43 protein-coding genes (1 of these 43 running past the window's edge) are annotated in these 57,671 nt (G+C 71.2%); 11 read left to right on the forward strand and 32 right to left on the reverse strand.

Features of this window, described 5'->3' with window-relative positions; translation table 11 throughout:
- Both miaA and AB0B98_RS12400 read right to left on the reverse strand, forming a co-directional pair.
- Positions 1–774, reverse strand: partial view of a tRNA (adenosine(37)-N6)-dimethylallyltransferase MiaA gene (miaA, locus tag AB0B98_RS12395; protein ID WP_357362512.1) — the 5' portion only. 138 nt of this gene lie to the left of the window's left edge; 774 of the gene's 912 nt are visible here — the first part of the coding sequence; it begins with the start codon at positions 772–774; its stop codon lies beyond the left edge, outside the window.
- Positions 771–1,538: a hypothetical protein gene (locus AB0B98_RS12400; RefSeq protein ID WP_357362515.1), complete on the reverse strand. Its 768-nt coding sequence runs from the start codon at positions 1,536–1,538 to the stop codon at positions 771–773. Before AB0B98_RS12400 ends, miaA begins: the two co-directional genes overlap by 4 nt.
- 150 nt (positions 1,539–1,688) lie before the next feature.
- Between AB0B98_RS12400 and AB0B98_RS12405 the strand changes: the two genes are divergently transcribed.
- From AB0B98_RS12405 to AB0B98_RS12415, 3 genes are all read left to right on the forward strand, one after another.
- The gene (locus tag AB0B98_RS12405; protein ID WP_238671818.1) at positions 1,689–2,897 is read left to right on the forward strand and encodes a DUF349 domain-containing protein; all 1,209 of its coding nucleotides are present in this window, start codon (positions 1,689–1,691) and stop codon (positions 2,895–2,897) included.
- A gap of 690 nt (positions 2,898–3,587) precedes the next feature.
- Positions 3,588–5,183: a cellulase family glycosylhydrolase gene (locus AB0B98_RS12410; RefSeq protein WP_238671974.1), complete on the forward strand. Its 1,596-nt coding sequence runs from the start codon at positions 3,588–3,590 to the stop codon at positions 5,181–5,183.
- Positions 5,184–5,442: 259 nt separating this feature from the next.
- On the forward strand, positions 5,443–6,792 hold the full coding sequence (locus AB0B98_RS12415) for a cellulose binding domain-containing protein (RefSeq protein WP_357362517.1): 1,350 nt from the start codon (positions 5,443–5,445) through the stop codon (positions 6,790–6,792).
- Between the two features lie 41 nt (positions 6,793–6,833).
- On the opposite strand, the gene miaB is transcribed toward AB0B98_RS12415, so the two are convergent.
- From miaB to AB0B98_RS12455, 8 genes are all read right to left on the reverse strand, one after another.
- A complete protein-coding gene (gene miaB / locus AB0B98_RS12420) occupies positions 6,834–8,327 on the reverse strand; it encodes a tRNA (N6-isopentenyl adenosine(37)-C2)-methylthiotransferase MiaB (protein WP_357362519.1) in 1,494 nt (497 codons plus the stop codon).
- Positions 8,328–8,505: 178 nt separating this feature from the next.
- A complete protein-coding gene (fxsT, locus tag AB0B98_RS12425) occupies positions 8,506–12,366 on the reverse strand; it encodes an FxSxx-COOH system tetratricopeptide repeat protein (protein ID WP_357362521.1) in 3,861 nt (1,286 codons plus the stop codon).
- A gap of 49 nt (positions 12,367–12,415) precedes the next feature.
- The gene (fxsT, locus tag AB0B98_RS12430) at positions 12,416–16,276 is read right to left on the reverse strand and encodes an FxSxx-COOH system tetratricopeptide repeat protein (RefSeq protein WP_357362523.1); all 3,861 of its coding nucleotides are present in this window, start codon (positions 16,274–16,276) and stop codon (positions 12,416–12,418) included.
- Positions 16,266–17,510 carry a TIR-like protein FxsC gene (locus AB0B98_RS12435; RefSeq protein WP_357362525.1) on the reverse strand — a complete coding sequence of 415 codons (1,245 nt, stop codon included), beginning with the start codon at positions 17,508–17,510 and terminating at the stop codon, positions 16,266–16,268. The genes fxsT (AB0B98_RS12430) and AB0B98_RS12435 overlap by 11 nt, the downstream gene beginning before the upstream one ends.
- Positions 17,507–18,124 carry a TIR-like protein FxsC gene (locus tag AB0B98_RS12440; RefSeq protein WP_357284167.1) on the reverse strand — a complete coding sequence of 206 codons (618 nt, stop codon included), beginning with the start codon at positions 18,122–18,124 and terminating at the stop codon, positions 17,507–17,509. The genes AB0B98_RS12435 and AB0B98_RS12440 overlap by 4 nt, the downstream gene beginning before the upstream one ends.
- 311 nt (positions 18,125–18,435) lie before the next feature.
- Positions 18,436–19,260, reverse strand: coding sequence for an AAC(3) family N-acetyltransferase (locus AB0B98_RS12445; RefSeq protein ID WP_238671812.1), 825 nt, complete (start codon positions 19,258–19,260; stop codon positions 18,436–18,438).
- Positions 19,244–21,520 (reverse strand): FxsB family cyclophane-forming radical SAM/SPASM peptide maturase, encoded by a 2,277-nt coding sequence (locus tag AB0B98_RS12450; RefSeq protein ID WP_357362527.1) that lies wholly within the window; start codon positions 21,518–21,520, stop codon positions 19,244–19,246. The genes AB0B98_RS12445 and AB0B98_RS12450 overlap by 17 nt, the downstream gene beginning before the upstream one ends.
- Positions 21,521–21,583: 63 nt before the next feature.
- The gene (locus AB0B98_RS12455) at positions 21,584–21,772 is read right to left on the reverse strand and encodes a hypothetical protein (RefSeq protein ID WP_238671810.1); all 189 of its coding nucleotides are present in this window, start codon (positions 21,770–21,772) and stop codon (positions 21,584–21,586) included.
- Positions 21,773–21,911: 139 nt separating this feature from the next.
- Between AB0B98_RS12455 and AB0B98_RS12460 the strand changes: the two genes are divergently transcribed.
- Entirely contained in the window at positions 21,912–22,160 is a 249-nt protein-coding gene (locus AB0B98_RS12460; RefSeq protein WP_330440238.1) for a DUF2277 family protein, read from the forward strand.
- Between the two features lie 48 nt (positions 22,161–22,208).
- Here the strand turns inward: AB0B98_RS12460 and AB0B98_RS12465 are convergent, their stop codons facing one another.
- Together AB0B98_RS12465 and selD are read right to left on the reverse strand one after the other, a co-directional pair.
- Complete coding sequence (locus AB0B98_RS12465) at positions 22,209–22,688, reverse strand: hypothetical protein (protein ID WP_357362530.1); 480 nt, start codon at positions 22,686–22,688, stop codon at positions 22,209–22,211.
- Positions 22,689–22,919: 231 nt separating this feature from the next.
- Positions 22,920–23,909 (reverse strand): selenide, water dikinase SelD, encoded by a 990-nt coding sequence (selD, locus tag AB0B98_RS12470; RefSeq protein ID WP_112586665.1) that lies wholly within the window; start codon positions 23,907–23,909, stop codon positions 22,920–22,922.
- A gap of 195 nt (positions 23,910–24,104) precedes the next feature.
- Here selD and AB0B98_RS12475 point away from each other — a divergent pair, with 195 nt between their 5' ends.
- The 4 genes from AB0B98_RS12475 to AB0B98_RS12490 all read left to right on the forward strand — a co-directional run bounded on the left by AB0B98_RS12475 (position 24,105) and on the right by AB0B98_RS12490 (position 27,505).
- A complete protein-coding gene (locus AB0B98_RS12475; RefSeq protein ID WP_238671807.1) occupies positions 24,105–24,860 on the forward strand; it encodes an amino acid ABC transporter ATP-binding protein in 756 nt (251 codons plus the stop codon).
- 57 nt (positions 24,861–24,917) lie between these two features.
- On the forward strand, positions 24,918–25,853 hold the full coding sequence (locus AB0B98_RS12480; RefSeq protein ID WP_238671806.1) for a glutamate ABC transporter substrate-binding protein: 936 nt from the start codon (positions 24,918–24,920) through the stop codon (positions 25,851–25,853).
- Positions 25,854–25,932: 79 nt separating this feature from the next.
- On the forward strand, positions 25,933–26,589 hold the full coding sequence (locus AB0B98_RS12485) for an amino acid ABC transporter permease (protein ID WP_357284191.1): 657 nt from the start codon (positions 25,933–25,935) through the stop codon (positions 26,587–26,589).
- 34 nt (positions 26,590–26,623) lie between these two features.
- Complete coding sequence (locus tag AB0B98_RS12490) at positions 26,624–27,505, forward strand: amino acid ABC transporter permease (protein ID WP_357284194.1); 882 nt, start codon at positions 26,624–26,626, stop codon at positions 27,503–27,505.
- Positions 27,506–29,295: 1,790 nt separating this feature from the next.
- Here AB0B98_RS12490 and rny read toward each other — a convergent pair.
- The 9 genes from rny to AB0B98_RS12535 all read right to left on the reverse strand — a co-directional run bounded on the left by rny (position 29,296) and on the right by AB0B98_RS12535 (position 39,180).
- A complete protein-coding gene (gene rny, locus AB0B98_RS12495) occupies positions 29,296–31,062 on the reverse strand; it encodes a ribonuclease Y (protein WP_357362532.1) in 1,767 nt (588 codons plus the stop codon).
- 554 nt (positions 31,063–31,616) lie between these two features.
- Positions 31,617–32,321 carry a 3-keto-5-aminohexanoate cleavage protein gene (locus tag AB0B98_RS12500; protein ID WP_357362534.1) on the reverse strand — a complete coding sequence of 235 codons (705 nt, stop codon included), beginning with the start codon at positions 32,319–32,321 and terminating at the stop codon, positions 31,617–31,619.
- A 37-nt stretch (positions 32,322–32,358) separates the two neighbouring features.
- Complete coding sequence (locus tag AB0B98_RS12505) at positions 32,359–33,057, reverse strand: regulatory protein RecX (RefSeq protein ID WP_238671801.1); 699 nt, start codon at positions 33,055–33,057, stop codon at positions 32,359–32,361.
- A 14-nt stretch (positions 33,058–33,071) separates the two neighbouring features.
- On the reverse strand, positions 33,072–34,118 hold the full coding sequence (gene recA, locus AB0B98_RS12510) for a recombinase RecA (RefSeq protein ID WP_007456801.1): 1,047 nt from the start codon (positions 34,116–34,118) through the stop codon (positions 33,072–33,074).
- 184 nt (positions 34,119–34,302) lie between these two features.
- Positions 34,303–34,503 (reverse strand): DUF3046 domain-containing protein, encoded by a 201-nt coding sequence (locus AB0B98_RS12515; RefSeq protein WP_030489422.1) that lies wholly within the window; start codon positions 34,501–34,503, stop codon positions 34,303–34,305.
- A gap of 5 nt (positions 34,504–34,508) precedes the next feature.
- Positions 34,509–35,900, reverse strand: a complete 1,392-nt coding sequence (locus AB0B98_RS12520) for an MFS transporter (protein WP_357362536.1) — start codon at positions 35,898–35,900, stop codon at positions 34,509–34,511.
- 167 nt (positions 35,901–36,067) lie between these two features.
- Entirely contained in the window at positions 36,068–36,664 is a 597-nt protein-coding gene (locus AB0B98_RS12525; RefSeq protein ID WP_357362538.1) for a hypothetical protein, read from the reverse strand.
- A gap of 132 nt (positions 36,665–36,796) precedes the next feature.
- Positions 36,797–37,501 carry a UdgX family uracil-DNA binding protein gene (locus AB0B98_RS12530; protein WP_357362540.1) on the reverse strand — a complete coding sequence of 235 codons (705 nt, stop codon included), beginning with the start codon at positions 37,499–37,501 and terminating at the stop codon, positions 36,797–36,799.
- Between the two features lie 338 nt (positions 37,502–37,839).
- Positions 37,840–39,180 carry an aminotransferase class I/II-fold pyridoxal phosphate-dependent enzyme gene (locus tag AB0B98_RS12535; RefSeq protein ID WP_357362542.1) on the reverse strand — a complete coding sequence of 447 codons (1,341 nt, stop codon included), beginning with the start codon at positions 39,178–39,180 and terminating at the stop codon, positions 37,840–37,842.
- Positions 39,181–39,216: 36 nt separating this feature from the next.
- On the opposite strand from AB0B98_RS12535, the gene AB0B98_RS12540 reads away from it, so the two are divergent.
- Together AB0B98_RS12540 and leuE are read left to right on the forward strand one after the other, a co-directional pair.
- Positions 39,217–40,461, forward strand: coding sequence for a bifunctional pyridoxamine 5'-phosphate oxidase family protein/GNAT family N-acetyltransferase (locus AB0B98_RS12540; RefSeq protein WP_357362543.1), 1,245 nt, complete (start codon positions 39,217–39,219; stop codon positions 40,459–40,461).
- Positions 40,461–41,132 carry a leucine efflux protein LeuE gene (leuE, locus tag AB0B98_RS12545; RefSeq protein ID WP_334506922.1) on the forward strand — a complete coding sequence of 224 codons (672 nt, stop codon included), beginning with the start codon at positions 40,461–40,463 and terminating at the stop codon, positions 41,130–41,132. Before AB0B98_RS12540 ends, leuE begins: the two co-directional genes overlap by 1 nt.
- Positions 41,133–41,292: 160 nt before the next feature.
- Here leuE and AB0B98_RS12550 read toward each other — a convergent pair whose 3' ends face one another.
- From AB0B98_RS12550 to AB0B98_RS12595, 10 genes are all read right to left on the reverse strand, one after another.
- Entirely contained in the window at positions 41,293–42,222 is a 930-nt protein-coding gene (locus tag AB0B98_RS12550; protein ID WP_357362545.1) for a sporulation protein, read from the reverse strand.
- 132 nt (positions 42,223–42,354) lie between these two features.
- The gene (locus tag AB0B98_RS12555; protein WP_238671794.1) at positions 42,355–43,419 is read right to left on the reverse strand and encodes a hemolysin family protein; all 1,065 of its coding nucleotides are present in this window, start codon (positions 43,417–43,419) and stop codon (positions 42,355–42,357) included.
- The gene (locus AB0B98_RS12560; protein WP_357362547.1) at positions 43,416–44,771 is read right to left on the reverse strand and encodes a hemolysin family protein; all 1,356 of its coding nucleotides are present in this window, start codon (positions 44,769–44,771) and stop codon (positions 43,416–43,418) included. The genes AB0B98_RS12555 and AB0B98_RS12560 overlap by 4 nt, the downstream gene beginning before the upstream one ends.
- Positions 44,772–44,987: 216 nt before the next feature.
- Positions 44,988–45,347, reverse strand: a complete 360-nt coding sequence (gene mnhG, locus AB0B98_RS12565) for a monovalent cation/H(+) antiporter subunit G (RefSeq protein ID WP_357362750.1) — start codon at positions 45,345–45,347, stop codon at positions 44,988–44,990.
- On the reverse strand, positions 45,347–45,610 hold the full coding sequence (locus AB0B98_RS12570; protein WP_112586633.1) for a monovalent cation/H+ antiporter complex subunit F: 264 nt from the start codon (positions 45,608–45,610) through the stop codon (positions 45,347–45,349). Before AB0B98_RS12570 ends, mnhG begins: the two co-directional genes overlap by 1 nt.
- Positions 45,607–46,218: a Na+/H+ antiporter subunit E gene (locus AB0B98_RS12575; RefSeq protein WP_357362549.1), complete on the reverse strand. Its 612-nt coding sequence runs from the start codon at positions 46,216–46,218 to the stop codon at positions 45,607–45,609. The genes AB0B98_RS12570 and AB0B98_RS12575 overlap by 4 nt, the downstream gene beginning before the upstream one ends.
- Positions 46,215–47,720 carry a Na+/H+ antiporter subunit D gene (locus AB0B98_RS12580; protein WP_238671791.1) on the reverse strand — a complete coding sequence of 502 codons (1,506 nt, stop codon included), beginning with the start codon at positions 47,718–47,720 and terminating at the stop codon, positions 46,215–46,217. The genes AB0B98_RS12575 and AB0B98_RS12580 overlap by 4 nt, the downstream gene beginning before the upstream one ends.
- Complete coding sequence (locus AB0B98_RS12585) at positions 47,720–48,199, reverse strand: Na(+)/H(+) antiporter subunit C (RefSeq protein ID WP_238671790.1); 480 nt, start codon at positions 48,197–48,199, stop codon at positions 47,720–47,722. The genes AB0B98_RS12580 and AB0B98_RS12585 overlap by 1 nt, the downstream gene beginning before the upstream one ends.
- 114 nt (positions 48,200–48,313) lie before the next feature.
- A complete protein-coding gene (locus AB0B98_RS12590; RefSeq protein ID WP_357362551.1) occupies positions 48,314–51,148 on the reverse strand; it encodes a Na+/H+ antiporter subunit A in 2,835 nt (944 codons plus the stop codon).
- Between the two features lie 483 nt (positions 51,149–51,631).
- Entirely contained in the window at positions 51,632–52,018 is a 387-nt protein-coding gene (locus tag AB0B98_RS12595; protein ID WP_357362553.1) for a hypothetical protein, read from the reverse strand.
- 178 nt (positions 52,019–52,196) lie between these two features.
- Between AB0B98_RS12595 and AB0B98_RS12600 the strand changes: the two genes are divergently transcribed.
- Positions 52,197–56,867, forward strand: coding sequence for a DEAD/DEAH box helicase (locus AB0B98_RS12600; protein WP_357362555.1), 4,671 nt, complete (start codon positions 52,197–52,199; stop codon positions 56,865–56,867).
- Positions 56,868–57,018: 151 nt separating this feature from the next.
- Here AB0B98_RS12600 and AB0B98_RS12605 read toward each other — a convergent pair whose 3' ends face one another.
- The gene (locus tag AB0B98_RS12605) at positions 57,019–57,576 is read right to left on the reverse strand and encodes a hypothetical protein (RefSeq protein ID WP_357362557.1); all 558 of its coding nucleotides are present in this window, start codon (positions 57,574–57,576) and stop codon (positions 57,019–57,021) included.
- Positions 57,577–57,671 lie beyond the last annotated feature (95 nt).

Here is a 57,671-nt window from a genome sequence, read left to right on the forward strand (position 1 = left end):
CTCGTCGTGCGCCTGCGCCTCGGTCAGCTCACCGGCGAGCAGGCGCAGCACCTGCTGGTAGCCGAGCGCCCGACTCGCCGTCCGCCCCTCGGGCAGCCCGCGCCCGACCAGCTCACGGGTCTCCGGCACCAGGCCGTCGGCCCACATCCGGTCGACCCGCAGCGCGATCCGCTCGTCCAGCAGGCCGGTGTCCAGGTCGACGCCGAGCTGCACCGACGGGTAGTACGGCGTGGGCTGCGGCAGCGAGGCGGCGAACGGCGCGCCGGTCAGCTCGATCACCTCCAGGGCCCGGACGATCCGCCGGCCGTTGCCGGGCAGGATGCCCCCGGCGGCGACCGGGTCGGCGGCGCGCAGCCGCGCGTACAGCGGGGCCGGGCCGACCTCGGCCAACTCCCGTTCCAGCCGCTCCCGCAGCGCCGCGTCCGTGCCGGGGAACTCGAAGCGCTCCAGCACCGCCCGCACGTACAGGCCGGAACCACCGACCAGCAGCGGCACCCGCCCCCGGGACAGGATGTCGTCGATGGCCGTGCGGGCCAGTCGCTGGTACTCCGCGACGCTCGCCGGCTCGGTGACGTCCCAGATGTCCAGCAGGTGATGCGGCACCCCGTCCCGCTCGGCGACTGTCAGCTTGGCGGTGCCGATGTCCATGCCCCGGTAGAGCTGCATCGAGTCGGCATTGACCACCTCCCCGTCCAGGGCATGCGCCAACGCGATGCTCAGCGCTGACTTGCCGGCCGCTGTCGGGCCGACCACAGCCACCACCAGGCCCGTCACGCCCGCTCCCAGGACGCCACGAAATAGGCCACCCCGTAGGGCACGGAGTCGTGCAGCAACTCGCCGCGCCACCCACCACCGGCCGCCCGGGCCGCGCCGGCGAGCACCTGCCACGGGGCGCGACCGGCGGCCTTCAGCTCCGTCGACACCACCGGGTCGAGGTCGAGCAGGGCGCCCAGGTCCGCGTCGGCCAGCGCCGCGGCAACCCCCTGGTCGTACGGAAGAGCGCGCGCGTCGTCGTACCCGGGTGCTTTCTCTCCCCGGCAGGCCGACCCGTCGCCGAGCACCAGCGACGCCACCCGGTCACCAGCGGCGCCGACCTCGTCGGCGAGCGCGGCCAGCTCGGCCGGACCGGCGTCGGCGGCCACCTGCACGGCGGTCACCGGCGGTCGGGTGTCATGACGGGCCAGCAACCACGCGCCGATGGTCAGGCTCAACGGCAGCACCGCGCCCCGGTCCGGTTGGTCCGGCACCAACGGCACGTCCAGATCGACACCCCAGGGCTGGAGGGAACCGGTCGCCGGGGTGCGGATCGGGCCGGTCACCGGGCCGGTGCCCAACAGCACCACAATGTCCGGATCGGTGGCCAACAGCCGGCGTACGGCGGTGTCACAGGCCGCCCGCAGATCGTCCAGCTCCGGGGCTGCGGAGCCGGCCACATCGGGCACGAGCAGGGGCGGATGCGGGCAGACGGCGGCGGCGACCAGTGGCACCCGTCCACCGTAGCGGGAATCCCCGGTGCGTCTCCGCGCCGATCCGGTCATTCGGCCCCAAGGACACCGTATGGTCACGGTCGGCGATAGGCGCTCGACGCGGACCGGGTCGGACCTGTGACAATGCCGGAAGCAACTTGGCTGCGCCGTGGCGGCGACGGGGGATCGATCCCTCGACGCCGGGAGAACGAGGATGGGCACATGAGCGACTGGACTGCCTTCGGACGGGTGGACGCGGACGGCACCGTGTACGTCAAGACCACCGAGGGAGAGCGGGTGGTCGGATCCTGGCAGGCGGGAGCACCGGAGGAGGGCCTGGCACACTTCGCGCGTCGCTTCGCCGACCTGGTGACCGAGGTGGACCTGACCGAGGCGCGACTCAAGTCGGGTGCGGCGGACGCCGGGCACTCGTTGAGCACGATCCGGCGGATCCGTGCCACGCTGCCCGAGGCCAACGTCGTCGGCGACATCGACGCGCTGGCCACCCGCCTGGACAAGCTGGCGACCCTCGCCGAGGAGAAGGCCGGCGAAGCGCGCGCCGCCCGGGACGCCGCTCGCGGCGAAGCCCTGGCCCGCAAGACCGCGCTGGTCGAAGAGGCCGAGAAGCTGGCCGCCGAATCCACCGGGTGGAAGACCGCCGGGGACCGGCTCAAGGAGATCCTCGACGAGTGGAAGACCATCCGCGGGGTCGACAAGAAGGCCGACGGTGAGCTGTGGAAGCGGTTCGCCGCCGCCCGGGACGGCTTCACCCGCCGCCGCGGCGCCCACTTCGCCTCCCTTGACTCGCAGCGCAAGCAGGCCCAGACCGCCAAGGAGGAGCTGGTAGCCGAAGCGGAGAAGCTCTCGGACTCCACCGACTGGGCCGCCACCGCCAACCAGCTCAAAGACCTGATGACCCAGTGGAAGGCCGCTCCGCGCGCCTCCAAGGAGGCCGAGCAGAAGCTCTGGGAACGATTCCGGGGTGCGCAGGACGCCTTCTTCAGCCGGCGCAGCGAGGTCTTCTCCGCACGGGACAACGAGCAGCGCGGCAACCTTGAGCGCAAGCAGGCCCTGCTCGCCGAGGCCGAGGCGTTGGACATCGACGCCGACCCGAAGGGCGCCCAGGCCAAGCTGCGGGAGATCCAGGCCCAGTGGCACGAGGCCGGCCGGGTGCCCCGCGAGGCAGCCGCCGGGCTGGAGCGTCGACTGCGCGTCATCGACGACAAGGTCCGTGACGTGATGGACTCGGCGTGGCGCCGCACCACCAAGGAGGACAACCCGCTGCTCGCCCAGATGCGGGCGCAGGTGGCGGAGGCCGAGGACCGGTTGGCCCGGGCGCAGAGCGCCGGGGACGCACGCCGGATCAAGGAGGCTGAGCAGGCCCTCGCCTCCAAGCGGCAGTTCCTCCAACTCGCCGAGCAGGCCGGCTGAGCTGACCACGTCAGGAGCCCTCGGTCCCCAGCGGGACCGGGGGCTCCCGCGTGTCCGGCCTCAGACCCCGCGCCCGCCTCCAGGCGCCCCCGCCGAGCCCGCAGCCTCGCACCACCGCGTCCCACGCCACCGCGCCCGCGGCCTCGCACCACCGCGTCCCGCGCCACCGCGTCCGCGTCCGCGCCCGTCAAGGTCATGCTCGATCCTGGATGTAGTGGCATCGGCACGCCTACAGACCACTACATCAATGTTCCAGCGCGATCATGGAGGGCGCACGCGACGCAAGGCGGGCAGCGCGAGCGCGGACGACACACCAGGCACGCGGGGACCGCACCAGGCATGCGGGCGAGCGGGGACCACACACCAGGCACGCGGGCGCGCGGGGACCGCACACAGGCGCGCGGGCGAGCGGCAGGACCCGGACGGCAGGGGCGCAGCGAGGGCCAGGTTGACGCATTGACGTGGGCTGATCAGAATGAGCGACGGAGCCAGGTAGGGCCACCGGCGCGAGGGCGACGAAGGCGGAACATCCGCCGTCGAGGGTCGCCGGTGAGCTTCCGCGAGTGACCACGTCCGCGTGACATGGGCCGTTGTGTGCTGTCCGCGTACCCCTGGGGGACCGTGACGTGCCGACGGCCGCCCGCCGGCGTCGTTTCTGGACGACGTCGGACCTCCGAAGTGGAGCTCGAATTGTTCCGTCCTAAAGCTCTCGGCGGCGCGCTCACCGCGCTCGTCACCGTCGCGGCTGGCGTGTTCCTCGCCGCCGCCGTCAGCACCAGCCCGGCCGTCGCCGCCGGTACCGGTACTGGTTATCTGCACACCAGTGGCAACCAGATCGTTGACAGCACCGGTGCGACTGTCCGGTTGACCGGCATCAACTGGTTCGGCATGGAGACCGACAACAAGACCTTCCACGGGCTGTGGTCGAACAACCCGTGGCGGGGACAGCTCGACACGATGGCCCGGTTGGGTTACAACACGTTGCGGGTGCCGTACTCGAACGACGCGCTGAAGTCGGGTGCGACAGCCAGTGGGATCAACGACTTCGTCAACCCGGACCTGATCGGGCTGTCACCGTTGCAGATCCTGGACAAGGTGATCAACTATGCCGGCAGCAAGGGCATGCGGATCATTCTGGACCGGCACCGGCCGACGGCGGCCGGGCAGTCGCCGCTCTGGTACACGTCGACGGTTTCCGAGGCGACCTGGATCAACGACTGGAAGATGCTCGCCCAACGGTATGCGGGCAACCCGACGGTGATCGGTGCCGACCTGCACAACGAGCCGCACGCGGAGGGCACCAACCCGGCGGCCACCGGTGCGTGCTGGGGCTGTGGCGATACCACCCGGGACTGGCGGCTCGCCGCCGAGCGGGCCGGGAACGCCATCCTCGGTGTCCAGCCCAACTGGTTGATCTTCGTGGAGGGGGTGAGCTGCCCGAGCGGTGGCCTCTCCAACGTGTGGGACGGCGACACCAGCAACGACGAGGACTGCGGTTGGTGGGGCGGCAACCTGTCGAAGGCGGGTCAGTTCCCGGTGCGGCTGAGCGTGGCGAACCGGTTGGTCTACTCGCCGCACGAGTACGCCACCTCGGTGTACCGGCAGACCTGGTTCGACGCCCCGGACTACCCGGCGAACATGCCGGCCATCTGGGACAAGTACTTCGGTTACCTCTACAAGCAGAACATCGCCCCGATCATGATGGGCGAGTTCGGCAGCACCCTTGTCGACCCGAAGGACAAGGTGTGGCTGGAGAAGCTGATGGCGTACACCGGGACCGGGGTGACCGGGATGTCGTTCACCTACTGGTCGTGGAACCCCAACTCGGGTGACACCGGCGGTATCGCGCTTGACGACTGGACCAATGTCAACACCGCCAAGCAGGCGATCCTCCAGCCGTACCTGATCGCGCCGTCCGGTGGCGGCACCAGCGGGCCGCCGACCGGTGGGCCGACGGACCCGCCGACGGATCCGCCGGCGGGCGCCTGCACGGCCACCTATCGGCAGGTCAACGCCTGGCAGGGCGGCTTCCAGGGCGAGTTGACGGTGAAGAACACCGGCTCTGGCGCTGTGAACCCGTGGTCGGTCACCTGGAGTTGGCCGTCCGGGGTGACGTTGGGCAGTGGCTGGAACGCCACAGTCACGCAGTCCGGTACGACTGTCACGGCGGCGGCTCCGAGTCACGCCCCGTCCCTGCCGGCGGGCGGGTCGGTCACCGTGGGCTTCACCGCCAACGGCACGGCCAGCGCGCCGGGCACTGTGAAACTCAGCGGCACCGGCTGCTGATCCACCGGGACGGCCGGCACGCAGCTACCGGGACGGCCGGTGCGCTGCGCATCGGCCGTCCCGGCCATTTACATTCAGGGTCTTCTATGTTTTTATCGGGAAAGCGCTTGCCTCTTTGTTGGTGGGCGCGAGCGCGGGAGCCGCTTTCCTTCACGAACCTGCACTGGCGGGCCCGAGGACCACTGGTCCCGGCCGAGATTCGCCGCCCACGGGCATGGGCGTCGCGACACCTCCGTCCGCCTCACCGAAAGGAAGCAGCATGCGCACAGGACGGCGTCGAATGACGCTGATCGCCACCACGGCCGCAGCCACCGCCACACTGGTCACCGCCGGGCTGTTGACCTCCGTGTCCGCCCAGGCGGCCGCCGGCTGCCAGGTGGCCTACTCGGTCGCCAGCCAGTGGCCGGGCGGATTCACCGGCAACGTCACCGTCACCAATCTCGGCGACCCGGTCTCCGGGTGGACGCTGCGCTGGTCCTACGCGGCCGGTCAACAGGTCAGCCAGGCGTGGGGTGCCACCGCCTCGCAGAGCGGCAGCCAGGTCTCCGCCACCAACGTCGACTACAACGGCAACCTGGCGACAAACGCCAGCGCCACGTTCGGCTTCAACGCGAGTTGGAACAGCTCCAGCAACCCGGCTCCGAGCAGCTTCAGCCTGAACAACGTCGCCTGCACCGGCAGCACCGCACCGACCACCCCGCCGCCGACCGACCCGCCACCGTCGAGCACTCCCCCGCCCAGCACGCAGCCGCCGTCGACGCTGGTCGGCTGGGCCACCCAGAACGGCGGCACCACCGGTGGCGGCAACGCCGCCACCACCACAGTCACCACGGCCTCCGCGCTGACCAGCGCGCTGAACGCGACCGGCGCCGCGGTGATCCGGGTGTCCGGAACGATCACCTGCTCGGGCATGCTGCGGGTCCGGTCCAACAAGACCATCCTCGGCAACTACGGCGCGACCATCGTCGGCTGCGGGCTCAACGTCAGCGGTGACCGCAACGTGATCATCCGCAACCTGACCTTCCGCAACTGGAACGACGACGCGATCAACGTGCAGGAGTCGGCCACCAACATCTGGATCGACCACAACAGCTTCAGCAACGGGTACGACGGCGCCGTCGACATCAAGCGCGGCTCGGACTTCGTCACCGTCTCGTGGAACCGGGTCTTCAGCCACGACAAGACGATGCTGCTCGGTCACAGCGACGACAACGCCAGCCAGGACGTCGGTCACCTGCGGGTGAGCTACCACCACAACTGGTTCGACGGCAGCAACCAGCGCAACCCCCGGGTACGCTTCGGCAACCCGGTGCACGTCTACAACAACTACTACCGGGCCAACGGCGGCTACGGCGTGGCGTCCACCGAGAACGCCGGCGTGCTCGTCGAGGGCAACTACTTCGAGAACGTCGACGACCCGTACCACCTCGGTGAGGGGGATTCCGGGCCCGGCCGCTTGGTCGCCCGCAACAACCACTTCGTCAACTCACCCACCGGCCAGGCCGGCGGCAGCGTGGCCAGCATCCCGTACTCCTACCAGCTGGACACCGCGAGCAACATCAAGTCCATCGTGACGGCGGGCGCCGGCGCCGGCAAGATCACCGTCTGACCACGGAAGGGGCCCCTCGTCCAGGGGCCCCTTCCGTGCGGTCAGTGGGTGGCGCAGCCAGCGACGGGAGCGGGCGCGACCGGCGGTGCGCCGATCGTCGGCAGACCGAGCAACACCCCAGGGGTACGCGGGGAGCGACCCGCCTCGGCCGCGTCACCGGCCCGGGTGCGACGGTGCGCCACCGGCGGGCCGTCGGCGTTCAGGTGGTGCGGCGCGGCGTACGTGACAGTGGTGTGCACGATGTCCCCCGGCCGGATCTGCCCAGCGAGGGACTCACCGTCGGCGGTCTCGGTCGCGAAGTGCACAAGTCGACCGTCGCGGGCCCGACCGGACATCCGGCCGGTCCGCTCGTCCTTGCGGCCCTCGCCGACAGCGACCAGCACCTCGACGGTCTCACCGACGAGGCGCTTGTTCTCCGCCCAGGTGATCTCCTCGACGCAGGCGATCAACCGCTCGTAGCGCTCCTGCACGACCTGCTTGGGCAACTGGTCGTCCATTGTCGCGGCGGGGGTGCCGGGCCGCTTCGAGTACTGGAAGGTGAAGGCCGAGGAGAACCGGGCCGCCCGGACCACGTCCAGGGTGCGCTGGAAGTCGGCCTCGGTCTCACCGGGGAAGCCGACGATGATGTCGGTGGTGATCGCCGCGTCCGGCATCGCCGCGCGGACCTTCTCGATGATCCCCAGGTAGCGCTCGGAGCGGTAGGACCGGCGCATCGCCCGGAGCACGTCGTCGGAGCCGGACTGCAACGGCATGTGCAGCGAGTGGCAGACGTTCGGCGTCTCGGCCATCGCGGCGATCACGTCGTCGGTGAAGTCCTTCGGGTGCGGGCTGGTGAAGCGCACGCGCTCCAACCCGTCGATGTCGCCGCAGGCCCGCAGCAGCTTGCCGAACGCGTACCGGTCGCCGAACTCCACGCCGTACGAGTTGACGTTCTGCCCGAGCAGGGTCACCTCCAGCACGCCCTCGTCGACGAGCGCGCGCACCTCGGAGAGGATGTCGCCGGGGCGTCGGTCCTTCTCCTTGCCGCGCAGCGCCGGCACGATGCAGAACGTGCAGGTGTTGTTGCACCCCACCGAGATCGACACCCAGCCGGCGTACGTCGACTCGCGGCGGGTGGGCAGCGTGGACGGGAAGACGTCGAGGGACTCCAGGATCTCCACCTCGGCGGCGGCGTTGTGCCGGGCCCGCTCCAACAGCACCGGCAGCGCGCCGATGTTGTGGGTGCCGAAGACCACGTCCACCCAGGGGGCCTTGCGGACGATGTCGCCCCGATCCTTCTGGGCGAGGCAGCCGCCGACAGCGATCTGCATCCCGGGGTGCTTGTCCTTCACCGGGCGCAGCCGACCGAGGTTGCCGTAGAGCCGGTTGTCCGCGTTTTCCCGCACCGCGCAGGTGTTGAAGACCACGATGTCCGGGGTGTCGTCGCCAGCCTGTGCACGCTCGTATCCCGCCTGCTCAAGCAGGCCGGAGATGCGTTCGGAGTCGTGCACGTTCATCTGGCAGCCGTACGTGACGACGTTGTAGGTCCTAGCCACCCTGTTGGTGCCCCTTCCCCTCGGGCTACCAGGGTAGCGGCCCGGTCCGGGGGGACCTCCGACCGGCATTGTCCGGTCCTGCGGCGTCGGCCCGGCGACCTGGCGACCCGGCGCGCCCGACCCGTGGTGAGGGTCGACGGCCCCGGCTGGCGCGCCCGACCCGGACTGGCGTCTTCGATCAGAACAGGTGCGGGTCGATCATCCGAACGATGAGCCGCTCTTCGCGCAGGTCCTGCACGCTGGGGTGCTCCGGGCCGATGACCTCGGCCAGCCGGTCCGCCACCGCCCCGACGTCCTCCACGGGAGCGCCGCCGCCGACGTGCCTCGACACCAGGGCGAGATCACCGAGGCAACGCAGCGTGTCGGGGTGGTCCGCGCCGAGCACCGCCGACAGCCGCGCGGCGGTCTCTCGCAGCAGGTCCGACGCCGACACCCGGTCATCCTCCTCGGCGAGACACACAGCGTGGTTCACCTCGGCGGCGAGGGTGTGCGGGTGGTCGGGGCCGAGCACCTTGCGCAACTCAGTGGCCGCCCGGGCAGCCGACGCACGGGCTTGCGACCTGCGGCCGAGCGCGTGCTGAGCCGCGGCGATGTTGGTCAACGTCGCCAGGGTGCACGGGTGCTCCCGGCCGAGCCGCAGACCCAACTCGTACGCCTCGGTGACCGCGTTCATCTCGGTCAGCGCCTGAGCCGCATCGCCGACGGCCAGCAGATTCGCCGCCCGGCTCGCCCGGCATGCCACAGTGTCGGGGTTGTCCGGGCCGAAGCGTTCGTCGAGTTCGCGGTACGCCGTCTCGAACATCGGCGCGGCCTCGCTGCCCCGCCCGCAGCTGCGCAGGGACACCGCCAGGTTGATCTGGGCGGCGAGACTCTGGCCGTCATCCGGCCCGAGCACCTCGCAGTACGTGTCGTACACAGCGCGTAGCAGGGTGGCCGACCTCTCGTATTCGCCAGCTTCCCGCAGGTCGATGCCGAGGCGCATGGCGGAGACGATGGTGCCCGGGTGGGTGGGGCCGAGCACCAGCCGCCGCCGCTGATGCACCTCGTCGTCCCAGCGACGGGCCGACCGGTAGTCGCCGACCAGCCGGTACGAGACGGCGAGGTCGCTTGCCGCGGTCAACGTCCGTGGGTGGTCCTCGCCGAACACCTGGAGCCAGGAGGCGTAGGTGGAACGGTTCCGTTCCAGGGCCTCGGCGTAGCGGCCGAGCGCCCGCATGTCACCGCCGAGGCTGCCGGCGGTCATCAGGGTGTGCGGGTGCAGCGAGCCCAGGAGTTGGCTCTGCTCGGCCAGCACCGCCTCGTCCAGGTCCCGGGCCTCGTTGAACCGGCCCAGGCTGCGCAGGATGTTCGCCCTGTTGAACCGTAGGTGCAGCAGTTGGCGGCCCAGCACCGACGCCTCGCCCTCGTCGTTCGTGTCGCCGAGCCGAGCGGACCAGTTCTCGTCCACCTCCTGGCTCAAGGCGTCGGCCTGCTCCAGACCGCCGCGCTGCCACAGATAACACACCCGGTCGATCAGCAGCTGACACACCGACTCGTCCGGGCAGGTCAGCGCCTCGGAAACCTCCAGGTGCGGCCAGAGCATGCGCAGCCGAGCCCAGGTGGTCGGGTCGTCCACGTCGCCACGAGGTCGGGACGCGGCCAGCACCAGGTGCACCTGGTGTCGGGCAGCGGTGATCTCGTCGTCGGTCATCCGGTCGCGGACCACCGCCTGCAACAGCCGGTGCACCTGGACCCGACCGCCCTGAACGTCCAGTTTCAGCAGTGCCAGGCGGTTGATCTGCTGAACCAGGGCGCCGCGCACGAGCCGCTCCGACACCGATGGGTCGAACGGCACGAGAGCAGCCGCCATCTCGTCGCTGTAGATGAGTTCGAGGGCGATCTCGGGGGCCAGCACCGAGCAGAGCTGCAGCAGCCGGTACGCGGCGGGCGCCTGGTTCAGCAGCCGGTTCAGGGCCAGGTCCCAGGTCGCCTCGATGGAGAGGGCGGTGGGACCGTGCCGTTCGATCTGCCGCAGGTAGTCGGCGACCGACGTGCCGGTGTCGGCGAGCCAGGCCCCCGCCGCAGCCACCGCGATCGGCAGGTCACCGAGCGCCTCGGCCACCCGGTCCGCCTCCTCGGCGCTGATAGTGGGCACCCGCTGGGCGAGGTGCGCCACGCTCTCGGTGCGGTCGAAGACGTCCACCTGGATCGGGTTCGCCCGGTCACCCCAGGCGCGGTTGCGGGAGGTCAGCAGGACGTGCCCGGGGCCCTGCGGCAGGAAGGGCTCGATCTGGTCGAGCTCTTCGGCGTTGTCGAACACGATGAGCCACCGCTCGTACGGCTCACCGCGCCCGAGCACCTGGAGCATTGACCGGACCGTGTCGGGCACTGTCGGCCCGGCGAGGATGCCGAGACGAGCGGCGAGGTCGGCGAGGGCGATGTCGACGAACTGCGGCGGGTCCGCCACGATCCACCAGACCACGTCGTACGCGGCCTTGAACCGGTGGACGTATTCCAGAGCCACCTGCGTCTTACCGACGCCACCCATGCCCTGCAGAGCGACCGGCAGCACCACCGCCGTACCGCCGCTGCGCAACTGCGCGCGCAGCCGCGCCAGGTCGTCCTCACGGCCGGTGAAGCGCGCGTTCCGGTTGGGGGCGTTGAAGACCAACGGCTCGGTGGCGGGGTAGCGGACATTCCCGCCCGCCGGGCCGTCCGCTGAGGGCGGCACCGGCCGGCCGAACAGCCGCAACACCCGCTCCACGGCGGTCGCGGCGCTCACGTTGACCAGGTTGGTGGAATTCTGCGACTGGAATTCCGCCAGCGGACGAAGGTCGGCGACGTACACGGCCAGGGCCGTGGAACCGGTGCTCGTGTCCCGGTCAGGCAGACCGCCGGACGGCGTCGCCACGTAGGCCGGCGAGACCACCGTCAGCGTGCGCGGGGCGGGGACGTCGACGCTGGCCGTGGGCTCCACCACCCGCAGCCCCGCCGAGTTGAGCACCCGCTCCAGCCACTCGGCCCAGATGGCGTCCTCCGGTGCGTACCGCAGCATGATCTCGTCGTCGATCGCCTCGGTGCGGCGGCGGAAACGGGCCTCCCCCCGCTCCCGCACCGACTCGTCCATCAGCGGCAGCGCGGTCACCGCGCCGTCGGTGAGAATCCCGGTCAACGTCTCGTATGCGGCCAGCAGTGACGTCGGCGAGCCGGGCGGATCACAAAAAGTCGCCAGCTTCTCCTCGTACGCGTAGAACGGTCGGTACGGCACCTCCACCGCGGTCCAGTAACGCCGCCGTTCCGCCTCGGTCATGCCGGCCGGCAACCCGGCGAACCGCCGCATGGCCAGCAGGCGACCCGCCTCCGCCCGCTCCTTCTCGGCCTGGTCGACCCGCATCGGCACCGGCAGGACCCGGATGTCGCGCCGCCGGTACCGGTCCCGGACCGAGTGCGCCACCCGGGCCGCGCCGTCGATGCCCTGGTCGCTGAGGGTGAAGCAGTCGACAAGGGTGTCCGGCAGGTGCAGGGTGCAGATGTCGGCGACGTCGCTGAGCCCCGTCCGGCTGTCGATCAGGGTGAAGTCGTACTGGCGCTTCATGTCCGCCCGCATCGCCTCGAAGAACTGCGCCCCGCCCAGCCGGTTGTAGAAGTTGTCCCAATCCAGCCCGCTCACCGAGACGGCGTAGTCGCTGTTCTGCCGGCCGGCGGAGAGGAAGTCGAGACCGCCGTCGCCGGGGAAGTTCCAGCGCAGCGGGAACGTGTGCCGCCCGACCCGGGCGTACTGCTCCATCCAGCGGTCCGGCCGGTCGTCGACCCGGGTGGTCTCCCACTCGTAGTCACGGATCATGTCGATCACACCGCTGGCGCCCTGGATCGCTTCGGCGTCGAGGAACGGATGGAAGAAGCGGTGCAGACCGGGGGACTCGAGGTCCCAGTCGGCGACGAGCACCCGCCGGCCGCTGGCCGCCAGGATCCAGGCCACGTTGGCCAGCGCCATCGTCCGACCCGTTCCCCCCTTGAACGAGTAGAAGGTGACGACCTGGCCTTCGCGGTCGTTGTTCATCGGCATGCTCCGTGGGGACGCGGTGGGCCCGGCCTGGTGTCGTACGGGCTCAGAACGGATGAGGGTCGATGATCCGGGCGACCAGGCGCCCGTCCCGCAGCGCCCGCACGCCCGGGTGGTCGGCCCCGACGACCTCGCCCAACGAGACGACCGGGGCGGCCGTCGGCGGCCGGTCGCCCACGTTCTCGCGCACGACGAGCGCCATGTTCGCCTGGCACCGCAGGGCGTCCGGATGGCGGGAACCGGACGCGGCCAGCCAACGCTCGGCGGTTGCGCGGAGGTGATCGAGCGCGGCGTCCCGGTCCCCCTCCTCGGCGAGGCAGATCCCGAGGTTCTCCTCAGCGGCGAGGGTGTGCGGGTGGTCCGGGCCGAGCACCTCGCGCAGGGCAACGGCCGCCCGTTCGGCAGTCGCGCGAGCCTCGGCAACCCGGCCCACGGCCCGCTGCGCCACGGCGAGGTTGCTGAACGCACCGAGGGTATGCGGATGGGTGGCCCCTAGCCGCTGCTCGTAGATCCTTGCCACCTGCGTCGCCTCGGCCACCGCGCGTTCGGTCTCGCCGAGTGCCAGCAGATTCGCGACCAGCGCCGCCTGGCAGATCAACGTTTCGGGATTGTCCCGCCCGAACTTCTCCTCGAGCACCGGGTACGCCGCGTCGAGCAGTGCGGCTGCCTCCGCCAACTGGCCCGCGCTCCGCAGCGACACCGCGAGACTGACCTGAGCGTTCAGCGTGTCCCCCGCCTCGCTGCCGATCTCCTTCAGGCTGGCGAGTTGTTCGTGCACCGTGCGCAGCATCTTGGCCGAGTTGGCGTACTCACCGGCCTCCCGCAGGTCGCGTGCCAGCTGGGCGGCCGAGTGCACTGTGTACGGATGTTCCGGGCCGAGCACCTGCCGGCGGAGCTGGAACACCGCCTCGTCCCTACGGCGCGCCGAGCGGAAGTCGCCCACCAGGCGATAGGAGTGTGCGAGGTTGTTGGCCGCGAAGAGCGTGCGTGGATGGTATTCGCCGAACTCCTCACTCCACGCGTCGTAGGTTTCCTGATCACGCTCGATCGCGTCGGTGTAGCGGCCGAGGGCGCGCAGATCCGCACCCAGGCTGCCGGCGGTCATCAGGGTGTGCGAATGCCTGTCACCCAGCAGCGCCCGCTGCGCTTCGTGAGTCTCCTGGTCCAGGTCGTAGGCCTCGACGTAGTGGGCGAGCGCCCGCAGCACGTTCGCACGGTTGAAGCGCAGGTGCAGCAACTGCCGACGCAACGTGGCGAGTTCCTCGGTGCCGTAGAGGCGGTCCCGCCGCTTCGACCAGACCGCGTCGACCTCCTTGGCGAACGCGTTCGCCGCGTCGAGTTCTCCCTGACGCCAGAGATACCGCACCCGGTCGATCATCAGCTCCCGGACCGACTCGTCCTTGCTGCCCATCGCGCCCGAGGCCTCGATGTGCGGCCAGAGCCTGCGGAACCTGTCCCAGGTACGCGGATCGTCGGCGTCACCGCCGGGCCACGCCTTGCCCAGCACCAGGTGCGCCCGGTGTCGGGTGTCGGCGATCTCGTCCGGGGTCATTCCGCCCCGGACCACCGCCTGGAGCAAACGGTGCACCAGGATCCGTTGCTCGGACATGTTCATCGTGAGGAGCGCCGACCGGTTGATCCGCTGGACCAGCCGCCCGATCATCATGGGCTCCGACACCGCGGGATCGAACGGCGCCAACGTCTTCACCATCTCGTCGTTGTAGAGCAGACCCAGGTCTATCTCGGGGGCCAGCACCGAGCAGAGCTGCAACAGCCGGTACGCCGCCGGGAACTGGGCGCGCAGCCGCGCCAACGAAAGATCCCAGGTGGCCTCCACGGAGAGGGCGCTGGGACCTTGCCGCTCGATCTGCTCCAGGTACGCGTCGACCGAGGTACCGGTGTCTGCCAGGTAGGCGCCGGCCGTGGCCACCGCCACCGCCAGGTCCCCGAGCGCGTCGGCGATCCGGTCCGCCTCCTGGTCGGTGAGGGTGGGCACCCGACGTTGCAGGTGGGCGACGCTCTCCTTACGGGCGAAGACGTCGACCTGGATCAGCGTGGCCCGCTCCCCCCAACCCTGGTTGCGCGAGGTGAGCAACACGTGCCCGCCGCGCGGCAGGAATCGCTTGAACGGGTCGATCTCCTCGGCGTTGTCGATCACCAACAGCCAACGCCCGGGCTCACCCCGCCCCAACGCCTCCAGCACCGCGCGTGCGTTGTCCGCCTGGTCCGGGTTGCCACCGACGCCGAGCCGGTCGGCGAAGGCCGCCAGCGACTTCTCCACGTCGGCGCCGATCGACTCCGTAGCGCCAGCGGAAATCCACAGCACCGCGTCGTAGGCGGACTTGAACCGATGCGCGTATTCCAGGGCCAGCTCGGTCTTGCCGACCCCACCCATCCCCTGCAATGCGACCGGCACGGCAACCGGTCCGGTCAGGCGTCGGCGCAGGAGGGCCAGCTCATTCTCCCGACCGGTGAACCGCGCGTTGCGGTTCGGGGCCTCGAAGACGGCCGGCTCGGCGGCCGGGAAACGCAGGCCGCCGTCCACCTGGCCCTCGAGTCGGAGCGGTAACGGGCCCCCCACCAGCCGCAGTAGCCGCTCAGCGGCGGTCGCCGCGGTGATGTTGGCCAGTTGGGTCGAGGAGGCCACCGCGAACTCCGCGAGTGGCCGCAGATCGCTCACGTAGACCGCGAGCGGAGTGGTGTCGACGGTCGGGTCCCGCGGAGGCAACGCGGCTGGGGGCAGGGCCACGTAGGCAGGGGAGAGAATGGTCAGCGTACGGGCCGGCGGGCGGGCGCCGCTCTCGATCGGCTGGGTTCCGTCGACGACGCGAATCTGCGCCGAGCTGAGCACTTTCTCGATCCACTCCGCCCAGACCGCGTCCTCCGGTGCGTAGCGGAGCATGAGGTCGTCGCCGGGGAGCTTGTGGCGACGCCGGAAGCGGGCCTTCTCCCGCTCGCGCACCGACTCGTCCATCGGCGGCATCGCGTGCACCTCGCCGTTGGTCAACTGCGCGGTCAGCGTCTCGAACGCCGCCAGCAGCGATGTGGGCGAGCCCGGCGTGTCGCCGAAGGTCGCCAACGTCTCCTCGTACGCGTAGAAGGGCCGGTACGGCACCTCCACCGCCGCCCAGTAGCGGCGCCGATCCTCCTCCGTCATCCCGGTGGGCAGACCGGCGAAGCGGTGCATCGCGAGGGCACGCCCGGCGTCGGCTTTCTCCTTCTCCGCCTGGTCGACCCGCATCGGCACCGGCAGGATCCGAATGCCGCGGCGCGAGGGGTGCACGGCGACGGTTCTGGCGACCTGAGCGGCACCCTCGATGCCCTGGTCGCTGAGGGTGAAGCAGTCGACAAGGGTGTCCGGCAGGTGCAGGGTGCAGATGTCGGCGACGTCGCTGAGCCCCGTCCGGCTGTCGATCAAGGTGTAGTCGTACTCGCGCTTCATGTCCTCGCGGAGGGCCTCGAAGAACTGCGCACCGCCCAACCGGTGGTAGAAGGTGTCCCAGTCCAGCCCGTTCACCGAAACGGCGTAATCGTCGTTCTGCCGGCCAGCGGAGAGGAAGTTCAACCCGCCGCCGCCGGGAAACTCCCAGGCCAGGGAGAAGGCGTACCGGTTGACCCGGGCGAACTGCTCCACCCAGCCCTCCGGCCGTACCGCCTCGCGGATGGTCTCCGACTCGTAGTCCCGGATCAGGTCGACGACCCCGGCCGTGCCGCCGATCGTCGACACGTCCAGGAAGGGGTGGAAGAAGCGGTGCAGCCCTGGCGATTCCAGGTCCCAGTCGGTGACCAGCACCCGCTTGCCGTTGGCAGCGAGGATCCACGCGACGTTGGCCAGCGCCATCGTCCGGCCCGTTCCGCCCTTGAACGAGTAGAAGGTGACTATCTGACCGTCGCGCTCAGTGCTCATCGGGCATCTCCGGGGCTTCGAACGATGACGGGGCCGGGTTGCGAAGGCTGGGCGGCCGGGTAACAGGCCCCGGTGCCGGGAACACCGCGCCGTGCTTCAGGTAGAGCCGCCGGGCCTCGGTCACCACTGTCGGCATCAGACCCGCGAACTCGTCCGTCCGCCCGACCCACCGCGCTCGCGTCGCGCCCGCGTCCTGCAGCACGCCCAGGACCAGCCGCGCCAGGTCGGCGCCGCGGTGCGCGTCGCGCGGGTCGTCGGCGTCGGTCACCACGAGCGGCACCACCCACGGCGGCAGTGCCCGCGCGGCGGCCCGCAGAGCGGGTACACCGCCGGAAAGCTCGGTGAACCACGGGTCGATCAGAAGGGCGCCGGGGCGGATCTCGAGCAGGTCCCCGGCGTCGGCGAAGTCACTCGTGTGCACCGACAGTCCGAGCCGCTCGGCGATGCTCGCGGCGTACTCGGCCACCGGAAGCTCCTGCCGGGCCCCGAAGGGACGCCAGAGCCGGCTGCGCTCCGCGTACCAGGAGGCCTCCCGACCCTCGGGCGGCCGATCCCGGGTGGGTGCCAGCACCGTCACCACGAAGTCCGGGTTGGCCGCGATCCGCCGCGACACGTCGAGCGTCGGCGCCCGGGACGGACGCAGCCAGACGCGTTGGGTGGGCTCCACGATCCGCCGGGCCAGCCGCCCGAGCAGGATCTGGTACGGCTGCTGGTACGCGCCGAGCATGCAGAGCGCACGCATGCCGTTCTCGGCGTACTCGGGCACGTCCCGACCCAGATCCAGCGCCGCGTCGAGTTCGGGATGCTCCTCCCAACTGGGCACCGGGATCCAGAGGACCGGCACCACGTGGTCGGCCGGCACGACCTGGGACGCCGGCTCCCCGGCAGCGCGGAGCAGCCGGGTGAGGAAGGACTCCTGCTCGCCCAGCGCCCATGATCTGCTGAAGTAGCCCGGCGAGTAGAGCGGCACGAACACCTGGGCCGCGCCGATGGCGTCCGCCAGGGCCGCCTTCACGTCGGCGCCCGGTGGGATGGACTGGTCGATGAAACCGATCTCCACGCCCGGTCGCGGGGACACCAGCCGACCCACCTCACCCGACAGATCCGCGAAAAATCGGTCGACCCAGACGTCGGTGTCGGTGCGGGCACCCAGCAGCGGCGCCGAATGCGCGTAACTCAGGAAGAAGTAGGTCTGGCGAGTCGGCGCCCGCCCCTCGGCGGTGAGCGGCGTCATGCGGCTGCCTCCTCGGTGAAGAGCGTGCGCAGCTCATCGGTGCCCGCGGGCACCAGCGGGTGGACGTGATAGGCCCGATGGATCGCCACCACCCGCTGGGCGAGACGCCACACCACCGCGCGGTACGCCTGCTCCCGTTGCATGGTCAGCAAGCCGTAGACCCCTTCCTGCTCGTACTGGCGCGCGACGGTGTTGTCATCAGGTAACGCGGTCGGCGAGAACCGTTGGATGGCACGAATGCTCGGCGGCAGCGACGCCTCGGTGGTCGGTGACCAGTTGACGGGCACGATCGCCGTCTCGTGCGCGGAGCTGCCCGGGACGCGTGGTTCGATCTGACGCCGCGCGAAGGCATGCCATTCCATGGCACACCAGGTGCTGCTGATGAACGAGCTGGACACCAACGGAATGAACACCTGGCAGGTGCCGGCGGCGCGCAACAACTCGGGGGTCCAACGCTCACCGCCGCCCAGTGAGCTGTCCATGAATCCGGGGTCGACCCCGGTCGGCAGGCCGACCAGCTCGCTGACATGGGTGGAGAGGTCGTCGAAGAACCGCGAGAGGTATTCCTGGGGGGTGTTACCGGCGCGCCGGATCTGCGGACGTGAATAGCTCACGAAGAACAGCGGGGTTCGCGTATCAGCGACTACTACCGCTTCGCTCACCGTCGTTCCTCCGCCGTCCGGAAAGCGACCGGAGTTTCAGCCTAAGGCGTTCGTCAATGCCGAGGACAGAGCCGGTTGCCGCCTCGTCACTCTACGACGAAGGCCACTGTGGCGGGTATCGGCAGCACGCCGCACGGGTCTCTGCCGAGTCCGAGGAATCGGACGAGACCGCTGGTGTCGTACATCCGACCAATTGGCGGCTGTGCGCCCAGGTAAGGGTCCAGGGCAGGCTCTGCGGCGCTCAGCGGTGCCGCCCTCCTGGTTCACCGGCGCACCGCAAGACGGTGCACGTTGAACCAGTCGATCGCGAAGTCCACGGTGGCACGCACTGGCAGCAGGCGCGCGCTCGCCCGCCCCACCCGACCGTGCCGCACCAACGGCGTCTCGTCGAGCGTGGCACCCACCGCCGGGAAGTCCCGGTCGTCCAGGTCGAGAGCCCGGAAGTCGAGGCGGACCCGCCGCCCGTCGACAAGCCGGAAGCACTGGTAGTCGCGCAGGGGCGGCGGCACCGGAAGCCGGTACTCGGCCAGGTGCAGGGCAGTGCACGCCTCGTAGCCGAGGCCGAGCAGCAGGATCTGCCCGTCCGCCGCGTAGAGCTCGCCCATCGGTGAGCGTTCTCCCAGGTGGCAGGTGAGGTCATGGTTGTCGGTGAGCTGCCGGGCCTGCGGGCCGAGCGCGGCGAACGAAGTCTGGGGGTGGTCGCTGCGCACGGCACCGGGGGCACACCGGACGTACTCGGCAAGCGCCCCCATCCGCTGCGACGGGGTGGTCCGGCGGTCCCAGCCCGGCAGCGCCGCCTCGTACCGCTCGCGCTGCGCACGGTCCATCCCGGCGGTTGCCGCCAGGTGGGCCCGGGAGGTGGTCGAGTTGCCGTCGGTCTGGGTGGGCACCAGGAGCGTGCCAGCCGGGCCGAGGACGTCCCGCAGGGCACCGGCGAGAGTCGCCGGGCCGTGCGTCAACGGGCCTACCCGGCGCAGGGCACAGTGCACCAGCAGGCACGCACCAGGGCGGACACCCAATGCCCGCAGGTCATCGGCGAGGCGGAGACGGCCCAGTGTGGACGGCTGGCGCTCAGCCGGACCCTGCACGGGTTTCCTCCAGTGCGTGGCGCAGCCGGCCGACGAACCGCTCACCCGCCGCGGTGAGCGACCGGCTGGCCAGCAGCGCGTCCGCACCGTCCCGGGTCCACGCCAGGAACTGGGCCGCGTTCGCCGACGCGTCGCCGCCGTCGGCGTCCGCCCGGGACTGCCAGACCTGGGTGATGGCGAGGTGGGCGTAGACGCCCTGCAGGACGCCCTCCGGTGGCCGCGGGTCGGGGCGCCAGGGCACCCGGATCTGGGCGCCCTGGCCCGGTTCGACAAGGTCGTACAGGTCGAGAACCGCCCCCAGCTTCGCGTGCTGCCACTCGTGCACGAGCAGCACCGCCATCGTCTCCGGGTCGGGGTGGGGGGTGACGGCGACAGCGCCGAACGCGTGCCGGGCGGTGGCACTTCGCAGGGGTCGCGCCAGGTCGGGCGCCAGTGGAACGACGGCACGCAGGCCGCCGTCGAGCGCCGCCGCGTGCGCCGGCACGTCCCGGTGCACGACCCGCCAGGCTTCGGCCAGGGTACGGCCCAACGCCCGCGCCGCCGGACCGTCCAGGCGGGACTGGACCGGCTGGCCGTAGCAGTCGCGGTACGGGTCACCGTCCTCAAGGAGCAGCCGGCCACCGGGCACCGGCACGTTGCGGGTCGGAAACCATCCGGCCGACGGCGACGCCATCGGATCGAGGAGCACCGTCTGCTCGACCGACCCACCCCGGACCCGGAACTCGCCGGGTCGGACGGTCACCTCGGCGCTCTCCCCCAGGCCGGGCAGCACCAGGCTGCCGAGCGCGGGAAACGTGATCGTGTCGGCCTGTACCGGCACGTGCAACGCGGCCGGGACGCCGGCCCGCAGCGCCGCAGCGATGGCCAGCGCCGGCAGTGGGTCGACTGCCGCGCCGAGGCCGGGCGGGGCCGACGAGTGAAGGCGACGCACCAGCCCCGGCCGGACGAAGGGGTGCGCCAGGATCGCGCGGACCGCCTCCGACGCCGACTGGTCGAGGTGCACGAGCAGTTCCCAGGCGGGCGTGCTGCCGGATCCGTCCCGGGAGGCCGCCAGCAGCGCCCGGGTGATGGAGAGCTGGGTGGCGGCGAGCAGCGCGAGCGTCGACGCAGACCCGTGCCCGGTCGCCAGGTCGTCCAGCAACTCGTCGACGGGCGAGGTGGTCGACCCGTCGGCCGGGACCGGCGGGGTGGGCGGCGGGTAGGCGTCCACCGTGTCGATCAGGCGCAGCAGGTCGGCGCAGTACACCGAGGGGTTGTCGAAGCCGGACCCGGTCCGCCACCGGTGCGCGTACAGGCCACCGCCGCACCTGTCGACCACCCGGCAGGCCCGACAGGTCGCGCAGAGCCCGGCCACGCCGTCCTGCCGTACCGCGACCCCGGGGTGCCGCGTGACCTCGTCCACCGAGTTGTCGAACACGTCGAAACCGGTGCCGGCCGCGCCGTGGTACGCGGTCTTCAGTGAGTCGACCTGCTCCCAGGTCCCGTCCGCCTCGACGACCAGGACATCGGCTGGTGCGAGGCCGAACGCCTCGGTGCCGCTGCCACCCGGGCGCAGCGCCTCGAACATCCGGATCGACATCGGCCGACCGTCGTCCACCCACCGCCGGTGAATCCGCCCCAGCCAGTCCGCGTACGGGGTGGGCTCGGGGCCTGGACGCTCCGGCGGATGGTCCCAGGTGGCGTGGGGCAGCAACAGGTCGACGCGGGGCGGGCTCTCGGCCAGCAGCGCCTCGTACACCAGGTCGGGATCGTTGCGGACGTCGATCGTGCAGAGGATGCCGGCGTAGCTGGCGCGGTGCTCCGGCCGACGGAGCAGGGCCAGCGCCCGCCGGACGTGGTCGTGGCTGCTCCCGCCGTGGGCGAAGACCCGGTGGCGGTCGTTTGCGGCCCGGTCGCCGTCGAAGGACACACCGACCCGCACGTCGTACTCGACGAACAACCGGCACAGTTCCTCGTCGAGCAGCACGCCGTTGGTCTGCATGCGCAGGTCGAGTCGCGTCCACTGGGTGATCGCCGCGCGCAGTTCGGCCATCACCTCCCGTAATCCCGCGGCCCCCAGCAGCAACGGCTCACCTCCGTGCAGCACGACGTGCACGACCGGCAACTCGTGCTCGCGGGCATGCTCGGCGATCCGCTGTGCGACCGCCCGGACCGTGGCCAGCGGCATCCGCACCGGTCGACCACGCCAGGTCTGGTCGGCGTGCTGGTAGACGTAGCAGTGGTCGCAGCTGAGGTCGCACCGGCTGTGAACCTTCAGCACGAACTGGCTGATCCGTCGGCATGACCCGTCCGCTGCGGAGGGACCGCACCGACAGCCCGCCATTCAGATGGCCGAGTTGAAGGCGGCCACGGGCACCGTGCCGGAGGGCACCAGCTCATCCGCGACGACATGCCGCCGGACCGCCTCGACCAGATCAGCGTGCGTGACGGCGAGCAGGTCCAGCGGGGTGTCCAGGCTCCGTGTGAAGTCGGCCAGGCCCGGACGGGATGGGCGGGTGGATGCGTTGTCCACAATGATTCTCCGGGTCCCGCGGACACGCCACGGGAGGTGTGATGGACGGCCCGAGGGCCCTGACGCGCCACCAGAATAGGCAACAGCCCCAACGATGTCATCGTTGGTCAAGTAGCGCACCAACCGAGGAGGAACTCACATGTGCCGGAGCATCAAGACACTGCGTGAGCCGTTCACCCCGCAGGTGACCGACGCGGACGTCGAGGCGGCAGCGTTGCAGTACGTCCGGAAGATCTCTGGTTTCCGGGCGCCCGCCGCGCACAACGCTGCCGCGTTCGACGCCGCAGTGGCAGCAGTGGCCGAGGCGACGCGCACCCTGCTCGACCAACTGGTGGTGCGGGGCGCCGGATCGGGCACCACCGACCGGTCGGCCACCACCGCCAGCTGATCGTCGCTGACCGGCACGGCACCCGGCCGGGCCTGACCCTGGAGAGGGTCAGGCCGCGGCGAGCGCCGGAGCGACAGTGTCGGGCGCCCAGCGTGAGCGGTGGCACTGCGACCAGCCCCGGCAACCCGGGTCACCCAGCGAGCAGAGCCGCAGCCTGCTGAACACCTCACCGTCCTCGGTGTCCCGCACGTCGAAGTGCACCGGACGGACCGTGCCGTCCGGAGCGACGAGCAGGTGCCGGCCCGCGTCGAGCGTGTCGTCGCGCAACAGGCAGTTGCGGCCCAGCAATCGGGCCAGTGCGGCGATGCTTGCGTGCTCGGAGAGCTCCTCGGGCACTCCGTAGCAGTCCACCACCGTCGCGAATTCGCCCGGCGCCTGCCAGACGTCACACACCACCGCGTACGACGGCAGCCGCGCCGGGTCGGCCACCGCCAGCGGCATCACCACCCGACCAAGCGCCTCCGCCAGCGCCGGGTAGACCTCCACGGGTTGAGCCCCGTCGATTCTCCAGTTCCACAGCTCGGTCATTCCGCCTCCTCGCTGCGTTCGTCCCCACCGGCCTCCGGATCGGGCCTTACACACGATGGTGGGGGGCATTTGACCCCAGCCGGGGGCAAGTTACCGGTCTGTGACCATTCCGGGCAAAATTTCCCTGAGCGGCATTGCTCGGAGTAGCGGGAAGATGACAGTTTATCGGGTACCGTGCGCCATCCCCACCACCGCCACCGCGTGTCCCGCCGCCTGTCGGCCGCCCCCCGGTCAGCGCAGGACGACCAGGTGCTCCCCGCGGGGCAGCAGCTCGCCCACCACCGGAGCGCCGGGCACCTCGCCGGCGACCAGCAGGCCACCGGAGGTCTGCGCGTCGGCCAGCAGCAGCCGCTCCGCCTCGTCCGCCGCGCCGAAGTCGGTCCACGGGGTCACCCACTCCAGGTTGCGTCGGCTGCCACCGCTGACGAACCCGTCGCGCAGCGCCTCCCGGGCGCCGGCCAGATAGGGCACCCGGGCGGTGTCGATGGCCACAGTGACCTGGCTGGCCCGGGCCAGCTTCGAGGCGTGCCCGAGCAGCCCGAACCCGGTCACGTCGGTGCCGCACCGAATGCCGGCGGCGACCGCCGCGTGGGCGGCCTCCCGATTGAGCGCGCTCATCGTGGCCACCGCCTCCGGGAAGCTCTCCCCGGTCGCCTTGTGCCGGGTGTTCAGCACACCCACCCCGAGCGGTTTGGTCAGCGACAACGGCACCCCGGCCCGTCCGGCGTCGAGAGTGATCAGCTCCTCCGGCCGGACCGTGCCGGTGACCGCGAGACCGTACTTCGGGCCGTCGTCGTCCACGCTGTGCCCGCCGGCCAGGTGACAGCCGGCCTCCCGCGCCACGTCCTGGCCGCCGCGCAGCACCTCACGGGCCAACTCCAGCGGCAGCACGTCCCGAGGCCAGCAGAGCAGGTTGAGCGCCACCAGCGGGGTGCCGCCCATCGCGTACACGTCGGAGAGCGCGTTGGCCGCGGCGATCCGACCCCAGTCGTACGCGTCGTCGACCACCGGGGTGAAGAAGTCGGCGGTGCTGACCAGGCCGGTGCGCTCGTCAAGGCGCACCACCGCCGCGTCGTCGCCGTGGTCCAGCCCGACCAGCAACTCCGCAGTGCCGGTCGCCGGGCCGAGACCGGCCACCATGATCTCCAGCTCGCCCGGGGGAATCTTGCACGCGCAGCCACCGCCGCGGGCGTACTTGGTCAACCGTACGGGTTCGGTCATCCACCCATGATCTCGACAACGCGCCACGATCACCACCGTCACCACCCATCCGGTGACCAAAATCGGACGCACCCGAACGATCGTGACCGGTGTTACCGCTCCGTGACCCGCTGGGTTGCGTTCTGCCACATCAGGCCGCCTACAGTGGCCGCACCGGGGGTCAACCGACCCCGATCCGGGAGACGACAGGGGACGGTGGACGACGTGACGACGGGCGAACCGCTCATCGTGCTGGACGCGGTCAACAAGTGGTTCGGGCCGCTGCACGTGCTGGACGACGTCTCACTGTCGGTGGGTCGGGGCGAGGTGGTCGTGGTGATCGGCCCGTCCGGCTCCGGCAAGTCGACGCTGTGCCGCGCGATCAACCGACTGGAACCGATCAACTCGGGCACCATCACCTTCGACGGTCAGCCGCTGCCGGCCGAGGGCAAGCCCCTCGCGAAGCTGCGCAGCGAGGTGGGCATGGTGTTCCAGTCCTTCAACCTCTTCGCGCACAAGACCATCCTGGAGAACGTCACCCTCGGCCCGATCAAGGTCCGCAAGGAGAAGCCGGCCGCCGCCCGCGAGCGTGGTCTGGCCCTACTCGACCGGGTCGGCATCGCCAACCAGGCGGACAAGTTCCCGGCCCAGCTCTCCGGCGGCCAGCAGCAGCGGGCGGCCATCGCCCGGGCCCTGGCCATGCAGCCCAAGGCGATGCTCTTCGACGAGCCGACCAGCGCGCTGGACCCGGAGATGGTCGGCGAGGTGCTCGACGTGATGACGTCGCTGGCCAGCGATGGCATGACGATGGTCGTGGTCACCCACGAGATGGGCTTCGCCCGGCACGCGGCCAACCGGGTCATCTTCATGGCCGACGGCAAGCTCGTCGAGGACGCCTCCCCGGCGGAGTTCTTCGACAACCCACGCAGCGATCGGGCGAAGGACTTCCTCTCCAAGATCCTCACGCACTAGGCGTCCGTAGTGGAGCGTGCCGCACCTCGGTGGGCTCCGTTGAAGAAGGAGAAGAGTATGCGTATGAAGAGCGTGGCGGCGGTCGCCATGATGGCCTCCCTCGCCCTGTCGGCCGCCGCGTGCGGCAAGGAGGGTGAGCCGACCCCGAGCGCGGGCGGCAGTGCCTCCGGTGCCGCCCAAGGGGACAACTGCAAGAGCTCCGGCGCGACCTTCACCCCGAAGACGGACGCCGCCGTCGCTGGCAGCCCGACCTTCGAGAAGATCAAGGCGGCCGGCAAGGTCTCCATCGGCGTCAAGTTCGACCAGCCGAACCTCGGCTACAAGGACGCCCAGGGCAAGCGGTGCGGCTTCGACATCGAGATCGCCCAGTACGTGGCGAGCACGCTGGGCATCGACCCGGCGAAGATCGAGTACAAGGAGATCGCGTCGGCCAACCGGGAGACCGCGATCAAGGGTGGTGAGGTCGACTACTACGTCGGCACCTACTCGATCACCGACAAGCGCAAGAACGACATCTCGTTCGCTGGCCCGTACTTCGTTGCCGGCCAGGACCTGCTGGTCCGTAAGGACGAGTCGTCGATCACCGGCAAGGACACCCTCAAGGGCAAGAAGGTCTGCTCGGCCACCGGCTCGACCCCGATCCAGAAGATCCGCGACGAGGGTCTGACCGAGCCGGACAACATCGTCGAGTTCAAGACCTACTCCGAGTGCGTCTCGCAGTTGCTCGACAAGAAGGTCGACGCCGTCACCACCGACGACGCCATCCTCAAGGGCTACGCGGCGCAGAGTCCGACCGAGCTGAAGGTGGTCGGCCAGCCGTTCAGCACCGAGAAGTACGGCATCGGCCTGCCCAAGGACGACAAGGCGCTGCGCGACTACGTCAACAACCAGATCGAGGCGTCGTTCAGCAACGGCACCTGGCAGAAGATCTACGACGGCACGCTCGGCCTGTCCGGCTCGGCGGGCACCCCGCCCGCCCTCGAGCGGTACTGACCGACCGGCTCGAAACGAGTTGCGGCGCCGGGCGGGGCTCGTCCCCGTCCGGCGCCCGTCCGAGGACTGAGAGCGAGGCATGGGCGAGTTCTTCCGCGTACTGACGGACAACGGGCAACTGTTCGTTGAGGGGTTCACCAACACCGTCAAACTTTTCCTGATCGCCGCGGTCGGCAGCCTCGTCCTCGGCACGCTGCTCGGCGCGATGCGGGTCTCCCCCGTGCCAGCGCTGCGCGCGTTCGGCGCCACGTACGTCAACCTGGTGCGCAACACCCCTCTGACGCTGGTCTTCGCGTTCCTCGTGTTCGCGGTGCCGAAGCTCGACGTCAACATCGAGTACTTCTCCAGCGCTGCCGTCGCGCTGACCGTCTACACCTCCGCCTTCGTGTGCGAGGTGATCCGCTCCGGCGTGAACACCGTCGCCGCGGGGCAGGCCGAGGCCGCACGCGCGCTGGGCATGACCTTCGGTCAGGTGCTCACGCTCATTGTGCTGCCGCAGGCGCTGCGGGCGATGGTCCCGCCGATGATGAGCGTGTTCATCGCCATGCTGAAGAACACCACGATCGCCGCCGGTTTCTCGGTGCTGGAGGCCGGCGCGATCCCCGCGTACATGGCCGAACGAGGCGAGCCGCAGTTCGCCGTCCTGCTCTGGATCACCATCGGCTTCCTGATCTTGATCCTGCCGCTGGTGGCGTTGCAGCGGTTCCTGGAGCGCAAGTGGAGGGTCGCCCGATGAACGAGCATGCGAACCCCACGGTCGCGAACGGAAGGTGGCTGAGTTGAGCCAGGCGTCGATCCTCTACGACCTGCCCGGGCCTCGGGCCAAGCGGCGTAACGCGATCCTGGGCGTCGCCTCCACGGTCGGCATCATCGCTCTCATCGCCTTCATCGGCTACAAGTTCGCCGACACCGGTCAGTTCGAGGCCCGCAAGTGGGAGCAGTTCCAGTACGCCTCGGTGCAACGCGAACTGCTCGGGGGCCTGGGGGCAACGCTCAAGGCGGCCGGCATCGCCGCAGTCCTGGCGCTGATCTTCGGCGCGTTCTTCGCCAGTGCCCGACTGAGCGACAAGTGGTACCTGCGTAGCCCGGCGACCTTCGTGGTCGAGCTGTTCCGGGCGATCCCGCTGCTCATCCTGATCTTCTTCGGGTACTACGTTCCGTTGCAGTACGGCTGGTCGATCGACAAGCTGTGGGCGCTGGTCATCGGGCTGATGCTCTACAACGGATCGGTGCTCGCGGAGATCTTCCGGGCCGGCATCAACGCGGTGCCGTACGGGCAGACCGAGGGCGCGTACGCGATCGGTATGCGGAAGAACCAGGTGCTGCGACTGATCCTGCTACCGCAGGCGGTCCGGTCGATGCTCCCCGCGATCGTCAGCCAGCTCGTCGTACTGCTCAAGGACACCGCGCTCGGCTTCATCATCACGTACCCCGAGCTGCTCTTCGTGGGTAAGCAGATCGGTGGCCGGTTGCCGTTCGGGCTGCCGTACGTGCCGACGTACCTGATCGTGGCGGCGATCTACATCGCCATCTGTGGTGCGCTGTCGGTCCTGGCCTGGTGGCTGCAGAAGCGCATGGGCCGTAGCCGGCGGACAGCGGCGAAGGTGCTGCCCGCCCAGAGCGTCGGCGAGGATTCTGCTCGGATGATCTGACCGGCCCGCTGGGCGCGTGATCGATTCGATTTTCGTGATATCGGGGTGTCCCAAGGACGGAACACCCCGATATTGCTAATTCCGTGGTGACCAAACTGGTCAGCTGGCGATCTCGGTACCCCCCGGGACTCGCGGGACATGGTGACCTGGCAGGTCAGTTCCCCATCGATCTGTTTGGCCACGTCGTGGGCCAGCACGGACGCCCCGATGCCGTCCACGTCGCCCGGTATGTATGCCATCACCCGGGCCTTTTGGACGGCCTCGATTACGAAGTTCAGGATGACTACTTCCCCTGCATCCGAAGACTTGTCACGGTCATTGGCCAGCTTCGGCAGCATGGCGCTCCGCATCTGCCGACTACTGCGGCTGCGGCGAGCTCTGTCAACCGTTAGCGACTTACGCGATCCTGCCGAGGCAGTGCTACCACGACCTGCCGTAAACCGCCGCCGAATCCGACGGTAAGGGGGAAGAACCGGGGCTGAATCTGCAGACGGCTAAGTGAAGAACTCGGCTCGGACGGCTCTGCGCTGCATCGCCAACTCTTGCTGCGCCCCCATTAGGCACCACGATCACGTCGAGACCATTCCCCATTGCCACACTGACTTTCAACGATCACAGGAGCGGGGTCGCACCGAGCGATGAGGCAGACCTGCTTGGTCTACTCATCCAGTTTCTCGGTGCGCTCCCGCTCCTGTTCGGCTCTTCGCAGACGACCGAACTAGCCCCGCTGCTGCCCTGCGTCTCAAGACCTGCCGGACGACCTCTTCTGGGCAGTCAGACCGAACGGCTGCCACCGCTGCGCCAGCAGCAGGGGGATCAAAGACCCAGGAGCAGAGCCGGGAAAGGACTACTGCATCCGTTCGACCTTCGAGGCAACGCCCCTAAATCGATCAGCGGAACTCGATCCAGCGATCCACCCACCACGAGCCTTCGGCGCAGGTCGCTTTGGAGATAGCGGGCGCGTTGACCCAACCGCCGTACCTGCTGTAGCGGCTCCCGTTGTTCTCCTCGCACCTGACGACTATTCGGTACTGGCTAATGACAGTGCCCGGAGCGCACTGACCCCACACTTCGCGGTCGTTCGTCTGATCATACGTATAGCATTCCGGAGCTGCGCTTGCCGGCACTGCGGTGGCAATTCCCACTACTCCGGTTGTTGCAATACTCAGCGCGGCAAAGGCACCCGCGACTGCACTCTTCTTTCCGAAGGACATACTCGTTCCCCAGTCATGCTTGTGGACGATTGGGTAGACGTTCCGCGCGGTTCATGGATTCCAGTTGAATCCATTTGAACGTTTGATCTTGCCGGCTCTGAAAGTCTAAGGATCATGTGAATCGATGTCAACGAGTGACCGCATTTTTCGAGCACGAGCGCTCGAGACCATCGCGACGGTGGTCGCTGACGTTGCGACCGAAGCCCTGAACGGTCTGCACAAGCGGGTCGGACGAAGCTCGCCGTACGCCCGCCACGGTCGACGATCTGGTGGTCCTGCACCGATTCCGGCGCCGAGGTACTAGACCACGTAATCAGAGAACGGCCCAGCCTGCCCTCGGTGCCGTCGACACGCCGACACTGCGTCTGGGCGGGAGGACCGTCGGTGGCGCTGTTGACGGCGACACTGCTCAGCTACATCTGCTGCGCGCCCTAGCAGGAGCGCCGCGACCGGCTGCGGCCAGCGTTATCGTCGCCCAGGCGGCGCCGTCGCCGATAGGGGTGCGGGTGCGGCTAAGAGTTCACGTCGCGCCTGCAAGACAGGTAAGAGCTGCACTAAGCCCTCACACGCGGTCGGTCAGCGGGCGATCTCGGTGACCCGGGACTCGCGGACCACTGTGACCCGGATCTGACCCGGGTAGGTCAGCTCCTCCTCGATCTGCTTGGCCACGTCCCGGGCCAGCACTGCCGCCCCGATGTCGTCCACGTCGTCCGGCTTGACCATCACCCGGATCTCACGGCCGGCCTGCATGGCGAAGACCTTGTCCACGCCGAGCTTGCCGGCGGCGATCTCCTCGATCCGCTCCAGCCGCTTGACGTACGCCTCCAGGCTCTCCCGGCGCGCGCCCGGCCGCCCACCCGAGCAGGCGTCGGAAGCCTGGGTGAGCACGGCCTCGATGGTCTGCGGGGGAACCTCGTTGTGGTGCGCCTCGATGGCGTGCACCACGTCCTCGTGCTCGCCGTACTTGCGGGCCAGGTCCGCGCCGATGATGGCGTGGCTGCCCTCCACCTCGTGGGTGAGCGCCTTGCCGATGTCGTGCAGGAACGCCGACCGTTTGATGATCGGCACGTCCAGCCGCAGCTCGGCGGCCATGATGCCGGCGATGTGCGCGGTCTCGACCAGGTGCTTGAGCACGTTCTGCCCGTACGAGGTGCGGTAGCGCAGCCGGCCGAGCAGGGTCACCAGCTCCGGGTGGATCTCGGTGATGCCGACCTCGACCAGGGCGTCCTCGGCGGCGCGGAGGCAGAGCTGCTCCACCTCCTGCCGGGCCAGGTCGTAGACCTCCTCGATCCGGTGCGGGTGGATGCGCCCGTCCAGGACCAGCTTCTCCAGGGTCACCCGGCCCACCTCGCGACGGACCGGGTCGAAGCAGGAGAGCAGCACCGCCTCGGGGGTGTCGTCGATGATCAGGTTGACGCCGGTCACCGACTCGAAGGCGCGGATGTTGCGCCCCTCCCGGCCGATGATCCGCCCCTTCATCTCGTCACCGGGCAGGTGCAGGACGCTGACCACGCTCTCCGCGGTCTGTTCGCTGGCGACCCGCTGGATCGCGTCCACCACTATGTGCCGGGCGCGCTGCTCGGCGGTGTTGCGTGCGTCGGACTCGATGTCCCGCACGAGCAGCGCCGCTTCCCGCTTGGCAGACGTCTCGATGGCCTCGACCAGCTCCAGTCGGGCGGAGTCGGCGGTGAGCCCGGCGACCCGCTCCAGCTCCCGGCGGCGCAGCTCCTCCGACTCGGTCAGCTCGGCCTCCCGCTGGGCGAGCGCGGCCTCCCGGCCGGCGAGGGCGGCCTTCGCGGCGGTGAGCTGCCGCTCCCGCTCGGCGAACCGCTCCACCTCCTCGGTGTGCATCCGCTCCCGCTCGTCCATCCGAGCGGCCCGACGTTCCACCTCGGCGGCCTGCTCCCGGGTGGTGGCGGCGAGCACCGCGACCTCCCGCTCGCCGCTGCGCCGAGCTGCCGTCCGCAACTGTTCGGCGTCCGCCTCGGCCTGCTTGTGGGCGCGTTCCAGAACGGTGTCCGCCTCGGCCCGGGCGTCGTCGAGGACCCGACGCGCCTCGGCGCGAGCCGCCTTCGCCTCGGCCTTCGCCGCCGCCGCCTCGGTACGGGCCGCTGCGGCCGCTGACTTCGCCACGTCGATGGTGCTGTTCGCCTCGTCGGCCGCGGTCCGCAGGGCGGCGAGGGACTGCTCCTGGCGGTCCTTCTCGGCGATGAAGGCGGGATCCTCCGGAGCCGGCGCGGCACCCACCCGGCGCAGTGTCCGGATGCCGACCAGCACGGCCCCGATCACCACCACCGCGAGGACGAGGACGGCCGCGAGGAGCACGACGTCGAACGCGTTCATGCCGGGACCCCGTCGGGTCTACCGATGAACCTGTGCCGCCGCCCCGCCATGGCCGCCTCCCCTAACGTCGAGACCGCAGCGACCGTGCCGGGGGCACACTCCTGCGGCTGTGGACGCCCGACCGGAGCGGCTGGCCGTGGGTAGCTTTCTCCGCCGGCGGTGCCCGTGGGCAGCGTCGGCGACCGGGTGCAGTTGTCGCAGCGTTCCGGACCGGCCAGTCCGGATCTGCCGCCAAAGGCCGCGGAGTCGGCCAAAGTGATGCTGTTCTGTTACGCGATCTATGTTGTGCGCTTAGCCTGCGCTGGTCGGGCAATGTGAGCCTGTATGGCGAGGCTAGGTCGCCGGGGGTGCTCTGGTCAAGGACTCATGATCAAACCCCCCGAACGGAGAGAAGTTGAATCGTCACCGCGTGCTGATATCACGCCGGACAGGAAGGGACAAACTCCGCGAGGTGTGCCGCCCGCTGGACGTGTCGGGCCTGCTCAGCGCCGTTCAGGCGGCTGTCAGACACTGCGACGACCGAGCAAGGTGTGACTGATCCGTCTCACCAGAGGTCAGCTGGCTCCGACCGCCACCGCCGCCGCGACCAGCGCCGCGTTGTCCGCGGCGGGTGAGCCGTCCGGCAGACACAGAGTGTCCTCAAGCCCGATTCGGGTGCCCAGACCCCGGCGTACCGCCTCGGCGAGGACCGGCCAGGTCGCCGGACCCTCACCGTGCAACAGCACCGACGGCGCGCCCGCCGGCAGCGCGGCGAGAATCCGGGAGGCGTCCGCCAACGCCACAGCCACGTCCTCGGCCATGCACTCGACCAGAACCCGCCCGGCTGGCACCCGCCACCGCCGGTACGCCGCTACCGCGTCGAGCGTCCACAGCCCCGCCTCGACGAGCACACCCCGCTCGTGCAGGGCGGCCGCGACCGCCTCGGCACCGGGCTCGTGCGCGTTGACCGAAGCGAAGTCGGGCAGCACCGGCCAGGCCCGGACGGCGGCCACGCGGGCAGCCGGATCCGGCATGATCCAGGCGCCGGTGCTCACCCCGACAGGCAGCCCCGGCCGAGCGGCACGGATCGCGGTCAGCGCGTCGGCGATCACCGCCGGCCGCAGCGACTCGGCGCCGGCCTCGTCCCGGGGATGGACGTGCACGGCCGCGACGCCGAGCGTCGCGCAGCGGGCCGCATCGGCGGCCAACTCCGCCGCCGTGAGCGGCACTGCCGGATGGGCCTCCCGGCCGTGCCCACCGTTCAGACATGCCTTCAACATCGGCCCCGCACCTCCATCGGGAGTCGCAGCGGACCGCTCACTCGACCAGACGGTTGTCGCGCTCCAACTCGCCCTCGGCGTCGGCGAGCGCGTCGGCGTCGATCTGCTCGGCGAACTCGGCCGCCTCGGCGCTCTGCGCGGCGAGCGCGTCCTTCACCGCCCGGATGGCCACACCAGGCGGGTAGCCCTTGCGGGCCAGCATGCCCACCAGCCGGCGGAAGACCGCGTCCGGCTCGCCCCGGGCCGTGCGCAGCTTGCGCTCCACCAGGCCACGGGCGGTGTCCGCCTCGGTCTCCTCGTCCAGCTCATCCAACGCCTCGGTGGCCACCTCGCCGTCCACGCCCTTGCGGCGCAACTCGTTGGCGAGCGCCCGGCGAGCGAGGCCGCGCCCGGCGTGCCGACTGGACACCCAGGCCCGGGCGAACGCGGCGTCGTCGATGATGCCGACCTCGTCATACCGGTCGAGCACCTCGGCCGAGACCTCCTCGGAGATGCCCCGCTTGGCCAACGCCCCGGCCAGCTCGGCCCGGGTGCGGGGCCGGACGGCAAGCTGGCGCAGGCAGATCTCGCGGGCCAACTCGGACTCGTCGCGCGGAGGGGCCGGAGACTCGACGGTGTCGGCCTCCTCGGACCGACCCCGGCGGCCTCGTCGAGGGCGGGGCGCATCGGTGGCATCGCCCGTACGAGGCGGACTGGCATCCCAGCCCCGCCCCGTACGAGCGCGTCGTCCTGCCATGGGTCAGCGACCGGTCAGAAGTCGACCGGCGGCAGCTCCGGGCCACCGGCGGCGTCACCCGCGCCGACCCCGACGCCGAGCTTCTCCAGGATCTTCTTCTCGATCTCGGCGGCCACGTCCGGGTTTTCCTTCAGGAACTCCCGGGCCTTCTCCTTGCCCTGGCCGAGCTGGTCGCCGTCGTACGTGTACCACGCTCCGGACTTGCGGATGATCGCCTGCTCCACGCCGACGTCGATCAGCGAGCCCTCACGCGAGATGCCCTTGCCGTACATGATGTCGAACTCGGCCTGCTTGAACGGCGCGGCGACCTTGTTCTTCACGACCTTGACCCGGGTGCGGTTACCGACCACGTCGGTGCCGTCCTTGAGGCTCTCGATGCGTCGCACGTCGAGCCGGACCGAGGCGTAGAACTTCAGCGCCCGACCACCGGTGGTGGTCTCCGGGCTGCCGAACATGACGCCGATCTTTTCCCGCAGCTGGTTGATGAAGATCGCCGTGGTGCCGGTGTTGCTGAGCACACCGGTGATCTTCCGGAGCGCCTGGCTCATCAGCCGGGCCTGGAGGCCCACGTGGCTGTCGCCCATCTCGCCCTCGATCTCGGCGCGTGGCACCAGGGCCGCCACCGAGTCGATCACGATGATGTCCAGAGCGCCGGAGCGGATCAGCATGTCCGCGATCTCCAGCGCCTGCTCGCCGGTGTCCGGCTGGGAGACCAGCATCGCGTCGGTGTCGACGCCGAGGGCCTTCGCGTACTCTGGGTCGAGCGCGTGCTCGGCGTCGATGAAGGCGGCGATGCCGCCGTTGCGCTGGGCGTTGGCCACCGCGTGCAGTGCCACGGTGGTCTTACCGCTGGACTCGGGGCCGTAGATCTCGACCACCCGGCCACGGGGCAGGCCGCCAATGCCGAGGGCCACGTCGAGCGCGATGGAGCCGGTCGGAATGATTGCGGTCTGGACGACCGGCCGGTCACCCAGCCGCATCACCGAGCCCTTGCCGAATTGCTTGTCAATCTGAGCGAGAGCAAGGTCGAGTGCCTTCTCCCGGTCAGGCCCTGCTGCCATGGTTGCCACCCCTGCCTTCGCCGGCGTCTTTGCTGAGCTTCGCGTCACGCGGACACGCTAGGCGCTAGGTCCGACAGAAAACCAGCCGACGGGCCGCGAGCTGTGGACGAGCACCCCGCTGTGGACAATAGCCGAACAGGTGTACGACTGGACAAGCGACACGCGGAACCGGCGAAAAGGCTGCTCAGCGTAGTCGAGCGGGCACCCGGTCGGGGTACGCGGCACACACCGCCCGCCACACCACGTGCGTCTGCTCCCCCGATGCCAGGGCCTGCTCGATGGTCCGCCCGCCGAGCTGGGACAGCACCTGATCGCGGGCGATGCTGGCCGCATAGCCGGGCCCGAACGCCTCGTCCAGCCGCGTCCAGAAGTCGGTCAGCCGCACAGTGATCAGCCCTCCTCGTCCGGTGCCCCGGTCGGCACCGGGCGCAACGCTAGCGCCACCAGGGGCACCGCCGCGACCGCCGCGAGCAGGGTGAGCACGGGATATCCGGCGAACTGCATGACAAACCCGCTGACCACCGCGGCGCCGGCCCCGGCCAACCCCATGATCAGGTCGGACAGCCCTTGGACGCTCGGCCGCACCTCCGCCGCCACCGACTCGGACAGCAGGGTCGAGCCGGCCACCATCGTCCCCGACCAGCCCAACCCGAGCAGAACCAGACCGACCGAGAGCCGAGGCGTGTGGTGCCCGGCGGTGCCGGCGACAGCGCAGGCGGCCAGCAGCAGCCCGACCCCACCGAGGATCACCGCCCGTCGACCGAGCCGATCGGTGAGCCACCCGACCACCGGGGAGAACGCGTACATGCCGGCGATGTGCAGGCTCAGCACGATGCCGACCAGCCGCAACACGTCGGCGTCGGCGTGCGACTCACCGAGCCGGACCGGAGTCATCGCCATCACCGCCACCATCACCAGGTGACCCACCGCCACGGCGGCGATGCCGAGTCGGGCGGCGGGCTGTCCGCGTACCACCGACCAGGCCGCACGCATCCCGGCGCCGCGCGGCGCGCGCACAGTGACCGGCACGGCGGCCGGGGTCGCGCCGCCACCTGCCGCCGGCGCCTCGGCCGCCACCGCTGTCGCCGTCGCGTCGGCGACCGGCGGCACATCGGCGGCCGGTGCGTCGGCCGCCGCGAGCCGCCGCGCCGTGAGCAGCGGGTCGGGCCGGAGCAACCCGAGGAGTACGACGGCAGCCAGCACGAACGCTGCCGCGCTGAACGCGAACGGGCCGGCCAGCGGGGGCAACCCCCAGCCGGTGGTGACCCGGTCGGCCAGCGCGGCGAAGTTCGGCGCGGCCACCGCACCGATGGTGGTGGCCCAGACGATCAGGGAGAGCTGCCGCCCCCGGCGGGCCGGCTCGGCGAGATCCACCGCCGTGTAACGGGCCTGGAGATTCGCCGCGGTGCCCCCGCCGAAGAGCAGCATGCCGAGGAAGAGCAGCGGCACCCAGCGGGTGGCAGCGGCCAGCACCACCAGCAGGCCACCGACGGCGCCTACCGCGTACGCCAGCACCAGACCCGGCCGGCGGCCGTGCCGCCGCATGATGCGGGTGACCGGGACGGCGAGCAGCGCGGCGCCGACCACCCCGGCGCTCTGCGCGACACCGGCCACCGCGGTCCCGGCGATCCGGGCCGCGAGCAACGCGCCCACGGCGATGCCGATGGTCACACCGACCCCGCCGATGATCTGGGTGGTGAAGAGCAGCCGCAGGGTACGCCGCTGGATCGACGCGACGTCGGGTCGGGCTGCGGTACGCGGCGCGGTCAGGTCGGTCGCCATCGGCGCTCCTGTCGGAAGGGGTGCCTCATCCTCGCGCACCCGCACCCACCAGCGGCAGTGGGTTTCGCCGGAACGGGTGTCGCCCACACCCATGTGCCGGGTGAGCGGCACTGTTGACCACCGTCAAGGACGTGTTCAGCGGGATCACGGCGGGCGGCTGAGCCGTCCTATCCGGGCGATCCTGGTGTTTCCGGTGGGTTGGGAGCGTCCAGCAGGGATGCCAGCCGACCGATCCGAGTCAGTGTGAGCGCGGCGACGGCCGCACTGACGGCGGCGACCACGCCGAAGATCACCGCGAAGCCCTCGTTGTCGGCAGCGAGCAGAGCCAGCAGGATCAGCCCGAGGGAGATGCCCAGCACGGACAGCAGCGCCGCCCAGGTGGCCCGCCGCTGCCCGGCGAGATAGCCGGGCAGGTCGGCCCGTACCGTGTCGTCCTCGGGCACGGCGCCGGTGCGCACTGCCTGGCGCAGCGGGTACCCCTCGGGATCCTGCCGGGCCTCGCCCACCGCGCGCTGCGCCAGATAGATCGAGGGGCCGATCCAGACGGTGTTCAGAGCGGCGCCCAGTACGGCCTCGACAAGTGACTCCTGTCGGTCGAAGAGCCAGCGCAGCGGCAGCCCGATGAGCACCGTCATCGGCACCCAGTACACCGCCATGAGCTGCAAGCCGGTCGCCCGCTCGAAGAACCGCCTCACTCTCCCGCGACGCCCGGCGGCGGCCACTGCCGGCACATCCGCACGACGCTCCACATTGTCTACGCCCATCGACCCCCGTTACCCACGCACGGGATCCGCGACGCACTGTCAATCTTGGACACTTTCCGTCATCGGCTGACGGAAAGTGTCCAAGATCTGAACAGGTCACTGCGGCGCGCACTGCCGCTCGCGGGTCGCCGGTCAGCCGGGCAGGGCGCGGGTGACGACGGTGAGGTCGGCGACCAGGCCCTCGTACGCCTTGTCCTGGTCGTCGGCCCGCAGGACGGCGGACGGGTGGATGGTGGCCAGCAGCCGGGCCTGCGGCGCGTCGGCCCGCTTTCCGGCGTTGTCCACCGGCACCTGCTCGAAGTCCCCGGGGTGTTGGGCCGACTCCGGCCAGGGCAGCAGCTCACCCCGCTGCCGGGTGACCCGGAAGGACGGGCCGAGCAGCGCCTTGGCGGCGGTAGCGCCGAGCACCACCACGATCTCCGGACGCAGCCGGGCGAACTCGGCGACCAACCAGGGGCGGCAGGCGGTGATGTGCACCTGGTCCGGGGTCTGGTGGATCCGCCGCTTGCCGCGCAGCTCAAAGCGGAAGTGTTTTACGGCATTGGTGAGGTAGAGGTGACCCGGGTCCAGCCCGGCGTCGTCGACCGCGCGGCGCAGCAGGCGTCCGGCCGGGCCGACGAAGGGCAGCCCTTTCTGGTCCTCCATGTCGCCGGGCTGCTCGCCGACGAGCACCACGCGGGCGCTCTCGTCACCCCGGCCGAAGACCGTCTGCGAGGCGTCCCGGTACAGCTCGCAGCCCCGGCAGGCGCCGGCGGCGGTACGCAGGTCGTCGATGGTGTCGGCGTCGGGCGGGATGAACCGCTGGGCGCCCGGAGCGCTCCCGGTCTGCTCGGCCATGCCGACTGTTATATACCCGTTCGATGCTCGCCGCCGGATACGCCCCGGCACCCCGGCCGCTACGCGTCAGTACCCGTTTCCGCCTCCGTCGCCGCCGGACGCGATCGCGATCAGCACGATGATGACGATGATGATCGCCACCGCCACCGCGATCCAGATCCCCTTACGAGCCCCACCAGAAGCCATGTCCCCCACCTCCGGGCGCCCGCATACCCGTCCCCGCCGCCCCGAATCCCCGCGATCTTGCACTTTCTGCCCGGACCAATATGCACAGGTCCGACATTCGGCCAACACAAACTGCAAGATCGCGGGGGCGGGGGCGCGGGGGCGCGGGGGGGTCAGGCGGGGAAGCCCTGGGATTGGGGTGGGTTTTCGGCTTGGGCCAGGGCCGCCGCCAAGGGGGCCAGGTCGGCGGTGTCCAGGGAGCTGACTGTGATGCGCAGGGCCGGCGGGGCGGCGATCCGGTAGAGCGCGCCGGGGGCCACCGCCCAACCCGCGTCGCGGAGCGCGGTCACCGTGCTGGTCTCGTCCGCGACCGGCAGCCAGACGTTGATGCCGCTGCGACCGTGTGCGGTCAGGCCGTGCTCGGCCAGCGCGGCGAGCAACCCATCGCGGCGCTGCTCGTAGCTCTGCGCAGCCCGCTGCACCAAGTCGGTGACCGCCGGGTCCCGCCACAGGGCGAGCACCAGGCGTTGCAGCACCGTGGAGACCCAGCCGGCGCCGACCCGGGTACGGCCGCTCACCCGGGCCACTGTCGTCTCGTCGCCGACCAGCACCGCCATCCGCAGGTCCGGGCCGAAGGGCTTGCTCACCGAACGGAGGAAGGCCCAACTCGCTGTCGCACCAGCGAGCGGGTGCAGGGGTACGCGGGCCAGTTCGGCAGCGTGGTCGTCCTCGATCAGCAGCAGGTCCCGTCGGCCGGCGAGCAGTGTCCGCAGCGCCTCGGCGCGAGCCGCGGAGACGGCGGCGCCGGTCGGATTCTGCGCCCGGCTGGTGACGATCAGCGCCCGCGCTCCGGCGGCGAGCGCCGCGGCCACCCCGACGACCAGCGGCCCCTCGTCGTCCAGTGGTACGCCGATCGGGCGCAGGCCCAGCGCGGCGACCAGGTCGAGCAGATTGGCCCAGCCCGGGTCCTCGACCGCCACCGCGTCGCCGGGGCGCAGGTGGGCGCCGAGCAACCGTTCGATGCCGTCCAGCGCACCGCCGGTGAGCGTCAACTCCCCGGCCGGTACGCCGTCGGCGCGCAGCCGGGCACGGGCCACCTCGGCCAGTTCGGGCAGCACTCCGGCATCGGAGTAACCGACCGACGGGCCGTTCTCGATGGCGAGCGCCGCCAGGTGCGGGCCCAGCGGGGGCAGCAGACGGGGGTCGGGTTCACCCCGGGACAGGTCTCGGGCACCGGGCAACGGTGGGGGGCGCAGCGCGGAGCGGCGGGCGGCCACCGGCGGGCGGGGGCGTACCCGGGTGCCGTGCCGACCGGCGGTGGCGAGCAGGCCGCGCTGGCGCAACTCCTGGTAGGCGCGGGCGACGGTGGCGGGGCTGACCCCCAACTCGGCGGCGAGTGCCCGCACGGACGGCAGCGCGGCCCCCGGTGACAGGGCGCCGGTACGGATGCCCGACTCGATGCTGGCCGAAATCTCGACGGCTGTCGTACCGGTGAGCTGATAGCGTGCTGACACAAATAAGAGATTGTACTAGAACAAAGGGGCGCGCGCATGTATCCACCCACCGCCCGGACCACCCCCCACCGCTCCCGCGACAAGATGAGCTACGACCAGGCCGCCGCCCACGCCGTGCTCGACGAGGCGTACGACTGCGCGCTCAGCTTCACGGTCGACGGCCAGCCACGGGTGCTGCCCACCCTGCACGTCCGCATCGGCGACACGCTCTACCTGCACGGCTCCACCGGCAGTCGGCCACTGCTCGCCGCCCGGGGCGACGACGGGTTGCCGGTCTGCGTCGCGGTGACACTGCTCGACGGGCTCGTCTACGCCCGCTCCCAGTTCCACCACAGCGCCAACTACCGCTCGGTCGTCGCGCACGGCACCGCCCGACTGGTCACCGACGAGCGGGAGAAGCTCGCCATGCTCACCGCGCTGGTCGAGAAGGTCGGCGCGGGACGCAGCACCGCCACCCGTCCGCCCAGCCGTCGCGAACTGGCCGAGACCGCCGTACTGGCACTGCCACTGCGCGAGGTGTCCGTCCGGGCCCGCACCGGCGGCGTCCGCGAGGACGAGGCCGACCTGGACCTGCCGCACTGGGCCGGCGTACTGCCCCTGCGACTGACCGCCGGGGCACCCGAGCCGGACGCCGGAGTCACCGCGCCGCTGCCGGCGTACCTGCGCACGCCCCGCACACCCTGGCACGACCCGGTGCCGCTGCACGGCGAGCACGTTCGGCTGGAGCCGCTGGAGCTGGCCCACACCGACGAGTTGCACGCCGCCACAGCGGACCCCGTGGTGTGGCGGCACCTCAGCGTCGCGCCGCCCACCGCCCCCGCCGAAACGGCCGAGGTGATCGGCACCGCCCTGGCCGCCCAGCACCGGGGAGAACGGGTGGCCTGGGTGCAGCGGTGCGCCACGACCGGGGCGGTGGTGGGCAGCACCTCCTACTACGACATCGACCCGGAGCGGCGGGCGGTGGCCATCGGGCACACCTTCCTCGGCCGGCAGTGGTGGCGTACCGGAATCAACACCGAGGCCAAGCTGCTGCTGCTCAGCCGGGCCTTCGACGACCTGGGCGCGGTACGGGTCGCCTGGCACACCGACATCCGCAACGTCCGCTCCCAGGCGGCCATCGAACGGCTCGGCGCGACCCGGGAAGGGGTGCTGCGGATGCACCGGCAACGCCCGGACGGCTCCTGGCGGGACACCGTGCAGTACGCGATGACAGTCGACGAGTGGCCGAACGCACAGGCCAGGCTGCGAGAAAGACTTCTGCGGACGGCACCGGTGGCGTGATGATGGCGGGCGTGCTGGGGATCACCGACATCTGGACGTACGTGCTGGGCACCGTGGCCATCATCCTGCTGCCCGGGCCGAACTCACTCTTCGTGCTCTCCACGGCGGCCAAGCGGGGCGTCGCGGTCGGCTACCGGGCCGCCGGTGGCGTGTTCGTCGGCGACGGGGTGCTGATGTTCCTCTCCGCCGCCGGGGTGGCGTCGCTGCTCAAGGCGTACCCGCCGCTGTTCATGGTGATCAAGTACGCCGGTGCCGCGTACCTCGGTTATGTAGGGGTGACCATGCTGCTCGGCGCCGTGCGGCGCTGGCGCGACCGCAACGACCCGAGCACGCCGCGGCTCATCGACGCCGCAGAGCCGGCGGCGATGCGCAGCCCGTTCCGCAAGGCGCTGGTGATCAGCCTGCTGAACCCGAAGGCGATCCTGTTCTTCATCTCGTTCTTCATCCAGTTCGTCGACCCCGGCTACGCCTGGCCGGCGCTGTCGTTCCTGCTGCTCGGGCTGATCGCGCAGGTGACCAGCGCGCTCTACCTGACCGCGTTGATCTTCGCGGGCACCTTCCTGGCCACCCAGTTCCGCCAACGCCGCCGCCTGGCGGCGGGTGGCACCACAGCCGTGGCAGCCCTGTTCCTGGCCTTCAGCCTCAAGCTAGCCACCGCCAGCGCCGGCTAACCCACCGCCACCGCCAGCGCCAGCGCCGGCCAGCCCGCCGCGATCTTGCACTTTCGGTCGTCGAAACGCGCACTCTGAGCTGGTTTGTCGCCGCAGAAACTGCAAGATCGCGGGGGTGGGAGGGCGGGGGCGCGGGGGTGGGGGTGGGGTGGGGGTGGGGTTAGGTGCCGTCGCCGCCGGAGCCGCCACCTCCTACGCCCGCGCCGCCGGCGGTGCCGCCCAGGCCGTAGCCCGGGCGGATCGGCTCGTCGGGATGGCGGCTGACGTGGGCCGACCCCGCGATCTGCGCGGACCAGTCGGCGTGCGCGGCCGCGGCGGCGTGCCGGTTGATCGCCTGGCGGATCCAGCCGTCGACGGTGGCGACCCAGTCCCGCCGGTCGGCGTCCTCGTGCCAGATCCGGAACCGGCTGATGCTCTGGTGGGTGATTCCGGCCAGCGCCAGCCGGCGATCCATCCAGAGGATCGCCTCCAGGCCCGCCGAGTTGGTCACGAAGATCACTTCCAGCTCGGTGATCGGGCCGGCGTAGAGCGGCCCCACCCAGTAGCCCCAGCGTTGGTGCAACGGCAGGGTGTGCTCCACCCCCGGCAACCCGCCCTCCTGCAACCCGGACTGGCGGATCATGAAGCCCAGCGTGTCCAGCGCCGCCAGCACGTGCTGCTGGGTGGGGATCGGATGCACGAACACCGGCACCATGGCCCCCTGGTCGAGGTCGGGGTCGAGCGACACCTCGGTCCGCAGGCCCATCCGCAGGCTCAGCAGCGGCACCCCACCGAAGGTGGTCACCGGGGTCTCCCACGGCAGCGGGAACGCGAAGTCGACAGCCCGCCGCCGACCGGCCGGTACGACGAACCGGCCAGCGATCGGCAGGTGGTGAAACTGCACGAGACGTCGGGCCGCGGCCGGATCGTCCGGCTCGACAGTGGTGACGAGGCCAAGTCGGATGTGCCGCACCAGCACGTCCTCCGGGCCGGCCGCGAGGGTCACCCGCCCCGGCAGGCGAAGGCCCGGGCGGGTACTCGGGTTGGGCAGCGTGGTCTGCACGGAGAGCCCGGTGCCACCGGATTGCGGGGACACTCCCGTCAGCCGCACCGCGCGCCCCCTCCCGGGACGGGGCCCCGCCGGCCCCACCAGGCGCGCCTACCCGGTCGGGGTCGGCTCAAGCCCGCCGCCGAGCCGAGCGTTGACCCGGCCGCACTTCATCAGTGCGGCCGGGTCGGCAGGTCAGCGCAACCGACGCCCGCGCGGAACCGTGTCGGTCTCGTCGTCGAACTCCCCGATGACCTCCTCGAGGAGGTCCTCCAGGGCCACGAACCCGATCGGCCGGGCCGGGCCACCGCCATTGCGGACCAGCGCGAGCTGCGACTGCCGGGCCCGCATCGCCGCCACCGCCTCGGTGACCGAGGACGTCGCCGGCAGGGTGAACGCGGGGGTCATCAGCTCCCCGGCGGTGGCGACCCGGCCGGTGGTCACCACCCGTACCGCCTCCCGCACGTGCACGAGCCCGCACACGTCGCCCGCCTCGTCGAGTACCGCGAGCCGGGATCGGCCGCTGCCCCGGCTGACCTCTTCGATCCGCTCGGCCGGGTCGTCCCGGCGGACGGTGACCATGGTCGAGAACGGTTCCATCACCTGCGCCACCGAGGTGCCCTGCAACTCCAGCATGCTGGTCAGCAGTTGGTGCTGCTCGGCGCCGAGCAGCCCGTGCTCTCGGGACTGCTCCAGCAGGATCCGCAGCTCGTCCGGGCCGTGCACCTGGGCGAGCTGGTCCTGCTGATTGACGCCGAACAGCCGCAGGATCGCGTTGGCCAGGGCGTTCAGCGCGGAGAGCACCGGCCGGGAAACCCGGGCGAAGGCGCGGAACGGCAACGCGAGCAGCGTCGCCGAGCGCTCCGCGTCGGTGATCGCCCACGACTTCGGTGCCATCTCCCCCACCACCAGGTGCAGGAAGGTCACCACCCCGAGGGCGAAGACCAGGGCGATCAGGTGACTGGCCGCGTCCGGTATGCCCACCGCGTGCAGCAGGGGGCTGAGCAGGTGCTCGATCGCCGGCTCGGCCAGCGCGCCGAGACCCAGTGTGCACAACGTGATGCCGAGCTGCGCGCCGGCCAGCATCAGCGACAACTCGCGGACGCCGTCCAGCGCGGCGCGTGCCGCCCGGCCACCGTTCGCCGCCGCCTGCTCCAGGCGGTAGCGCTTGCTGGCCACCAGGGCGAACTCGGCGGCCACGAAGAACCCGTTCAGCGCCAGCAGGATCACCGAACTGAACAGTGCGATCCCGGGGCTCATGAGGTCACCTCGGGTTTGGTCAGCTGCAACCGCACCGAGTCGGCCACGTGCCGGTCCACGGCCAGCACCTCGACCAACGCCCGGGGCTCCATCTCGTTGTCCTCGCCGTCCGCACCCTCCGGCTGCAGGCTGATCTCCAGCCGGTCACCGACCTCGGGCACCCGGCCCAGCTCCCGCATCACCAACCCGGACAGGGTGTCGTACTCGGGGGCCTCGGGCAGGGCGATGCCGGTGCTGTCGGCGACCTCGTCGATCCGCCAGCGGGCCGGCACCACCCAGGACCCGTCGTCCTGCCGGGCCGGTGCCCGCTCCGGTGGGTCGTCCTCGTCGCGGATCGGGCCGACCAGCTCCTCGGCGATGTCCTCCAGCGTGATGACACCGGCGAAGCCGCCGTACTCGTCGACCACGCACGCCATCTGCCGGTGCCCGGACCGCAGGCGGTCGAGCACCGTCGGCAGAGGCAACGTCTCCGGCACGAGCAGCGGCGGCCCGGCCACCGCGCTCACCGGGGTGGTGGCCCGCTCCGCCGGGGGTACGCCGAGCACGTCGGCGATGCCGACGATGCCGAGCAGGTCGTCGACGCCCTCCGCACCGCGTACCGGGAAACGGGAGTGGCCGGTGTCCAGCAGCTCGACCACCCGGCTCACCGGTTCGTGCCCCCGGACGGTGTGCACGTCGACGCGCGGCACCATGGCCTCGCCGGCTGTCAGTTCGCGGAAGTCCAGACCTCGGTCGAGCAGCGTGGACATCTCGGCGTCGAGGCTGCCCTCCTCGCGGGACTCGGCGATGATCTGTTCCAGGTCCGCCGGGGTGGCGCCGCTGGGCAGCTCCTCGATCGGCTCGATGCCGATGCGGCGCAGCAGCCGGACCGAGGCCCGGTCGAAGAGCCGGATCAGCGGCCCGGCGACGGCGAGGTAGATCAGGGTGGAGCGGCTCAGCGCCCGGGCCAGTTGTTCGGCCCGGGCGATGGCCAGGTTCTTCGGGGCCAGCTCACCGAGGACCATCTGCACGATGGTGGCGATGACCAGGGCCAACGCCACCGACAGCGGCAGACTGACCGCCTCGCTGACGCCGGCCACGCCGAGCAGGTCGGCGAGACCACCGCCCAGGTACGGCTCGGCGACGTAGCCGACCAGCAGCGCGGTGACGGTGATGCCGAGTTGGGCACCGGAGAGCATGAAGGAGAGGCGGCTGGTGACGGTAAGCGCCCGGGCGGCGGCCTGATCGCCGTCATCGGCGAGCTGGCGCAGCTTGCCCCGGTCCACTGCCACGTAGCCGAACTCCTGCGCCACGAAGTAGCCGGTGGCGGCAGTGAGAATGGTGATCAGAAGGAGACCAACGACGATCAACACGGGTCGCTCAGGGCTCCCGGGGTCGTCGGTACGGGGATATGCCGGGCACGACCCGGCTGGCTACTGCTGCCCTCCTGGGCAGAAGAGTCGATCATGCCGTCATTTTATCGGCGCTGGCTGGGACTCCGCTGGGGGTGGGCCGAAGGAGCGCAACGTCCGGTTCAGCGGACGCCTCCAGCGTCCCGCCGGGTCGGCAGACCGGGCGCCTGGCGGTCGTCACGCCGGGCCCGCCGACCCGCCGCCTGGTCCGCGTTCGGCCAGCTCATCGGCGTCGAGCAGACTCCGGTCGAGCCGCCCCGACCGGTACGCGGCCCGCCCGATCATCTGCGCGGCCACCGGCGCGGTCGCCAACTGGAAGACAGCCACCAGCAGGATCATGCCCAGGTCGGCCGGGGACCGCAGCCGCAACGCGATGCCCAGCAGCAACAGGAGCACCCCCAGCACCTGCGGCTTGGTGGCCGCGTGCATCCGGGACAGCGCGTCCGGGAAACGCAGTACGCCGATCCCGGCGGCCAGGGCGAGCAGCGCGCCGGCCACCAGACAACCGGCGCCGAGCCAGTCCGCGACCGTCGCGATCACTGCTGCTCCCGAACGGCGAAGCGGACCAGCGACACCGAGCCCACGAAGCCGAGCAGGGAGAGCACCACCAGCACGGGCAGCGTGGTGGCGTGCCGGTTGACCGCCGCCTCGGCGCCCACCGCGCCGACCATCGTGGCGAGCAGCATGTCCGCGGCGATCACCCGGTCCACCAGCGACGGGCCACGGTAGAGGCGGGTCAGCGCGAGGAGCGCGGTGACCGACAGCAGTGCGGTGAGGACGACGGCCAGGAAGGTGGTCACGGGCTGGTTCCCTTCTCGGGTGAGGTGACGTCAAGTCGGCGCAGCTCGCTGGTGGAGCCGACCGCGCGGACGACCCGCCGCTCGACGGCGAGCGCGCGGGCCCGGGCCATGCCGAGGTCGGCGGGGCCGTGGGTGTCCAGGACGTGCAGGTAGAGCGTTCCGGCGTCCCGGTCCACCTCGAGGATCAGCGTGCCCGGCACCAACGAGACCACCTCGGCGGTGAGCGCCAGGTTCAGGTCGGTGGCCACCCGCAACCGGACCGCGATGATCGCCCCGCGCGGTCGGTAGCCGAACTGCACGGCGATCCGGGCGATGTGCAGGCTCGCGGTGACCAGCTCGACGGCGAACCGGCCCGCGAACACCAGCAGTGCCCACGGTCGCAACCGGCCACCGAAGCTGACCGCCGGCAGCGGGTAGAACACCAGCACGGCCCCGCCCACCAGCAGGCCACCGACCAGGTTGGCCCAGTTGATGTCGCCCCAGAGCAGGTTCCAGACCACCACCAGCCACCCGAGCGCCACCGCCTGGTCCCCCCAGCGCCCGAGCCGGCCCCGCCCCACCACGGCGGGCCCGGGGGCGTCGGGAGCCGGCTCCGGCGAGCCCGTCACGGCACACCGTCCGGCAGCACGGCACGGACGTACGGGGTGCGCAGCCGCAGGTCCGCGGCAGCGTCGGCGGTGACGTCGAAGAGCGGACCGGCCAGCACTGTCAACGCCAGCCCGATGGCGACCAGGGCAACTGTGGCGCCGACCATCAGCCGCGGCAACTGGACGACCGGCTTGCTGGTGGCCAGCCGGGGCGAGCGCCAGAAGGCGATGTTCCACACCCGGGACGCCACGTACAGGGTGAGCAGGCTGGTCAGCGTCCCGGCCGCGACCAGCACCCCGGGCAGCGGCCCGCCGGCGGCCACCCCGGCCTGGAGCAGACCGAGCTTGCCGAGAAAGCCGGAGAACGGTGGCACTCCGGCGAGGTTCATGGCCGGAATGAAGAAGAGCACACCCAGCAGCGGCGCCACCCGGGCCAGCCCTCCGATACGACGCAGGTCGGTGCTGCCGGCACGTTCCTCGACCAGCCCGGCGACGAGGAACAGCGTGGTCTGGATGGTGATGTGGTGCACCACGTAGAAGATCGCGCCGGAGAGGCCGGCGGCGGTGCTCAACGCCACCCCGAAGATCATGTAGCCGATGTGACTGACCAGTGTGAACGAGAAGAGTCGCTTCAGGTCGGACTGGGCCACCGCACCGAGAATGCCGATCACCATAGTCAGTCCGGCGACGACCATGAGCAGGATGTGGGCACGCCCACCGGGAAACAGCAACGTCTCGGTACGGATGATCGCGTAGACACCCACCTTGGTGAGCAGACCCGCGAAGACGGCGGTGACCGGGGCCGGCGCGGTGGGGTAGCTGTCCGGCAGCCAGGCCGACAGGGGGAAGACCGCCGCCTTGACCGCGAAGGCCAGGAGCAGCATCAACTCCAGGGCCAGTCGGACACCGTCGGGCAGGTCGTCGAGACGCTGGGCGAGCTGGGCGAGATTGAGCGTGCCGGTGGCCGCGTACACCAGACCCACCGAGGTCAGGAAGATCATCGAGGAGAGGATGCTGACCACCACGTACGTCGACCCGGTCCGGATCCGGGTCTCAGTGCCCCCCAGGGTGATCAGCACGAAGCTCGCGGCCAGCAGAATCTCGAACCCGACGAAGAGGTTGAACAGGTCACCAGCCAGGAACGCGTTGGTGACGCCGGCGGTGAGCACCAGGTACGTCGGGTGGAAGATCGACACCGGCGAGCTCTCGCTGGTATCGCTGCGACCCTGGCCGATCGAGTAGAACAGCACGCAGAGGGTCACCGCCGAGGAGACCACCAGCATCAGCGCGGCCAGTTGATCGGCCACCAGGACGATGCCGACCGGCGCCGGCCACCCACCGACCGCCACCACCACCGGCCCGTGCCGGTACGCCTGCACCAGCAGCAGCACCGCCACCGTGAGCGTGCCGCTCAGGCACAACACACTGATCGCGCGCTGGAGTCGGGGCTTCCCGGCCAGCAGCAGGGTCAGCGCCGCACCGAGCAGCGGCACCACCACCGGCAGCGGCACCAGGGCGCGCATCACGACTCGTCCCCGCGTCGTAACCGGCGGCGGGCCGGCTCGGGATCGACCTGCTCCGGATCGCCGTTCGGGCCCTCCCCACCGCGATCGACAGCACCCACCTCGTTGCGCCCGGCCCGCCGGATGATCTGCCGGTCCTCCAGGTCGTCGGGCACCTCGTCGTCGCCGGAGAGATACCAGCTGCGGTACGCCACAGCGAGCAGGAACGCGGTGAACCCGAAGGTGATCACAATGGAGGTCAACACCATCGCCTGCGGCAGCGGGTCACTCATCCGGTCCACCGGACCGGTGCCGACGACCGGCGCCCCGCCCGACCGCCCGCCCAACAGGATCAACAGGTTCACCCCGTTGCCGAGCATGACCACCCCGAGCAGGATCCGGGTCAGGCTGCGCTCCAACAGCAGGATCACACCGCACCCGACCAGCACCGCGACGGCCAGCACCAGCACCAACGTCGGGCCCGCACCGCTCCGCGTCACAGCGCCACCTCTGTTCGCGACCGCGGGGCTCGCAAAACCGGCTCACTCCTCGCGCTCACCGCGCCACCTCTGTTCGCGACTGCGGGGCTCGCAAACCCGGCTCACTCCTCGCGCTCACGCCCGGTCCCCCTTGTCGACGGCCAACCCGCCGGCAGCTGTGCCGGTGGCCTCGATGTGCCGGTCCACCTCGGCACCGAGGCTGCGCAGAATGTCCAGCACCAACCCGATCACGACCAGGTAGACGCCGATGTCGAAGAAGAGCGACGTGACCAGATGGGCGTCGCCGATCAGTGGCAGCGCCCGGTCGACCTTCGCGCTCTCCAGCACCGACCCGCCAACCAGCAGCGCCACCACGCCACTGCCCACCGCCATGGCCAGCCCGGCGCCGAGAATCGCGCCGGCGCCGATCGGGGCCGCCTCGGTCAGCTCGTACCGGCCGCCGGCCAGATAGCGCACCACCAGGGCGAGACCCGCCACCAGCCCGCCGGCGAACCCGCCACCCGGCGCGTTGTGCCCGGAGAAGAGCAGGAACAGCGAGAACAACACGACGGTGTGGAAGATCAGCCGGGTGACCACCTCCAATACGATCGAGCGGCGCTCCTCGTAGAGGGTCGGACCACCGCGCAGCCAGACCGGCCGGCCGCGTCCACCCTCCCCCTGCTCGGAACCGGGCCGGCGCGGCCGCGGCCCGGTACGGGAGCGCTCGAAGATCAGGCTGGCCACCCCGGTCGCGGCCACCACCAGCACCGCCAGCTCGCCCATCGTGTCCCAGGCCCTGATGTCGACAAGGGTCACGTTGACCACGTTGCGGCCGTACCCGTGCGCCACCGCCAGATCGGGGAAGGCGGCGGAGATGTCCGGTGCCCGGCGTGCGCCGACGGCGGTGAGGGCCAACCCGGCGGCCACCACCCCCGCCGCCACCCCGATCAACCGACGGGCCCAGCGGGTACGGCGCAGCGGGCGGGCCGAGAACCGCTCCGGCAGGCGACGGAGCACCAGCACGAAGACCGCGATCGTCGACGTTTCCACCAGAAACTGGGTGAGCGCCAGGTCGGGCGCTCCGTGCAGCACGAACAACATCGCCGTGCCGTAGCCGGTCATGCCCACCAGCAGCATCGCGGTCAGCCGGCGACGGGCGCCGACCGCCAGCACCGCCGCCACCGTGATCACCACGACGACCACCGGTTGCAGAGGGCTGTCCCAGAGCGGAATCCGCGCCCGCCAGGGGCTGACGGAGAGCATCGCCGCGCCCGGCACCAGCACCAGGGTGACCAGGATGATGCCCAGATACTGCGGCAGCGAGCCGCGCTGGGTGGCGCTGGTGACCTCGATGGCCAGCCGGTCGAACCGGCCGATGACCCACTCGTACCCCTGGTTTCCCCGCACCGGAGATCGGAGCCGGGCCAGCACCGGGGTGAGCGGCCCGCGCACGGCGAAGAGCAGGCCGCCGCCGACGAGCGCCAGCACTGACAGGCCGAGCGCCGGGGTCGGCCCGGCCCAGAGCGCCAGGTGCGCGTCGACCCCGCCGAGCAGATCGGCGTACGGGCGCAGCAGGTCGTCGAGCACGCTCGCGGCAGGACCGGCGAGCAGACCGACACCGGCGAGCACCGCAGGCGGGACCAGCAGCGACGCGGCGATCGGCCCCGGCGGGACCGGTGCCACACCGGGCCGGTCGGCGAACGCGCCCCAGAGGAAACGGGCGCTGTACGCGACGGTGAGCACCGTCCCGGCGACCAGACCGGTGAGGAGCAGTGGCTGGTCGGTGAACGCCCCGAACACCGCCTCCTTGGCCACGAAGCCGACCAGCGGCGGCACACCGGCCATCGACGCCGCGGCCAGCACGGCGACCACGAACAGCGGCCGGGACCAGTGCCGCAGCCCGGACAGCTCGCGCAGGTCACGGGTGCCGGCACCGTGGTCGATGATGCCGACGACAAGGAACAGCGCCGCCTTGAACAGGGCGTGCGCCAGCAGCATCGCGGTGCCGGCCAGCGCGGCGTCCGGTGTCCCCGAGCCGGTCACCGCGACCAGCAGACCGAGCTGACTGACAGTCCCGTACGCCAGCAGCAGCTTGAGGTCGGTCTGGCGCAGCGCGGCCCACCCGCCGAGCAGCATGGTCGCCACGCCGGCGACCTGCACCACCGGCCGCCACGGGCCGACAGTGGCGAGCGTCGGCGCGAGCAGCCCGACCAGGTAGACGCCGGCCTTGACCATGGCGGCGGCGTGCAGGTAGGCGCTGACCGGCGTGGGTGCCGCCATCGCCACCGGCAGCCACGAGCTGAACGGCAGCACCGCCGACTTGGACAGCGCGCCGGCCAGGATCAGCAGCACGGCGCCAACCAGGTAGCTGCCGCCGGGCAGTGGCTGCGCGCTGATCTGCGACCAGCGGTAGGTGCCGGCGTGCTCGCCCAGCATGATGAAGCCGACCAGCATGGCGAGGCCGCCCAGCGTGGTGACTGTCAACGCCTGCGCCGCCGCCCAACGGCTGGACCGCCGTTCGGTGCTGTGCCCGATCAGCAGGTACGAGAAGATCGTGGTCAGCTCCCAGCCGACGTAGAGCAGCAGCAGGTCGTCAGCGAAGACCAGGACGAGCATCGCGCCCGCGAACGCGACCAGGACCGCGGCGAACTGCGCCAGCCCGATGGAACCGGCACCGAAGTAGCGGGCGCTGTAAACCAGCACCAGCGCGCCGACGCCGCCGATCAGCAGCGTCATCAGCCAGGACAGCGTGGTGAGCCGGAACGCGATGTCGAGGCCCAACTGCCGGATCCACGGGTACGTCTCGACCACCGCCCCACCGTCGGCGACGGCCGCGGTGCGAGCCACCGCCCAGCAGAACGCGGCGGCCGGCGCGAGCGCCAGCGGGTAGCACGCGCGCGGACCCCACCAGCGAACGAGCACGGGCGCGGCGAGGGCCGCCACGAGATGGAGGACGAGCAGTACCAGCACCTGCGCTCCCGATCGACATGGCCGACGCCCGTGGCAGCGGTGGCGCCTAGCAGCGATCAGACGCCAGTTCCTCCCCCGCCGGGCGGTTTTGCCAGAATTCGCCCGCCAACCCCATAGCGCGCCTCAACCCCACCCCGGACTCGCAACCTCCCCGCCTGCGTGACTCGCACCCTCCCCGCCTGCCTGACTCGCAACCTCCCCGCCTGCGTCGATCTTGCAGTTTCGGCTGTCGAGACGCACGGAATGCCCCCCTATGCCGCGACAGCAAGTGCAAGATCGCGGGGAACGAGCAGCCCGACCTCGTCGATCATGGAGTTGTGGTGCCTGACTTGGTGTCTTACGGGGCATTTGTACCCCACCACAACTCCATGATCGACGGGGGCTGGGTGGGGCGGGGTGGGGCGGGGCAGGGCAGGGCAGCGCGAGCCCGGGCAGGGCAGGGCGAGGCGAGGGTGCGGCGGGGCAGGGCGGGGTGGGGCCTCGTCAGTGCAGGAGGGCGTTGTTGAGGGGTTGCGCGTCGTCGGGGATGGGGCGGTCGCGGCGTAGCTCGGCCAGCAGGTCGAGGCGGCCGAGTTGGCGGGCGACCCGGTCGACCACCCGCTCGGCGGCGGTCAGCGACCGCACCGACAGCAGGCGGCCACGGCTCTCGCGACGCAGCACGAAGTAGTGCACGGCAACGCGGACCTGACCCCGGTCGGCGGCGCTGGCCTGGGCGGTGCAGAGAACCATCTCGCGCAGACAGTGGGCGAGACGTTCGGCGAGCTCGAGCTCGGGGCCGTGCAGACCGGCGCGGAGCGCGGTGAGGTGGCTGTCGACCTTGCGAATCAGCACGTCGGTGCCCGGTTCGACAGTGCGCTGCTCGCCGGCCATCAGATCACCTCACCCCGGTTCGCGTTGCGAGTGAAGTTACTTTATGTTGCTCCTCAGAAGCAAGCAGTTAAGTGAGACTTAACGTATTAAGCGCACGTTCCACGCTTTTTGCCTTTTGCTGGCTCATTCCGTCGTGAGGTCGCTCGTGGATGTCGGACCGGCGGGGCACGATGGACCGGTGACCGGGGCAGAGGCAGACGCCGGCGCGGTGCTGGCCGGGTTCGGGCCGGCCACCCGCGCCTGGTTCGACAACGCCTTCGCCGCCCCGACCGCCGCGCAGACCGGCGCCTGGCGATCGGTCGCCGCTGGCCGCAACGCGCTGGTGGTGGCGCCCACCGGCTCGGGCAAGACGCTCGCGGCCTTTCTCTGGTCGCTGGACCGACTGGCCCGCGAGCCAGCACCGGCCGAGGCCCGCCAACGGTGCCGCGTGCTCTACGTCAGCCCGCTCAAGGCTCTCGCCGTCGACGTGGAGCGCAACCTGCGCGCCCCGCTGGCCGGCATCCGGCAGGCGGCCACCCGGTTGGGCGTCGCACCGCCCGACATCACCGTCGGCATGCGCACGGGCGACACGCCCGCCGACGAGCGCCGAGCTTTCGCCCGCACTCCGCCGGACATCCTCATCACCACCCCCGAGTCGCTGTTCCTGCTACTCACGTCCGCGGCTCGCGACTCGCTGCGCGGCGTCCAGACGGTGATCGTCGACGAGGTGCACGCGGTGGCCGGCAGCAAACGCGGCGCCCACCTCGCCCTCTCCCTAGAACGCCTCGACGAGTTGCTGCCCGCCCCGGCACAGCGCATCGGCCTCTCGGCCACCGTCCGGCCGATCGACGCCTGCGCGCAGTTCCTCGGCGGCGCCCGCCCGGTCGACGTGGTGCAGCCGGCCACCCCGAAGACCATCGAGGTCAGCGTGCAGGTCCCGGTGGAGGACATGACCCGCCTGGACGAGCAGGAGCAGCCACCGGAGGACGACCTCGGCGGCCCCGGGCCACGTCGGGCGTCGATCTGGCCGGCCGTGGAGGAGCGGGTCTTCACGCTCATCGGGCAGCACCGCTCGACAATCGTCTTCACCAACTCCCGGCGCAGTGCCGAGCGCCTCTGCGCCCGGCTCAACGAGCTTGCCGCCGAGGCGGTGGCCGCATCCGCGTCGGGCGAGGGCGCGATCGGCGTACCGGAGGGGTTGCCGACCGGCGACGACCCGGCGGGCGACGGTGACCCGGCGTCCGGCGCGCAGAGCTGGGGTGGCCCCGCCGGTCCGGTGCGCAACCGGCCGCCGGCCGAGGTGATGGCCCAGTCCGGCGCGGCCACCGGCGCGGCGCCCGTGATCGCGCGCGCCCACCACGGCAGCGTCTCCCGGGAGGAACGCAAGCACATCGAGGAGGCGCTCAAGTCCGGCCAGCTCCCGGCTGTGGTGGCCACCTCCAGCCTGGAGCTCGGCATCGACATGGGCGCGGTCGACCTGGTGGTGCAGATCGAGGCGCCGCCCAGCGTGGCCGCCGGCCTGCAACGGGTCGGCCGGGCCGGGCACCAGGTGGGCGCGGTCTCGCGGGGGGTGGTCTTCCCCAAGCACCGCGGCGACCTGCTCTCCTGCGCGGTGGTCGCCGAGCGGATGACCGCCGGCGCGATCGAGGAGCTGCACTACCCGCGCAACCCCCTGGACGTGCTGGCCCAGCAGATCGTCGCGATGGTGGCGCTGGAGCCGTGGCCGCTCGGCGACCTGGCGGTGCTGGTCCGCCGGGCCGCGCCCTTCGCCGAGCTTCCCGACTCGGCGCTGCACGCAGTGCTCGACATGCTCTCCGGCCGCTACCCGTCCACGGCGTTCGCCGAGCTGCGTCCCCGGCTGGTCTGGGACCGGGCCACCGACCTGCTCACCGGCCGTCAGGGAGCGCAACGCCTCGCGGTGACCAGCGGCGGAACGATCCCCGACCGGGGCCTGTTCGGGGTGTTCCTGGCCGGCGCCGAGCGGGCCGCCCGGGTCGGCGAGCTGGACGAGGAGATGGTCTACGAGTCCCGGGTCGGCGACGTCTTCCTGCTCGGCTCGTCCTCCTGGCGGATCGAGGAGATCACTCCGGACCGGGTGCTGGTGTCGCCCGCTCCGGGCCAGGCCGCGCGCATGCCGTTCTGGAAGGGCGACCAGCTAGGTCGGCCGGTGGAGCTGGGCCGGGCCATCGGCGCCCGGGTGCGCGCTCTGCTGCGCCAGACCGACGAGGCGGCCCTGGCCGCGCTGCGCGACGGCGGGTTGGACGACTGGGCCGCCCGCAACCTGATGGCCTACCTGCGCGACCAGCGGGAAGCGACCCGCTCGCTGCCCGACGACCGCACGGTAGTGGTCGAGCGGTTCCGCGACGAGCTGGGTGACTGGCGGCTGGCCGTGCACAGCGTGCTCGGTGCCCGGGTCAACGGACCCTGGGCCCTCGCTGTGGGCCGCCGGCTGGCCGAGCGGTACGGGGTCGACGCGCAGGTGATGCCCTCCGACGACGGCATCGTGGTGCGTCTTCCGGACACCGCCGACGAGCCGCCCGGCGCCGACGTGGTGGTCTTCGAGCCCGACGAGATCACCCAGCTCGTGGAGGAGTCGGTCGGCACCTCCGCCCTCTTCGCCGCCCGTTTCCGGGAGTGCGCCGCCCGGTCGCTGCTGCTGCCGCGCCGCGACCCGCGCCGCCGCCAACCGCTCTGGCAGCAACGGCAACGCGCCGCGCAACTGCTCGACGTCGCCCGCGAGTACGCGGACTTCCCGGTCACCCTGGAGGCCGCTCGGGAGTGCCTCCAGGACGTCTTCGACCAACCCGCGCTGGCCGGGTTGATGCGCGACCTGGCCACCCGCAAGGTGCGGCTGGTCGAGGTGGAGACCAGCGCGCCGTCGCCGTTCGCGCGGTCGCTGCTCTTCGGCTACGTCGGCGCGTTCCTCTACGAGGGCGACGCCCCGCTGGCCGAGCGCCGCGCCGCCGCACTCGCCCTCGACTCCACGCTCCTCGGCGAGCTCCTCGGCCGGGTTGACCTGCGGGAGCTGCTCGACCCGGCGGTGCTCACCGAGACCGACCGGCAGCTGCGGTGGCTTACCGATCAGCGCCGCCCCCGCGACGCCGAGGACGTCGTCGAGCTGCTGCGGGTGCTCGGTGACCTGAGCGACGCCGAGTTGACCGAGCGGGGTGTGCCGCAGACGTGGCTCAGCGAGCTGGAGGCCACCCGCCGGGTGCTGCGGGTCCGGATCGCGGGCGAGCAGCGCTGGGTGGGCGTCGAGGACGCCGCCCGCCTGCGCGACGCCCTCGGCGTGGCACTGCCGATGGGAGTGGCCGAGGCTTATCTCGCCCCGGTGGCCGACCCGCTCGGCGACCTGGTGGCCCGCTACGCCCGCACCCACGGGCCGTTCGCCGCGGCCAGCTGCGCGGCCCGCTTCGGGCTCGGGGTCTTCGTGGTCGAGCAGGCGCTGCGCCGGCTCGGCGCCACCGGGCGGGTGGTGTCCGGTGAGTTCACTCCCGATTCCGCCGGCGCCCAGTGGTGCGACGCCGAGGTGCTGCGGATGCTGCGCCGCCGCTCGCTGGCGGCGCTGCGCCGGGAGATCGAGCCGGTGCCGCCCCGGGCCCTCGCCACGTTCCTGCCGCGCTGGCAGCAGGTCGGCTCGTCCGCCCGAGGTGTGGAGGCGCTCGCCGCCACTGTGGAGCAGTTGCAGGGCACTGCGGTGCCGGCGTCCGCGCTGGAGCGGTTGGTGCTGCCCGCCCGGGTCGCGGACTACTCCCCCGCCCAGCTCGACGAGCTGTGCGCCAGCGGGGAGGTGCTCTGGGCGGGTTCGGGTGCGATCTCCGGGGGCGACGGCTGGGTCACCCTGGCGTACGCGGACGCCGCGCCGCTGCTGCTCCCGCCGCCCGACGAGGCGTTGACCCGTACCCCGCTGCACGACGCGGTGCTCGACGCGCTCGGCGGCGGGCAGGCGCTGTTCTTCCGCCCGCTGGCCGACCGGGTCGGGTCGACCGACGACGCCGCGTTGACCGCTGTGATCTGGGATCTGGTCTGGGCGGGGCACCTCAGCAACGACACCCTCGCCCCGCTGCGCGCGGTGCTCGGTGCCGGCGGCGCGCACCGCTCCCGGCCGTCCGCGCCGCGCACCCGTTACCGGCGGCCCGGTCGGGTGGCGCTGCCGACCCGGGGTGGCCCGCCGACAGTCGCCGGCCGCTGGTCGCGGCTCCCGGATCGGGACCTCGACCCGACCCGGCGCGCCGCGGCGCTCGCCGACCTGCTGCTGGAGCGGCACGGGGTGGTCACCCGGGGCGCGGTGATGGCCGAGCAGGTGGTCGGCGGGTTCTCGGCGGTCTACCCGGTGCTGTCGGCGCTGGAGGAACGCGGCGCGGCCCGCCGGGGTTACTTCGTCGAAGGGCTCGGGGCGGCGCAGTTCGCCGTACCCGGTGCGGTGGACCGGCTGCGCGCGCTGGCCGAGCCGACCGACGGCGCACGGGGTCGGGGCGCGGTGGCCACCGTGCTCGCCGCGACCGACCCGGCCAACCCGTACGGCGCGGCGCTGCCCTGGCCGGAACGGGTGATCGACTCCGGCGACGGTGCCACCCCGGCGACCGGGCACCGGGCCGGTCGCAAGGCGGGTGCCCTGGTGGTGCAGGTCGGTGGTGACCTCGTCCTCTACGTCGAACGCGGCGGCCGAACGCTGCTGTCCTTCACCGACGACACCGACACGCTCGGTGCGGCCGGCAAGGCACTCGCCGACGCCGTCCACTCCGGGGCGTTGGGCGCGATGTCGGTGGAGCGGGCCGACGGCGAGGCGGTGCACTCGTCGCCGCTGCGGGACGCGTTGACCGCCGCCGGCTTCCGGGCCACCCCTCGCGGCCTGCGCCTGCGCGGCTGACCAGTCGGTTACGGCCCACCCTGGCGACCGGGCTTGCGCGGCCGCCGAGGGCAAAGCCGCACAGAGCCTGATGTCTGTGAGTCATCACGATGACTCACAGACATCACAGTCAATAGAACGGCACGTCTCGGCCACGCCGACGCGTCAGCGCTCAGTGCAGGTCGTTGAGCACCTTCTCGTAGCGCGGGCGGTCGGCGGCCGGGGTCTTCGCCTCCAGGTAGTTCAGCACCACAGCGCCACGCCGGTACGACTGGCCACCCCAGGTCTCCGCGATGTCGCTGGCGCTGGTCTCGTCCGGGAAGACGTAGACGGTGACGGCGTCGGTGGCCATCAGCTCGGAACAACCCAGGCCGAGGCCGTCCGGCCCACAGTCCACCGAGCGGTCCTTCGGGCGCGGCACCTTCAGGCCGGCGGCCCGGAAAGCGTCGACTACCTGCTTCGCGCCGGGCGCAGCGGCCGGGCGCTTGGGCAGCACCACCGGCGGCGGGCTGGCCGGCCGCCGCTGCGTCGTGCCCTGCGCGGCGGCGGAGGGCGGGGTCGCGCTGTCGGCACTGGGTGCGGTTTGGGGCGTCGGCAGGCCGGTCGGGGCCGCCTCGGACGAGACGGACGGGTTCGCGGTCGGGCTGCCGTCGTCGTCACTGCCACAACCGGCGCTGAGGGCGACGGCGACCAGCAGGATTCCGACTGCGGGGAGGTTCCGAGTTGTCACCAGGGCAGTCTGCCCAACGTCCTCCGGCGGCGGGAGGGGCCGGTCGGCCACTGCGCTGTCCCGTATCCGCCAGCACGCCGCTGTTCTACTAGCCT

Source organism: Micromonospora sp. NPDC048947 (assembly GCF_040649495.1).
GTDB classification, from domain to species: domain Bacteria; phylum Actinomycetota; class Actinomycetes; order Mycobacteriales; family Micromonosporaceae; genus Micromonospora; species Micromonospora alfalfae.

What these genes read in the sequence shown, in the direction of transcription:
- AB0B98_RS12400 (WP_357362515.1), bottom strand. Translation starts at nt 1,538, where the DNA reads ATGACCGGATCGGCGCGGAGACGCACCGGGGATTCCCGCTACGGTGGA.
- AB0B98_RS12405 (WP_238671818.1), top strand. Translation starts at nt 1,689, where the DNA reads ATGAGCGACTGGACTGCCTTCGGACGGGTGGACGCGGACGGCACCGTG.
- AB0B98_RS12415 (WP_357362517.1), top strand. Translation starts at nt 5,443, where the DNA reads ATGCGCACAGGACGGCGTCGAATGACGCTGATCGCCACCACGGCCGCA.
- fxsT (WP_357362521.1), bottom strand. Translation starts at nt 12,366, where the DNA reads ATGAACAACGACCGCGAAGGCCAGGTCGTCACCTTCTACTCGTTCAAG.
- fxsT (WP_357362523.1), bottom strand. Translation starts at nt 16,276, where the DNA reads ATGAGCACTGAGCGCGACGGTCAGATAGTCACCTTCTACTCGTTCAAG.
- AB0B98_RS12435 (WP_357362525.1), bottom strand. Translation starts at nt 17,510, where the DNA reads ATGACGCCGCTCACCGCCGAGGGGCGGGCGCCGACTCGCCAGACCTAC.
- AB0B98_RS12460 (WP_330440238.1), top strand. Translation starts at nt 21,912, where the DNA reads ATGTGCCGGAGCATCAAGACACTGCGTGAGCCGTTCACCCCGCAGGTG.
- AB0B98_RS12465 (WP_357362530.1), bottom strand. Translation starts at nt 22,688, where the DNA reads ATGACCGAGCTGTGGAACTGGAGAATCGACGGGGCTCAACCCGTGGAG.
- selD (WP_112586665.1), bottom strand. Translation starts at nt 23,909, where the DNA reads ATGACCGAACCCGTACGGTTGACCAAGTACGCCCGCGGCGGTGGCTGC.
- AB0B98_RS12480 (WP_238671806.1), top strand. Translation starts at nt 24,918, where the DNA reads ATGCGTATGAAGAGCGTGGCGGCGGTCGCCATGATGGCCTCCCTCGCC.
- AB0B98_RS12485 (WP_357284191.1), top strand. Translation starts at nt 25,933, where the DNA reads ATGGGCGAGTTCTTCCGCGTACTGACGGACAACGGGCAACTGTTCGTT.
- rny (WP_357362532.1), bottom strand. Translation starts at nt 31,062, where the DNA reads ATGAACGCGTTCGACGTCGTGCTCCTCGCGGCCGTCCTCGTCCTCGCG.
- AB0B98_RS12500 (WP_357362534.1), bottom strand. Translation starts at nt 32,321, where the DNA reads ATGTTGAAGGCATGTCTGAACGGTGGGCACGGCCGGGAGGCCCATCCG.
- AB0B98_RS12505 (WP_238671801.1), bottom strand. Translation starts at nt 33,057, where the DNA reads ATGGCAGGACGACGCGCTCGTACGGGGCGGGGCTGGGATGCCAGTCCG.
- recA (WP_007456801.1), bottom strand. Translation starts at nt 34,118, where the DNA reads ATGGCAGCAGGGCCTGACCGGGAGAAGGCACTCGACCTTGCTCTCGCT.
- AB0B98_RS12520 (WP_357362536.1), bottom strand. Translation starts at nt 35,900, where the DNA reads ATGGCGACCGACCTGACCGCGCCGCGTACCGCAGCCCGACCCGACGTC.
- AB0B98_RS12525 (WP_357362538.1), bottom strand. Translation starts at nt 36,664, where the DNA reads ATGGGCGTAGACAATGTGGAGCGTCGTGCGGATGTGCCGGCAGTGGCC.
- AB0B98_RS12530 (WP_357362540.1), bottom strand. Translation starts at nt 37,501, where the DNA reads ATGGCCGAGCAGACCGGGAGCGCTCCGGGCGCCCAGCGGTTCATCCCG.
- AB0B98_RS12540 (WP_357362543.1), top strand. Translation starts at nt 39,217, where the DNA reads ATGTATCCACCCACCGCCCGGACCACCCCCCACCGCTCCCGCGACAAG.
- leuE (WP_334506922.1), top strand. Translation starts at nt 40,461, where the DNA reads ATGATGGCGGGCGTGCTGGGGATCACCGACATCTGGACGTACGTGCTG.
- AB0B98_RS12555 (WP_238671794.1), bottom strand. Translation starts at nt 43,419, where the DNA reads ATGAGCCCCGGGATCGCACTGTTCAGTTCGGTGATCCTGCTGGCGCTG.
- AB0B98_RS12580 (WP_238671791.1), bottom strand. Translation starts at nt 47,720, where the DNA reads ATGCGCGCCCTGGTGCCGCTGCCGGTGGTGGTGCCGCTGCTCGGTGCG.
- AB0B98_RS12595 (WP_357362553.1), bottom strand. Translation starts at nt 52,018, where the DNA reads ATGGCCGGCGAGCAGCGCACTGTCGAACCGGGCACCGACGTGCTGATT.